Source organism: Xanthobacter sediminis (assembly GCF_043195015.1).
Lineage (GTDB): Bacteria > Pseudomonadota > Alphaproteobacteria > Rhizobiales > Xanthobacteraceae > Xanthobacter.
Genome location: NZ_JBAFWH010000012.1, coordinates 56045 through 110745 on the forward strand (window position 1 = coordinate 56045; position 54701 = coordinate 110745).

Consider the following 54701-nt stretch of genomic DNA (forward strand, 5'->3'; position numbering starts at 1 on the left):
ATGTTGATGATGTCGAGCTCCGCCTCGTGCAGGGCCATGGAGGCGGCCGCGCAGCAGTCTTCCAGCACGATCACCTCGAAGCTTTCGTCCGCGAGGCTGCGCACGGTGGAGGCCACGCACTGGTCGGTGAAGATGCCCGCGCACACCACCGTGCGGATGCCGAGATTGTGCAGCATCAGCCGCAGGTTGGTGCCGGTGAGGGCGGAGTCCGTGGTCTTGGTCACCACGAGCTCGTCGCCCTCGGGCGCCACCTGCGCGACGATCCGGCTCGCGTGCTCGTCCTTCGGCAGCAGCAGGTTGTTGAAGCCGGGCTTCTTCTGGCTCAGCGAGCGCTCGCGCCCGTCGCGGGTGGCGCAGGCGATGCGGGCGTGCAGAACCTCCATGCCGCGGGCCCGGAAGGCGGCGAGCGCGGCGGCGATGTTGGGGATCACCACCTCCGCCATGCGGGCGTGGAAGGGCGTCCAGGCGTCGTAATGGGCGAGCGCCTCCGGCGGCACGCTGTCGCGCGCGGGGCGCTCCAGATAGGTGTTCTGCACGTCGATGACGAGCAGCGCGGTGGCGGCGGGCGTGACGAGGGGATCGTCCGGTGCCGGCGCTTCGGCGTAATAGAGGGAGCGGTGGCGCGTCTTCCAGCCGTTGTGCGGGTCTTCGGTCATTGGCCGCTCCGCTTGCCGGCGATCACCACCTCCACGCGCCCGCGCTCCAGCGCGCGGGCGACCGCGGGCGGGGGCGGCGCATCGGTGACCAGCCGGCCGATGTCGTGCCAGCGGCCCCAGATGGCGAGCGCCTGCTGGGCGAACTTGGTGTGGTCGGCCACCACCAGGGTTTCGGCCGCGCGCAGCATCATGGCCTTGTAGACCGATGCGGCCCCGGGCTCCGCCTCGCTCAGCCCCTCGGCGGTGATGCCGCTGGCGCCGAGGATGGCCCAGTTGGCGTTGTAGGACTGCAGGAACTCGATGGTCTCGCCGCCCGTCATCATGCCCTCGCGCCCGTTGTAGCGGCCAGGGCACATGAGCACGGTGATGGTGGGATTGGCCGCGAGCACGGTGGCCACCGAGAAGGAATGGGTGATGACGGTGACATTCCGGCACTCGGCCGCCATGCGCCGCGCCACATGGGTGGTGGTGGCGCCGGCGCCCACCGCCACCACCTCGTTGGGCTTGATGAACCGCACCGCGGCGGCGGCGATTGCCTCGCGCTCGGCCACCATCATCAGGTGGCGCTCGCTCACCGCGGGCTCGGTGCCCAGCGGGCGCACCGCGCCGCCGTAGGTGCGGCTGATGAGTCCCTTCTCGGACAGCTCGAACAGGTCGCGCCGGATGGTCTCGGTGGAGACGCCCAGCTCGCCCGCCAGCTCCGAGACGCGCAGGGTGGAGGAGGCCATCAGCTCGCGCACGATGCGCTCGTGCCGGGCGCTCTTCGAGAGGCGGGCGCGCTCGGCTTCCGGGGCATCCGGCAGGTCGGTGGGATCGTCCGCGCTCATGCCGCCCGCGCCTTCTTGACGATGAGGCCGAGGAGCGCGCCGCCGAGCAGCACGGCGGCGGCCGCGAGCGTCGCCATGGTGCCGAGCGCTGGAACCATGGGCGTGTAGCCCGCCACCATCTTGGCGTAGAGCCACTTCGGCACCGTGGAATCCGCGCCGGCGGTATAGAGCGAGAGCGGGAAGTTGCCCCACGACAGGAGGAAGGCGAACAGCGCCCCGGACCAGATGCCCGGCCACAGCAGCGGCAGCGTCACGTTGGTCATCACCTCCATCCGCGAGGCGCCGAGATCGAACGCCGCCTCCTCCAGCGAGGGATCGAAGCCGTAGACCTTGATGGCGATGACGAGGGTGACCACCGGCACGATCCACACCATGTGGGCGAACACCGCCGTCATCCAGGAGGTGGTGATGCCGAGCGCGGAATAGGCGAGCAGCAAGGCGAGCCCCAGCACCGGCTGCGGGAAGAAGACGGGAAGGAGAATGAGCTTCTGGTAGAGCTTCCTGCCCTTCCAGTCGTAGCGGGCGAAGGCCAGCGCGCCGAAGAAGGCGATGACCACCGAGAACACCGTGACCACCGCCGCCACCAGCAGCGAGTTCTGCACGATCATGGAGATCTCGATGGAATCCGCCGTCTTCTCCCACCACTCCGTCGAGAAGGCGCGGATGGGGAAGGCGAAGTAGCGGCCCTTGGAGACGCTCGCCAGCGCCACGCAGGCGATGGGCAGGTAGACGAGGAGCGCCACGAAGGCGGTCCACGCGGAAAGAAGCACGCGGGTGCGCAGCTTGTCCTGTTCCATCAGCGCCTCCCGAGCAGCCGGTCGAGATCGAGCCGGGCGAAGACGAGAAGGGTGAGCGCGCCGATGAAGGCCGTCACCACCACCGCCAGCGCCGAGCCGAGCGGCCAGTTCTGGGCATAGGTGAAGGCGACCTCGATGTCGTGGGAGATCACGATCACCGATTGTCCGCCGAGGATCTTGGCCTCCGAGACCGCGCCGATGGCGAGCACGAAGGTGAGCAGCATGCCGATGAGGATGCCCGGCATGGCCAGCGGCACCTCCACCTCCCGCCAGATCTGGAACCGGTTGGCGCCGAGGTCGCGGGCGGCGTCGATGAGGTCGCGCGGCACCATGGAGAGGCCCAGCGTGAGCGGGAACAGCATGAACGGCAGGTAGGTGTAGACCATGCCGGCCAGGATCATGCCGGGCGTGTAGAGCAGCGTCGGCGCGCCATCGAGCCCGAGCCACTTCAAGGTGCCGTCCAGCACCCCGTTCTTGATGAAGAACAGCACCCAGCCGTAGAGCCGCACGTTCTCCGACACGAACAGCGGAAACACGAACAGCACCGACACCAGGGACGACCAGCGCCCGAAGAGGAACACCATGCCGTAGGCGATGGGATAGGCCACCACCGCGAGGATGGCGCAGGTGAGCAGCGCGAACCCCACCGACCACGCGAAGGAGAACCACACCGTGTTGCCGGCCGAGAACAGCTCCGCATAGTTCGCGAGGGTGAAGGCGCGGAATACCTCGAACGAGCGTGGCGGCGCGAAGGAGAAGGCGAGGATGGCGACCAGCGGCGCCAGGAAGCCGGCCGCCAGCAGCACGGCCACGGGCAGGGCGCAGCGGGTGCCGGCGGCGGCCCACAGCATCGCGAGGCGGGCGGAGAGCGGCATGCCCGTGCGCGCGGCGGGGGGGGATGGCGGGGCGGAGGGCAGGGCGGTTTCGCCGAGGGCGTCGCTCATGGCTTCACGCCTTCACCGAGATGGCGTCGCGCACATCCCAGCCCAGCCGCACGTTGCGGTTGGCGGCGGCGGCGAGGGCCTTGGCGCGGGACAGCTCCACCAGCATCACCTTCTCGCCCACCCGCACCTGGTACTGAATGCGCGAGCCGAGGGCGTATTCGTTGTAGACCACGCCTTCCAGCACGTTGTCCGCGGCCTCGTCCTCGCCCAGGAAGCGCATGTATTCGGGGCGGACCACCACGAAGGCGGAAGAGGCCTGCGGATGGTCCTTGGGGGCGGCGGCGCGGAAGGCGCCGGGCACGTCCACGCCGCGCCAGCCCTCGCCCTCGCGCTTCAGCTCGATCACGTTCACCTCGCCCACGAACTCGGAGACGAAGCGGTCCACCGGGGCGGCGTAGATCTCTTCCGGCGTGCCCACCTGTACCAGGCGGCCGGCGCGCATGACGCCGATGCGGTCGGACATCACCATGGCTTCTTCCAGGGAATGGGTGATGTAGATGAAGGTCTTGCCGGTCTCGCGGTGCAGGTCCTTCAGTTCTTTTTCGAGAACCTTCTTCAGCTTGTAGTCGATGGCCGAGAGCGGCTCGTCGAAGAACAGCACCTCCGGGTCGTAGGCCAGCGCGCGGGCCAGCGCCACGCGCTGGCGCTCGCCGCCGGAGCACTTCATGACGTTCTTGCCGTAATAGCTCGCCGGCAGGCACACGATGGCCATCAGCTCCAGCGCGCGGGCCTTGCGGGCGGCGGCATCCACGCCCTTGATCTTCAAGGGGAACTCGATGTTCTGCCCGACGCTCATGTGCGGGAACAAAGCGAGCGACTGGAACACGAGGCAGGTGGGGCGCTTGTTGGCGGGCACGTCGTTGATGCGCTCGCCGTGCAGCGTGATGTTGCCCTCGCTCGGCGCCTCCATGCCGGCCAGCATGCGCAGCATGGTGGTCTTGCCCGAGCCGGAGGGGCCGACGATGGTGAAGAACTCGCCGTCGAAGATGTCGAGGTCGATCCGCTCCACGGCGGCGAAGTCGTTGAACGTCTTGCGCACGCCCACGAGCTGGAGGATGGGCTTCTTGTCCTTGGTGTCGCTCGCCATTGTCTTGCTCATGTGTCGTTCGCGCCTGTTCTGCCGCCGCCGGGGGGCGGGGAGGCCGGGCGGCGCCGCGAGGGGCGCCGCCCGGCCTGGAGGGCTCAACCGCGCACGCGCTTGGCGGCGGTCATGATGTCGAGGGCCTGGTCGTAGTCGGGCACGATGTCGTATTCGACGCTGCGCGCCATGTCCTCTTCCAGGCTGTCCCACTGGATGGCGTCCAGCTCCTTCTTGGAGAACAGCTTGAAGCACTCGGGATTGCCCATCTGGGTGACGGGATTGTAGGTGCCCTCGGCGAACGCCACCGTGTGCGCCACATCCGGCTGCTGCACGTACTTCAGGAAGGTCTCCGCCAGCGGCGAGAGCTGGGGGTTGTTGACCAGCGAGGTCACCTCGATCCAGGCGATGCCGCCCTTGCCGCCGGCCATGGGCCCCTTCAGGGGGGTGATGCCGCGCATCTGCGGGTAGCCGTCGGCGCGGGCGGGGGAGACCGAATAGGTGCCGCCGGTGAGGTGCAGGTCGATCTCGCCGGAGATGAGGGCCTGGTTCATGGCGGCGATGTCGCCGATGAGCTTCGCGCCCTTGAACACGCGCTTGGCGGTTTCCTCGAACTTCGCCATCTCGTCGGGCGTGTGCTTCTTGAACGGGTCGATGCCCGCCACCACGAACAGGCCGAAGACGTTCCAGTCGTCGGATTCGAGAATACCGTACTTGCCGGCGAGCTTGGGATCGTTGAACAGGTCCCAGCCCACCTCCTCGGCGGTCTTGCGCGAGATCTTGTCGGTATTCACCACGAAGGAATAGGGCCCGAACCGCTGGACCATGCCCAGCAGCTCCTTGCCGCTGTCGTCCATCGCCCATTTATACGGCGGCTTGAACTGGGGGAGCATCTTGTCGAAATAGGGCTCGAAGGTCTCGCGCGGGAGCGGCCGGATCAGCTTCTCCGGGTACATGACCTTGCGGGCCCAGGGATTGTTGACGTTGATGAGGTCCCACACGTTGGTCTCGCCCGCCCGGAGGCGGTTGATCATGGTGGGGTCGTTGGTGAGGCTCTCGGCCTTCACGGTGGCGCCGTGGGCCTTGCGGAAGGGGTCCAGCACCTGGGCCGAGTTGTAGCCCTCCCAGCACAGGATGTTCAGTTCCTTGTCGCGGGCCGCGAAGGCGTTCCGCACGCCCGCGAAAGGCCCGGCCGCGAGGGCGAGGCCCCCCGCCGCCATTCCCTTGAGAACTGACCGCCGATTGATCGTCATGGAGTTCGCCTCTGGCTGCTCACGCGTCTGGAAGGGGTCCCCGTGGCATGCCGCCTCCGTTGCCGCGCCGGCGGGGCCGGGCGGTGGAGGGGGTGCTTGAATGTGGGACTCTTGTTGAACTGTGTTGGATGTTAAGCGTCACGAGTTGGGCTTTACAACACATTTTTCGCCGGGCAAGGTGGTTTTTGCCAACTTTCGCGCCAGATGGCGCGGCTGCACAAAAACTCATCCAGAAGCTCACCTAAGGGGAACTCATCATGCTGAAGGCGCTCGCGGGGCGGACCGTCATCGTCACCGGCGGCAGCAAGGGCATCGGCAGGGGCATCGCCAGGCGCTTCGGCGCGGCCGACCTCAACGTGCTCGTGGTGTCGCGCGCGCTGGCGGAGGCGGAAGCCGCCGCCGCCGAGATCGGCCCCAACGCCTCGGGCTTCGCCGCCGACGTGTCGGACCCCGAGGGGTGCAAGGCGTTTGCCGCGGCGGCGCTGGAGCGCTACGGGCGCATCGACGTGCTGTGCGCCAACGCCGGCATCTTCCCCGCCGCCAAGCTCGACGTGATGACCGCCGCGGACTTCGACCACGTCATGAACGTGAACCTGAAGGGCACCTTCCTCTCGGTGGCGGCTGTGCTGCCGGCCATGAAGGCGGCGAAGTGGGGGCGGATCGTGGTGACGAGCTCCATCACCGGCCCCATCACCGGCTATCCCGGCTGGGCGCACTACGGCGCCTCCAAGGCGGGCCAGCTCGGCTTCGTCCGCACCGCCTGCATCGAGCTCGCGCCCTGGGGCATCACGGTGAACGCGGTGATGCCCGGCAACATCAGGACCGAGGGGCTCGACGGCCTCGGCGCCGACTACATCTCCAAGATGGAGGGCTCCATCCCCCTGAAGCGCCTCGGCAGCGTGGACGACATCGCCAACGCGGCCCTGTTCTTCGCCTCGGAGGAGGCGGGCTTCATTACCGGCCAGACCCTGGTGATCGACGGCGGCCAGGTGCTGCCCGAATCCCTGATGGCGCTGGAGGAGATGGCGGTGGTGTGAGGCGCCGGCCTTCGGTCAAGCCTGCGCGGCGCTTGCGCGAATTCCGCTTGGCCCCGCTCAGGCACCGGAGCCGGCGACATGAGGCCATCCCGGAACGGAAAGGGCGCCTCCCCTGCACGGGGGGAGGCGCCCTTTCTCCTTACGCCCTGTCGTCGTGCCTCAGAGCACGCCGCCGATGATGGCGAGGCCCGCCACCGCCACCGCCGCGCCGGCGCCGCGCACATACTTCTCGCCGTGGGTCTCGCCGAAGCGGCCGATGGCCATGCCGATGCCGATGCCCGCGAGGTGCAGCAGCGCCGTGGCGCTCATGAAGCCGAGGCCGTAGGCGAGGCCGGAGGCGTCGGTGGGCATTTCCGAGCCGTGGGCATGGCCGTGGAAGATGGCGAAGAAGCCCACCACCGCCATCGCCGCCGCCAGCGGCGCCTTGAGCCCGAACGCCACCACTGCGCCCAGCACCACCACGGAAAGGCCGATGCCCAGTTCCACGAACGGCACGTCCACGCCGGAGATGCCGAGGGCCCCGCCCACCGCCATCAGGGCCACGAAGGTGGCCGGCACCGCCCACACGGCGCGCCCGCCGAGCTGCCAGGCGAAGATGCCCACGGTGACCATGGCCAGCAGGTGATCGAGGCCGCCCAGCGGATGGGCGAAGCCGTGCGCGAAGCCGTGGGTGGCGCCCACGCCGGTGTGGGCGAAGGCGAGGGAGGGCAGCAGAGTGGCGGCGGCGGCCAGAAGGGCCGTGCGGGGAAAGCGACGCATCGAGGGGCTCCTTAGGGTCTTGGCTGTTCTCAATCTGAAAGGGGTCAACAGATCCGGGGAAGCTGATCGCCGACCAGCATGTCGACGATGCGCTCGCCCCCGAAACGGGTTTCCATGGTCACGCGGCCGGGCCGGTCCGCGCTCACGGTGCCGATGGCGGCGGCGTCGCGGCCCAGGGGATGGGCCCTGAGCGCGGCCAATGCCGCGTCCGCCTCCGCCGCCGGCACCACCGCCAGGATCTTGCCCTCGTTGGCGAGGTAGAGCGGATCGAGGCCGAGGATCTCGCAGAAGCCGTGCACTTCCGCGCGCATGGGCAGGGCCAACTCGGAGAGGCGCACGCCGACGCCGCTCGCGTCCGCCAGCTCGTTCACCACCGCCGCCACGCCGCCGCGCGTCGCATCGCGCATCATGCGGATGCCGGGGGCGGCTTTGAGGAGGGCGTCGATCAGCCCGTTGAGCGGCGCGCAGTCGCTCGCGATGGCGGTGTCGAGGGCGAGGTCGCCGCGGGCGTTGAGGATGGCGGCGCCGTGGTCGCCCAGAAGGCCGTTCACCAGCACCACGTCGCCGGGTCGCGCCTTGGCGATGCCGACATCGAGCCCTTTGCGCACCACGCCGATGCCGGTGGTGGTGACGAACAGCTTGTCGCAGGCGCCGCGCGCCACCACCTTGGTGTCGCCGGTGGCGATGAAGACGCCGGCCGCGCGCGCGGTTTCGGCCATGGAGGCGGCGACCCGGCGCAGCACCTCCACCTCCAGCCCCTCCTCGATGATGACGGCGCAGGAGAGGGCCACCGGCTCCGCCCCGCCCACCGCGAGGTCGTTCACCGTGCCGCACACCGCGAGCTTTCCGATGTCGCCGCCGGGGAAGAACAGCGGGTCCACCACGAAGCTGTCGGTGGTGAAGGCCAGCCGGTCGCCCTTCGCCGCCAGCGCGGAGAGATCGAAGCGCGCTTGGTCCTCCGGCGCGGCGCGGCTGGCACCCGAGAAAGCGGAGAGGAACACGTTGTCGATGAGGTCGCGCATGGCGCTGCCGCCACCGCCATGGGCGAGCGTGACGGTCCGGGCGCTGAAGGCGCGGCGGGCGGGCGCGGGCTGGGTGGGCGTGGAATGAGCGGTCATGCGGCTTCCCCCCTCAGGCCGCCGTATTGGTAATAGGCGGCGCAGGCGCCCTCGGAGGAGACCATGAGCGCGCCAAGCGGGGTCTCGGGCGTGCAGCCCTTGCCGAACTCGGGGCAGGCCCATGGCTTGGCGGCGCCGGTGAGCACCTGCCCGCAGCGGCACTGGGCGGGGTCCGCCACCTTCACGTCGGGCACGGCGAAGCGCCTTTCGGCGTCGAACGCCGCATAGGCCTCACGCAGCCGCACGCCAGAGCCGGCGATGGAGCCGAGGCCCCGCCACTCGAAGGTGGCGCGCGGCTCGTAGACCTCGCCCACCGCCTTGAGCGCCGCCGGGTTGCCATGCGCCGGCACCACGCGGGCATACTGGTTCTCGATGCGGGCTTCTCCCGCCTCGATCTGCCGGAGCACCATGAGCAGCGACTGCAGCAGGTCGATGGGCTCGAAGCCCGCCACCACGAGCGGCTTTCCGAACTCCTCGGCGATGAAACGGTAGGGCTCCGTGCCGATGACCATGGAGACATGGCCGGGCCCGACGAAGCCGTCGATGCCGAAATCCTCCTGGGAGAGCAGCGCCCGCAGGGTCGGGATGATGGTGATGTGATTGCAGAACAGGGAGAAGTTCGAGACCCCTTCGCGCGCGGCGCGTTGCACGGTGAGCGCGGTGGAGGGCATGGTGGTCTCGAACCCCAGGCCGAAGAACACCACCTGCCGCTCGGGATTGCGCTTCGCCAGCGCGAGCGCGTCGAGGGGCGAATAGACCATGCGCACGTCGGCACCCTCGGCCTTGGCCTGCAGCAGGCTCTTCCGCGAGCCCGGCACCCGCATGGCGTCGCCGAAGGTGGCGAAGATGACCTCCTCCCGCTCGGCGATGGCGACGCAGTCGTCCACCCGCCCCATGGGCAGCACGCACACCGGGCAGCCGGGACCGTGCACGAACTCCACGAGATCGGGCAGCAGCCCTTCGAGGCCATAACGGAAGATGGCGTGGGTGTGCCCGCCGCACACCTCCATGATGGCGAAGGGCTTCTCGCGCCCGCGCTCCAGCCGCGCGGAGACGGCCTCGATCTCCTTCACCAGGGCCCTGGCGAGGGCGGGGTCGCGGAATTCGTCGACGAAGCGCATGGGCGTCACTCCTGGCCGGACATGGAGGTGGTGGGCGCGGGCGAGAGCAGCTCGACGCTGCCGGTGGTGAGCGCCTCCATCTCCGCCGCCGCCTCGCCGATCTCGCTGAGCACCTTCAAGGTGGCGGCGGCCTCTTCCTCGTCGATCACGCTCATGGCGAAGCCCACGTGCACCAGCACCCAGCTTCCCACCAGCGCCGCGAGCGGCGCGCCGGGCTCGGCCACGCACACCACGTCCACGGTGCGGCGCACGCCGGAGACGTCCACCACGCACAGCATGGCGTCTTCGTCCGCCACGGAAACGATGCGTCCTGGAATGCCGAGGCACATGGCGTCTCTCCTGTCCGGATCAGTGCGAATTGGCGAAGGTGGCGCCGCGGGCGATGCCGTAGCGGTCCAGCTTGGCCCGCAGGCCGACGCGGGAGAGGCCCAGCTCTTCCGCCGCCCGGCTCTTGTTCCAGCGGCAGCGCACCAGGGTCTCCGTGAGGATGGAGGCCTCCATGCGCTCGATGCGGTCCTTCAGCAGCCCGCCGCCCGGCAGGGCGATGGCCTCGGGCTCCACCCTGGCGGTGGTGGCGGCGGCGGCGCGCAGCACGTGGGGCGAGAGCAGGTCGGCGCCCAGCACGTCGCGCTCGGCCAGCACCAGCATGCGGGTGATCTCGTTCTGCAGCTCGCGCACGTTGCCGGGCCATTCGTAGGCCTTCATGCAGCCCAGCGCCTCCTCGCTGAAGCCCTTGGCGCGCTTGCCGTGCTGGTTCGAGAGCGCATCGAGGATGCTCTGGGCGAGCACGGGGATGTCCTCGCGCCGCTCCCGGAGGGCCGGCAGGGTCAGCACCATGGCGCAGAGGCGGTAGTAGAGATCCTCCCGGAACCGCCCGCGCCCCACCTCGCCGTGCAGGTCGCGGTGGGTGGCGGCGAGCACGCGCACGTTCACGCGCTTGGATTCGTTGGAGCCCACCGGGCGGATTTCCCCCTCCTGCAGGAAGCGCAGCAGCTTCACCTGGAAAGCCGGGGAGATGTCGCCGATTTCGTCGAGCAGGATGGTGCCGCCGTCCGCCTGGTCGAGCAGGCCGATGCGGGTGACGTGGGCACCGGTGAAGGCGCCCTTCTTGTGGCCGAACAGCTCGGATTCCAGAAGCTCGTCCGGGATCGCCCCGCAGTTCACGGCGAAGAAGGGCCGGTCCGAGCGCAGGCTGGAATAATGGATGGCGCGGGCCAGCAGCTCCTTGCCGGTGCCGGTCTCGCCGTGGATCAGCACCGGCACGTCGAACGTGGCCACCTGGGCGGCGCGGGTGCAGGTTTCCGAAAGAGGGCTGCCGGGGGCGCGGATGAGGGTGTCGAAGTGGAAGATCTGCGCCACCCGCTCCCGCCGCGCGGCAAGCCGCGCCTCGGCGGTGGCGGCGGTGAGCTTCATCTCCAGGCTGAGGCGCTCGTGCTCGCGCTGGAGCTGGAACAGGTGCGCCGCATTGCGGGCGGCGAGCAGGAGCTGGTCCGGGTGCCAGGGCTTGGGAATGAACTGGTAGATGCCCGCCGCGTTGATCGCGCCGATCATGTCCTCCGGCTCCGAATAGCCGGTGACGATGATGCGCAGGATGTCCGGCCAGCGCTCGCGCACCTCGGTGAGCAGCGCGACGCCGGAGGTGCCGGGCATGCGCTGGTCGCAGAAGATCACCTGGATCCACTCGTTCTCCAGGATGCCGCGGGCGGCATCGGCGTCGAGCGCGGTGAAGACGTCGAACTCCTCGTCGAGCACGCGGGCGATGACCTCCACCGAGCGTGGCTCGTCGTCCACCACCAGGAGCGCGGGGCGGCGGCTCATCTCAGGCCTCCCGCGCGGCGGCGGCGCGCAACGCGTGGGCACGCGCCTCGGCGGCGCCCGCCAGCGCCTCCAGCCGCGCGGCGCGCGCGCCCCTGAGCCAGGAGAGCCAGGGCGACAGGCCCACATCCCCGCGCGATGATACGCGCAGGATCTCGGCCCGCGGGTTCACCCGCGCGATGTTGCGCTCCAGGGCCGCCATGTCCGCGTCCACATGGGGGGCGAGGTCGGCCTTGGTGATGAGCACAAGGTCGGCGCCCTCGAAGATGTCAGGATATTTCAGTGGCTTGTCGTCGCCCTCCGCCACCGAGATGAGGGTGACGCGGCGCGTTTCCCCGAGGTCGAAGGCCGCGGGGCAAACGAGGTTGCCCACATTCTCGATGAACAGCACGCCGCCGTCCGGCAGCGGCAGCTTTTCAAGGGCGTGGCCCACCATGTGGGCGTCGAGGTGGCAGCCCTTGCCGGTGTTGATCTGCACCGCCGGCACGCCCACGGCGCGGATGCGCGCGGCGTCGTTGTCGGTCTGCTGGTCGCCCTCGATGACGGCGCAGGGGAGGGCCCCGGCGATGGCCTTCAGTGTCTCGACGAGGAGGGTGGTTTTCCCCGCCCCCGGACCGGAGAGGAGATTGAGCGCGAGGATGCCGGCCGCTTCCAGGCGAGACCGGTTATCCGCGGCGTAGCCGTCGTTTTTGGCGAGGATTCCGGTTTCGATCTCGACCATTCGTGCCTGGGAGAGTCCGGGCGCGTGGGCGCGGGCGGGGCCTTGTCCGTAGTCCAGGGTCTCCGCGCCCGCGTGATCACGATCATGATGACGATGATCACCAGCGTGGCGGTGGCCGCCGTGATGAGCGTGATGGCGAGATGCATGGTGCGGTGCGCGGGTTCCGGGAACGTCCTGGGCATCACTATAGCCCAGGTTGTCCGCCGGGCCATGGTCATGCTCATGCCCGTGTTCATGGGCGCCATGGGGGTGGCTGTGGGTCGTGCCGTCCGCGTGGGTATGCGTGTGCGCGCCATGGTCATGGTCGTGCCCATGGTCGTGCCCATGGTCGTGCGCGTGGCCGTGAGCCTCGGAAATGGTGGCGCCGTCGCCGCCGCAGCCGCAAACCGTGCACATCACATCACCTCCAGGTCCTTGATGGTCATCTCGGTGCCGCCATTGGGCAGAAGGCGCTCGCCCCCGCACCGGGGGCAGGGGTCGAGCCGCGCCGCGAGCGGCACCGTGTCGTTGCAGTCGAAGCACCAGGCGGTGCCGGGCTCGTCCAGCACCACCAGCTCGGCGCCCTCGGCGAGGGAGCCCTTCATCACCACGTCGAAGCCGAAGCGCAGCGCCTCCACCTCCACGCCGGCGAAGCGGCCGAGCTTGAGGCGCACCTTCGTCACGCGGGAGAAGCTCTGCGCCCGCGCCGCGTCTTCCAGCGCGCTCCTGAGGCTCTCGCACAGGGCCATCTCATGCATGGCGCAGGGCCCCTTCCAGATCGAGCGTGACGGGCACGCAGGGATTGACGGCCGACAGCAGGAAGCCCGCCAGCAGCGGCGTCGGGGGCGAGGCGGCGTCGAGTGTCGCGAAGGCCCGCTCCAGCAGGCCGCCTGGCGCGAGGTTCCAGGCGCTGGGGGAGAGGATGCGGTAGCGCGCGACGCGCCCGCCTTCTACCCGCGCCCCGTGGCCGAGCAGCCCGCGCGCGGCCTCCGCGAGCCCCGTACCGGCCGGCGATGAGGGCGCGGCGGGGCCAGGGCCGGAGAGGAGCGCCAGCAGATCGGCGAGGCGCGCCAGCAGGCGCACGAAGATGCTCGGGCCTTCCTCCGCCAGCAGCGCGTGGAACAGCGGCGTGCCGGCCACCCGGCCGAGGGCACCCGTCTCCCGCAGGGGTGGTGTGCGCGGCTCCGGCGGGCTGGGTTCGGCGCGCGGCTGAGTGGAGCCGGGAAGGCCGTCGCCGGCATCGGGGCAGAGGGGCGCCGCGTCCCGCAGGAGGAGCGCGGGCGCGGTGGCACCTTTCGTCGCCCCGTCCGGGATGCCGCGGGCCCCATGCCCGGCCGCAGCCTCACGGTGGGCGGCTGATGCGTCGCCGTCCTCGGCCAGGGTGCCGACGAGGTCGGCGGCGGTCAGCTCGGGCAGGCCGGCGCGGCCGTCGGCGGGGTCGCTCTCGCGCCGCAGGCGGCAGAGGATGCGCGCCGTGGCGGTCTCTCCGGCGCGGAGCCAGCCATCGAGCGCGGCGGGCGAGAGGGCGCAGAAGTCGCGTCCCGCCATCCCCGCGCCGGCGAGGGCGGCGGCAAGCGCGAGGTCCGCCTCCGGCCCCGGCCGCGCGAGGGCGCCGAGGGCGGCGCGGTCCGGCGTACCGCCGAGCAGGGTGGGCCAGCCGTGGAGGATGGCGAGGGCATGGTCGCGCACGCTCTCGCGCGCCATCGCCGCCCCGTCCGCCGGGGTGGGCAGCCCTAGCGCCCGGCGGGCGGCGAGGCCGTGGGCCGCGCCGCACAAATTGAACACCAGCGGCACGAGGCGCGCGGCCGCCTCGACCGTCCGCCCCGCCAGCGCCAGCGCCGGGTCCGGCCCCTCCGTGCGCACGAAGCGCCACGCCCGCGGCCCGCCGGCGGGATCGCGGAGAATGGCGAGGCGCTTGAGGGTGGCGGCGCTCATGGCTGCGCGTCCGCCTCGGTCTGCGTGGCGGCCGCCGTCTCCTCGCGCGCGGCGAGGCCCGGCCCGAAGATCATGGCGCGGCGCGAGAGGGTGGTGGGGGCGCCCTCGGCCGGGGCGGCTTCGGCGCGCTCCTGTTCTTCCCGGCGCGCGGCGTCCTCCTCCGCCCTGCGGCGGATCTCGCCGGAGCGGCTGCCCTCGGCGCGGTTGGCGGGATCGAGCAGGCCGGGGATGATCGCCTGCGCCGTCTCCACCGCCTGCAGCATGGAGGAGAAGTCGAACATGGGGGAGAACAGGGAGCAGGCCCTGTAGGGCCCTGTCTCCTGTCGCTCGGCGGAGAGGAATTCGTAGGTGCCGGAGGGAAAGTCCATCAGCTCGCGGGTGCCGGTGGGCAGGCCCGACCAGTCCTCGCCGGGCCCCGGCAGCGCGATGATGTTCATGAACCACGGCGTCACCAGCACGCCGATCACCCGCCCCTCGTGGATGCGGAAGCCCACCGCCTTCACCGAGAGCGCGCCGTTCACGAACGGCACGCCCTTCATGCGCGCGGCGTTGATCTCCTGGAACACCGCCTCGAACCGGCCGGGCGCGGTGGCAAGCAGGTGGGAAAGGGCGGCCTCCTCCGGCGTCGGCTCCACCAGCACGGCGGAGGTGCCGGCGGCGCCGCCGTCAAGCACCATGAACTGGTCGCGCGGGCCGTCGCACACCGGGCAGCGCCAATGGCCGGGCAGGTCGTTGAAGGCGGTGCCGGCTGGCACCTGCCACGTCTCGCAGCCCTCGGCGGGGTCGTAGACGTGCCAGCATACCTTGCATTCGAGACGCGCCGTGGGCGCGAGGCGGGCCCGGTCGCCGAGGTAGGAGCCTTCGAAGGTCTGGGGCGGGGCAGAGGCGCTCATGGGGCCCTCACGCGATGGCTTCGAGCACTTCGGCGAGGCGCTCGGCGGAATCGCCGATGTCCTCCGCCGCGGCGCAGGCCACTTCCGGCACGTCGCACACCTCGATGGTGTCGAGGATGAGCACGTCGGTGGAGTTGTAGAAGCGCACCCGCCACACGCCCTTCAGCGCGGTGGAGTCGATGCGGCAGTTGCCGTAGCCGCGCGAGAGCACCACCGTCGCGCCCCGGCCGAGCCTCTCGTCGAGCATGGCGAGGTCCTCCGGCGTGTGGGGCAGAAGGGAGAGGTTGATGACATGGGGCCCGTCCCCCGCCTTGCGGGTGGCGGCGCGGTGCTCGATCTCCACCAGCAGGGCGGGCGCATTGAAGATACCGGGGCCGGCGGCCTCGGCGAGGCGGGCGGTGTCGAGGGCCCAGGTCTCGTCATGGGCGCGCAGGACGGCGCCGCGCGGGAAGGCGGAGACCTCCACCCGGTCCGCCCCCTCCGCGCCGGACAGGCGCCACACGCCGGCGAAGGTCGCTTCCTGGATGTCCATGGCGCGGCCGGGCGCGGAGACCTTCACCGCCACCTCGCCCTCGCCCAGGGTCTCGTCCACCAGGGCGAGGTTCGCCTTGTCGAGATGGGCGAGCGTGACGGTGAGGCTCTCGCCCGGCATCCAGCTCCGCAGGGCCGCGAGGATCTCGCCCAGCGCCGCCAAAGCGGGGGCGAAGCGGGCCGTGTCCTCCACCTCCGGCAGGTGGGCCTCGAAGGTGCGCATGCCCGATGGCAGCGGCATGTAGGCGAGGCCTTCGTCCTCGGCGGTGGGCTGGGTGCCGGGGCCGAAGCCGATGGGCGCCTGGGTGGCGAAGGGGCTGGAGGACATGGGGCAGACCTCGGTAGGGGCGGGCGTTCCGGCGGCGGCGTCAGTGGGTGGCGGTGGAGGGCGCGCCCAGGAGCGCGCCGAGCCGGTCGAGATATTCGTCCCAGTCCCGCATGCGGGAGATGGCGCCGAGGGGCACACCGCCGCGCAGCACCACCACCGCCGGCAGCGCGAGGTTCAACGCCTCGCGGAAGCTCGCTTCCGCCTTGGGGCCGGCGACGGCACCACCGATGCGGGCCTCCCCGCCCAGCGCCTTCACCAGCTCGGGCAGCACCACGGCGATGTCCGGGCTCTCCAGGTGGTTCTTGCCGTGGGCGGGCAGCAGCACGAGCTGGTCACGCCCGTCGAGGGCGGCGGCGTCCTCGGCCGCCTCGATCCAGGCATAGGCGCGCTCGGTGAGGAGGCGGCGCACGAGCGGATGGAGCGCTTCCTGGGACATCAGGCTTCCTTTCTGCCGGCGGCGTAGGCGGCGGCGAGATGGGGCGGCAGCTCCGGCTCGCGATGCGCGAGGTCGGCGAAGGCGCGGTCGATGAGGGCGGTGTCGGCGGTGCCGGCCATCACCGCCGCGACCCCGTCGAGCGCCTCGGTGATGAGGCGGGCCTCCTCCGCCTCCAGCCGGCGCCGCGCCGCGCCCTGGAACACCAGCACGTGGTCGCCGGCGCACGCGTCGGGCACCAGCGCGAGATCCACCTTCTCGGTGCGGCCGGCGGCGGAGCAGAAGGCGAACGTGCCGTCGGTGGCATCGATGCGCATGGGAAGGCCGAGGCACATGGTCGGGGTCTTTCGGGCGGCTTCAGGAGCGGCCGAGAATGCGGGGATCGCCGATGCGGCAGGCGTCCTCGGCGCTGGGGCGCTCGGCCTCGTAGGGATCGCGGGCGATGGGCGCGGCGATGAGGCCCTCCGGCAGCTCGGCGCGCGGGGTGGTCCACACGTTGAAGTCGGCGCGCAGCACCTTGAGCACGCGGTTGGCGGCGGCCTCGATCTGACCGGCCACGGTGGCGGTGAGGCCGCCGCCGTAGTCGTCAAGCACTTCGGGCTGCACACCCACCAGCACGATGCGGGCGGGGGTGTGGCCACGCAGGGCGAGCAGGCCGAGGATTTCCTGGAAGCCGGTCTGGTGCAGGCTCACCTTGCGGCTGGCCAGCACGGCCGGCACCTCCGCATCCACCAGCACATGGAGGGTGCCGGGGGGCAGGCCATAGTCCACCGCGTCGATGATCACCAGCCCGTCGGTCTCCTCCAGATAGGGCAGGAGGTAGAGGCCCTGGGTGCCGCCGTCGAGGAGCGTGACGTGATCGGGGAAGGCGTGGTCCCGGTCCAGCGCCTCCAGCACCCGGACGCCGAAGCCTTCGTCCGCCCACAGGATGTTGCCGATGCCGAGCACGAGGATGCGCGGATGTATACCTTTGTCAGACATGCAACTTCTCGCCTCCGGCTCACCCTCCCGCAGCGGTCTGGAGCCGCCTGATTTGAGGCGTTCAATTCAAGGACTGTGCCAGCGGCGTGGGCAACTGGTAACGCCTTGATCGACCAGAGTGGCATTGCATGCCGATAAGATGGCGGTGGGGTGACAATTGGAATTTACAATTCCAAACCTATCATAAAACGGAAGGATGTCTCGCAATTGTACGGGCGGCGCGCGGCGCAACGTAACTTCGTGCGGCGTTCGGGAAGCCGGCCGCTGGCAAACAAAAAAGGGCGCGGCCCGCGCCGCGCCCTTCCGTTACGGAGCCTGCCCGCCTCACTCCGGATCGTCGTCCCGGAAGCTGCGGTAGCCGTTGGTGATGGCGGAGATCATGGTCTGGCGGGACATGATGTCCTCGCGGATCACCGTGTAGACGTGGATGATGACGAACAGGATGATCGCCCACATGCCGATGTGGTGCAGCGTGTGCACCTGCATGGAGCCGCCCAGCAGCGGGATAACCCAGCCGAACAGGTTGCTCTGCCAGCTTCCGAGCCCCGTGCCCTCCGAATAGAGGGCGAAGCCGGTGAAGATCATGAAGATGGTGCCCAGCACCATCACCAGGAACAGGAAGGTCTGCGCCAGCGGGTTGTGGCCCATGAACTTCATGGGCCGCGGCTTCAGGAAGGCATACCACGCCATCTCGGCGAACAGGCCGCGCCAGAAGCTCTTCTTCCACAGCGGCAGGGTGAACAGCTCGCGGGAATAGGTGTTGCCCGCGAACGCCCACAGGATGCGGCCGATGAAGGCGACCGCGAAGATATAGCCGGCCGAGAAGTGGATGAAGCGGATGGTGCCCATGAGGTAATGGTCGCTCGGCTGTCCCGACAGGGTCGGGAACGGCGAGGCGATGAGATAGCCGGTAACGCAGAGCACCACGATGCAAAGCGCGTTCACCCAGTGCCAGAGGCGCACCGGCGCCTCGTAGATGTAGTAGGTGGTCACCTGCCTTCCACCCTTTGCCGCCCCTTCCGCCGGGGCGGCCTCGGCCGCCGCCGAAGGGGACGCCTTCGGAGGGGCGGTGCCGGAGAGCGATGCGTCGGTCATGGCTCAGCCTCCCCTTCAGCGCACGGTGACGCGGGCCAGTTCCTCCCCATCGTCGGACATGACGTGGGTGGAGCAGGCGAGGCAGGGATCGAACGAGTGGAGGGTGCGCAGGATCTCCACCGGCTCCTCGGGGCGCTGCATGGGCGTGTTGAGGAGCGAGGCCTCAAACGCGCCGATGTTGCCCTTGGGGTCGCGCGGCCCGCCGTTCCAGGTGGACGGCACCACGCACTGGTAGTTTTCGATGCGGCCGTCCTTGATCTTGATCCAGTGGCCGAGGCCGCCGCGCGGGGCCGCCACGGTGCCGACGCCCTTGGCCTCCTTCGGCCAGGTGGTGGGGTCCCACTTCTCCATGTTGGCGGTGGAGGTGTCGCCGGCCTTGATGTTGGCGATGAGGGCGTTGAAATCGTCCAGCATCATGTGGGCGCAGTAGTGGGCCTCCAGCGCGCGGGCGAGCGTGCGGCCGATGGTGGAGGGCAGCGCCTGCTTGACCGTGAGGTTGGTGCCGGCGAGCGAATTGAAGCGGCCGAGCGCCTCGTCCACCTGCCCCTTCACGAAGGGCACCCCGTGCGAATAGGCGAGGATATAGCGGGCGAGCGGGCCCACCTCCACCGCGTGGCCGCGCCAGCGGGGGGCCTTGATCCACGAATACTTCGCGTTCTCGTCCACCTGCTCGATGTTGGTGCGGGTGCCCTTGAAGTTCGGGCCGAGATCGAACTTCGGGTCGGTGATGCCGTCCCAGGGGTGCAGGCCCTTGTCCTTGTCGGCATCGCCGTAGGTGTACCAGGAATGCGCCACGAATTCCTGCACCTGGTCGGGGTCGCGCGGGTCGATGGGATGGATCTCGTCCCAGTTGCCGTTGATGATGACGCCGCCGGGCAGGCGGTCGGTCTTCTTCTGGCCCTGGATGGCGGCATAGTCGCCGTAATCCATCACGTTCTGGCCGGCGAGGCCGCCGCCGTAGAGCCAGCCCTTGTAGAAGCTGGCGATGGCGATGACATCGGGCACCAGCACGTTCTGGGAGAATTCGAACGCCTCCTGCAGCTTGAGCTGCACGAAGTTCAGCCGCTCCATGTTGAGCGGGGCGCCGGCGGCCATGTCGCCGTTCATGTTGATGGCGCAGGGCACGCCGCCCACGAGATAGTTCGGGTGCGGGTTCTTGCCGCCGAAGATGGTGTGCACCTTCACGATCTCGCGCTGGAAGTCCAGCGCCTCGAGATAGTGGGTGACGGCGAGAAGATCGGCCTCCGGCGGCAGCAGATAGGCCGGGTTGTCCCAGTATCCGTTCTTGAAGATGCCGAGCTGTCCGCTCTCCACGAACTTTTTCAGCCGGTTCTGCACGTCGCGGAAATAGCCGGGCGAGGACTTGGAGTGGGCGGAGATGGACTGCTGCAGCACGCTGGTGGCCTTGGGGTCGGCCTTCAGCGCGTTCACCGGGTTCACCCAGTCGAGGGCGTGCAGGTGATAGAAATGCACCACGTGGTCATGCCACTGGAGCACCTTCGCCATGATCTCGCGGATGAGATAGGCGTTGTTGGGGATGGTGATGTTCAGCGCATCTTCCACCGCCCGCACGGAGGTGAGCGCGTGGCAGCCGGTGCACACGCCGCAGATGCGCTCCACGAAGGCCCAGGCGTCGCGCGGGTCGCGGCCCTTCAGGATCACCTCCAGCCCGCGCCACATGGTGCCGGTGGAGACCGCGTTGCGGATGACGTTGTCCGCATCCACGTTCACCTCGCAGCGCATGTGGCCTTCGATGCGGGTGACGGGATCGACGACGATGCGCTTGCCGGAATTGTCGAGGGTGAAGCCGTTCGGCGTCTGGATGCTCACTTGTCGCCTCCCTTATCGGCGCCGCTGGTGGTGTCGTGTTTTGTCTGCGCGCGCTTCAGGGCGCTGATGGCCGCGTGCACGGCGACGCCGCCGCCCACCACCGCCGCTGCGGCAAGGCCCACCTTGTCGGCGTTCGACTCGATGCCGAAGCCACTCTCCTTCAGGTCCGCCAGGCGGGCATACCAGGAGCCCTTGTCCCAGAAGCCGTCCTCCGAGCAGCCGATGCAGCCGTGGCCGGACTGGATGGGGAAGGACACGCCGTCGTTCCAGCGCACGGTGGAGCAGGCGTTGTAGGTGGTCGGGCCCTTGCAGCCCACCTTGTAGAGGCAATAGCCCTTGCGCGCGCCCTCGTCGTCGAAGCTCTCCACATACTGGCCGGCGTCGAAGTGGGGCCGGCGATAGCATTTGTCGTGGATGCGCTGGGAATAGAACATCAGCGGCCGGCCCTGGCGGTCGAGCGCGGGGAGCTGGTCGAAGGTGAGCATGTAGGTGATGACACCGGTCATCACCTCGGCGATGGGTGGGCAGCCCGGCACCTTGATGATGGGCTTGTCGAAGATCACCTCATGCACGGGCGTGGCGCGGGTGGGGTTGGGCCGGGCCGCCTGCACGCAGCCATAGGAGGCGCAGGAGCCCCAGGAGATGATGGCCTTGGCGTCCTTGGCCACCTTCTTCAGCTGGTCCACGAACGGCTTGCCGCCGATGATGCAATACATGCCGTCTTCATTGAGGGGCGGGTTGCCCTCCACGGCCAGGATGTAATTGCCCTTATATTTCTCCATCACCTCGTCGAGGATGGCTTCCGCCTGGTGGCCGGCGGAGGCCATGAGGGTGTCGTCATAATCGAGCGAGATCATGGAGAGCACCACATCCTTCACCAGCGGATGGGCGGAGCGGATGAAGCTCTCCGAGCAGCAGGTGCACTCCAGGCCATGCAGCCACAGCACGGGCGTGCGGGGCTTGGTTTCCATGGCATGGGCGATCTGCGGCGCGAATTCCGGCCCGAGGCCGAGCGCCGCCGCCGTGAGCGAGCAATATTTCAGGAACGACCGACGGGTAATCCCCTGCCGCCGCATGACTTCATAAAACGTCTCGAGGGCCATCAGGCGTTCCCCCTTGCATGAACCGGCCCATCGGCGTCGAGGCCGGTGGAGCTTGGGTGGGATTTAGCAAGGGGTGTGCCAGGGGTGGGATATGTTTTAGTTCAAGGGGTTGGGTCGGAGAAATGCGAGGAGCGCGTGGATGTGGGCATGACGCTTTGCGGGTGGTCTGGAAGGGGGATGACCGGAATCGCGAGACGGTCGGATTGGGCCAGGAGCCGACATTTGGCGTGCTGGGCCGCTTCCGACCTCGAGCGGACGTTCAGCACAACGCGGCCGCCAGCAGACCGCTTGTCACGCCTCAAGTTCGCGTATACGATACATATATGAATCGTATATTCGAGGGTTAGCAGTGGGAATCGTAAATATCGAGGATGATCTGCACGAGCAGCTGCGCCGGGCGAGCAAGGTGTCCTATCGGTCTATCAATGCCCAGGCGGCCTTCTGGATCAGGATCGGCATGCTCTGCGAGCTGAACCCTGGCCTCACCTTCCAGGAGCTGGTGGCGCGTGAGTTGAAGGACGCGGGCGTCGACGCCCCTGTTTCCGAGGCTGTGGCTTCATGACGAAGACGCCGGCCGAGGTTGAGCTCCTGGCGGAGTCGGGCCGTCTGCTCGCGTCGGTGTTCGCGCACTTGGATGGACGGCCCCTCGCCGGATTGACCACCCTGCAGGTCAACGACCTCGTCGAGGCCTTCATCGTCGGTCAGCTCGAAGCCCGGCCCGCCAGCAAGGGCCAGTACGGCTACGGTTTCGCGCTGAACAGCTCGATGAACAACGTCGTCTGCCACGGCGTGCCGTCGAGGGATGATGTCTTGCGGGACGGCGATATCGTCAATTTTGACATCACGCTCGAGAAGGGGGGCTATATCGCGGATTCCAGCAAGACATTCCTCATCGGGAATGTGGCGCCCACTGCCAAGCGGCTCGTTCGCACCACCTATGAGGCCCTGTGGAAGGGCATCCGCGCGGTGCGCCCAGGTGCCAAGCTCGGCGACATTGGCTCCGCCATCGAGCGGCATGCAAAGCAGAACGGCTATTCGGTCGTGCGGGAATACTGCGGCCATGGCATCGGGCGCGAGATGCACGAGGCGCCACAAGTGCTTCATTTCGGAAAGCCGGGAACTGGCCTTACTTTGCGGGAGGGCATGGTCTTCACGATCGAGCCCATGCTGAACCAGGGGCGCAGGACGGTCCGAACAGAGGACGACGGATGGACTGTCGTCACCGTGGACGGGAAGCTGTCCGCACAGTTCGAACACACGGTCGCGGTCACCCGTGACGGCGTCCGCGTGTTAACGTTGCGTCCGGACGAAGCACGGCCCTAGACGTCCGCAATCCACCCTGAACGGACTTTCATAGGCTGGAATTCGAAAGCCCTCTTTGGGTCAAAGCCGGCCGTCGTCCGCCGATGCCGGAGACCTTCGTTCGCCAAGTGCTCACACAGAGTTCGTTCACCTCACCCCTCCGTCCCAGGAAACACCAGCCCCGCCTTCCGCAGCGCATCCCCCGATCCCAGGCCCATGCGCTTCACCACCAGCATGGCCTGGGCCATGGGGATGTTCAGGGGGACGACGCGGTCTTTCGGGACATAGAAGAGGTCGCCGGACATGGGGGTGGGGGCGCGGGGGATGAAGACGGCCACCCAGCCGTCGGGAATGTCCTCGAGCTGGTAGCCGAGCTGCCAGGCGCCGTCGCGGCTCACCAAGGCCGGGGTGACGCCGGCCATGCTTTCCACCTGGGTCAGCCCATCGGCCATGCTCTTCACCAGCTGGTATTGCGGGATGCCGCCCAGCAGCGAATTCTCCCAGAAGCGCGTCACGCGCCGGCCATGGCGCGTGCTGGCGGCAAAGCCGGCGCCGAAGGCCAGCAGCAGGATGAGCAGGAGGCCGATGACGCTCTCCCCGCTCACGCCCACATAGCTTTCCACCGGCACGATGTGGGAGACGGGCTTCGCCAGCGCCCCCACCAGCTTGACGGCATGGCCGAGCACGATGAGCACGAGCACCATGGGCAGAAGAAAGACCATGCCGAGCACGAGCCGCCGCGCCAGCACGCCGAGGACGGACATGAGCTTGCCTTGAGGGCTCCAGGCCATTGCGTTCTCCCCTGAGGACACCGCCTCCGCGCCACGCCCACGCCCATCCTGCGCCGGATGACGCAGGAACCGCCTGGGCGCGGGGCCTCTATGCTACCCCGCGCGCTGTTCCTCCGCATGGGGCTGCGCCACCCGCGCTGGAAGCGCCGTCTCGGTGTCGCCGGCCGGCGGCGGCGCGGCGCGCCTTCAGCCGGCTTCCCCCACGAGCAGGGGCGGGAAGCCGCTCTGCGCGTGCCAGCGCCAGGCATCGGCGATCATGGCGGGGAGGGTGGAGCGTTCCGGCGTCCAGCCCAGCTCGCGGCCGGCGCGAGCGCTGCCGCTGACGAGGCGCGCCGCATCCCCCGGCCGGCGCGGGCCCTCGGTCACCGGCACCTTCAGCCCCGTCACCTGCTCCACCGCGCCGATCACCTCGCGCACCGAGAAGCCGTGGCCGGTGCCCAGGTTGAACACCCGGCTGCCGCGCCCCTCGAGCAGCCAGCGCAGCCCCAGCACATGGGCCTGCGCGAGGTCGCACACATGCACATAGTCGCGGATGCAGGTGCCGTCGGGGGTGGGATAATCGGTGCCGAACAAAGTGACGGGCGGGCGCCGCCCGGCGGCGGCCTCGATCAGCAGAGGCACCAGATGGGTTTCCGGCTCGTGCTTCTCGCCCACTTCCGCCTCCGGGTCCGCGCCCGCCACGTTGAAGTAGCGGAAGATCACCGCGCGCAGGTCGTGGCTGGCGCCGAAGTGGGCCAGCATCTCCTCGATGGCGCGCTTGGAGGCGCCATAGGCGTTGATGGGCGCCTGCACGGCGTTTTCATCGAGGGTCACGCCGTCCTGGTCGCCATAGGTGGCGCAGGTGGAGGAGAAGACGATGTCGCGGCAGCCGGCGGCCAGAGCCGCCTCGATCAGGTTGAGCGCGCCGTTCACGTTGGCGCGCCAGTAGGTGCCGGGATCGCGCATGGAGACGCCCACCAGCGAGAGGGCGGCGAAGTGCATCACCGCCACCGGGCGCCAGGCGGCGAAGGCGGCCGCGAGCTCCTCTCGGTTCAGGAGATCGCCGCGCACCAGCGGGCCGAAGCGCACCGCCTGCGCCCAGCCGGTGGACAGATTGTCGAAGGCGACGGGAATGAAGCCGGCGCGCCGCAGCGCCTTGCAGGCGTGGGCGCCGATGTAGCCGGCCCCGCCCGTCACCAGAACATGCTGCATGCCCGCCCCCTCGAAGCCCGCCCCCATCGGCTGCGACATGAGGCGGATTCCCCCGCCGATGCAAGAGCTCCCGCGTGCGGGGCGAGGCGGCCTCTTGCGCTTCGCCCGTTCCCCTGCCATATGGTCGCTCGGGAGGTTGGCGGTGGACGAGCCACTCGCCAACCGGGTCAGGTCCGGAAGGAAGCAGCCCCAACGAGCCCGGTCTCGGGTCTTCGTCCAGCCTCCCACCCTGTCAGCAGCCCCTGCCTCCGGCGCGTCCCGCGCGGCGCGGGGGCGTGCTGTGGGCGCGGCGCCTGTGGATGGCCGTGGCGCCGTCGCAATCCTGCTCCGATCGACCCCTACCAACATGGCGCCCCAACAAGAGGAGCTGCCAGCATGTGGGTCGTCGTCATCGTCCTGCTCAATGCCCTTTCCGGTCCGGACGTGCACGTGGTGAAGGAGGCCGCCTACGCCTCCGAGGACGCCTGCAAGGCCTCCATTACCCGCAACGTGCCCGCCAAGCTCGACGCCAAGGCCAAGGGCGAGTTCGAGCAGGGCTTCCGCCGTTATGTCTGCGTGCGCGTGGGCGACGTGGACGTGCTCACCAAGGCCAAGTGACCTTCGGGAGAGATCATCTCCGGGCGAAGTGATTCCCGCCCGCGTGGCGGCACCGGCGCGGATGCTCTATGTAGGATGCCATGAGCGACACCACCCGCGACGACCTTGACGCCCTCGCCCTGGAGACGCCGGAGCACGACGGCCCCGGCCTCGATCTCGGCGCGCCCCCGGCGCCTGCCCAGCCGGCGGCGGGGGCCTACAGGGTGCTGGCGCGCAAGTATCGGCCGCAGAACTTCAAGGACCTCATCGGCCAGGAGGCCATGGTCCGCACGCTGAAGAACGCGTTCGCCTCCGGCCGCATCGCCCAGGCCTACATCCTCACCGGCGTGCGCGGGGTGGGCAAGACCACCACCGCCCGCATTCTCGCCCGCGCGCTCAATTACGAGCCCGCAGACGGCGCGCCCGGCGGGCCCAGCCTCGACCTTTCCGTGCCCGGCAAGCACTGCCGCGACATCATCGAATCACGCCACGTGGACGTGATGGAGATGGACGCAGCCTCCAACACCTCCATCAACGACATCCGCGAGATCATCGAAAGCGCGCGCTACCGGCCGGTGATGGCGCGCTACAAGGTCTACATCATCGACGAAGTGCACATGCTCTCCACGGCCGCCTTCAACGGGCTGCTGAAGACGCTGGAGGAGCCGCCGGAGCATGTGAAGTTCATCTTCGCCACCACCGAGATCCGCAAGGTGCCCGTCACCGTGCTCTCGCGCTGCCAGCGCTTCGACCTGCGCCGCGTGGACGCGGGCGTGCTGGCCGAGCACCTCGCCGGCATCTGCGCCAAGGAGGGGGTGCGGATCGAGCCCGAGGCGCTCTCCATCGTGGCGCGGGCGGCCGAGGGCTCGGTGCGCGACAGCCTCTCCCTGCTCGACCAGGCCATCGCCCATGGCGGCGGGCAGGTTTCGGCGGAAGAGGTCCGGCGCCTGCTGGGCCTTGCCGACAAGGGGCGCGTCATCGACCTGTTCGAGGCGCTCATGCGCGGCGACATGCCGAAGGCGCTGGCCGAGTTCCGCGACCAGTACGACGCCGGCGCCGACCCGGCGGTGATCCTCACCGACCTCGCCGAATTCACCCATCTCGTCACGCGCCTGAAGATCGTGCCCGGCGCGGCCGAGGATGCCGCTTTGGTGGAGGCCGAGCGCGTGCGCGGCGCCCAGATGGCCGGCGCCCTTTCCATGCGCGTGCTGGCGCGGGCGTGGCAGATGCTCCAGAAGGGCGTCGGCGAAGTGCAGCAGGCCGGAAAGCCCGTGCAGGCGGCGGAAATGGCGCTGGTGCGCCTCGCCTATGCCGCGGACCTGCCCACCCCGGACGAGGCCCTGCGCCGCCTGAAGGACCAGCCCGCCCCGGCGCCTGTGCCCGGCCCCGCGCCCTCCGGTGGCGGCGGGGGGGGAGGGGGCGCGCGATTGTCCCTGGCGGTGGCCACGGCGGAGCCGCGGCCCATGCCCGCGCGCGCGCCGGCCCTGCCCGTCCAGGCAGGCCCCCGCCTCGCGAGCCTCGCGGACCTCGCCGCCCTCGCCAGCGAGAAGCGCGACCTGATGCTGAAGCTGGCGGTGGAGACCCAGGTGCGCCCGGTGCGGTTCGAGGATGGGCATATCGAGCTCGCCCTCGCGCCCGGTGGCAGCGCCACGGTGGTGGGCGACATCTCCCGCAAGCTCACGGAATGGACCGGTCGGCGCTGGCTCGTCTCCCTCTCGCAGGAGCAGGGCGGCGCCACCCTCGCCGAGGAGAAGCAGGCGCGCCGCGCCGAGCGGGAGGAGGGCATCAAGGCCCACCCCCTGGTGGCGGCGGTGCTCTCCCGTTTTCCCGGCGCCGAGGTGGTGGATGTGCGTACCCGCGACGACGTCGCGGCGGAGGCCCTTCCGCCGGCGGAGGAAGACGCCTATTCCGGACCCGGACCCGACGACGAGATCGAATACTAGGGAAAGCCAAGCGAAAGCGTGCGTCCGGAGCTGCGGCAAGGCAGGGGGCGGAGCATCTTCCAATCGCTCTCGCTTAAGCAAAGAGTTCAGGTTTTCTGCATTTACGTGTTTTCAGGTGAACCTCGTCGGCTTCGCCAGAAAACGCTCTACTGAAGGAGAAAGGCGGCGATGCGCGACCTCTTGGGCATGATGAAGCAGGCCAAGGAGCTGCAGGAGCGCATGCAGCAGATGCAGGCGGAGCTCGACACCATCGAGGTGGAGGGCGCTTCCGGCGGCGGGCTGGTCACCGCCCGCGTCACCGCCAAGGGCGAGTGCAAGGCGGTGCACATTGATCCCACGCTGGTGAAGCCGGACGAGGTGGAGATCATCGAGGATCTCGTCGTCGCCGCCCTGGCCGACGCCCGCGCCAAGGCCGAGCGCGTGATGCAGGAGAAGATGCAGTCGCTCACCGGCGGCCTCTCCCTGCCGGCGGGCATGAAGCTGTTCTGATCGATCCGGAAGGCCGGGCGCGGCGTCGCCGCCTCCGGCCTTTTGTCCCGTCGCTGCGCTTGCGTGCGCGGCTCACTGCGCCGGGGCGCGCTGCCCCGCCTTGTAGGCCGAGATCCATTTGTGGATCTCGCGCACATGCTCGCTCTCTTCCTCGAAGAACTCCAGCGCGAGCGCCTTGATTTCCGGGTCCTGCGTGGTGTCGAGGATGGACTTGTAGTAATCGCGGCTCGCCTCCTCGGCCTCACGCGCGATCTCCAGCGCCTCCGCATGGCCGAGGAAAGGGTCCGCCGCCCAGATGCGCGCGGTTTCCGGGCTTTCCAGGTCGGGCCACTGGAATTCATTGGGCTTCAGGTCGGGAATGTCACGATACTTGGCGCGTGCCCGTGCATCGGCAAGGTGCATGCGCGAATAGTCCGACAGCTGCCGGAAGAGCTGGCCCACCTCGGTGTTGCCGCAGCTCATCATGGAATCGGCCAGCTCGCCGAAGCGCAGCGCGGCTTCCTCTTCGAGCTTGGCGGCGTAGGCCAGGAATTCTTCGACGCTCTTCAATGTGCCGTCCTCCGGAATGCGGTGCGATGGAAATGCGGGCGCCTGCGGCGCCGGCGAATGCCGGCCGTGGTGTGGCGAAAATATCCGATGATCTTTACGGCAGGGATGCCGAGGTCCGATTGATCCAGGTCATGGAGCGGTGAATTCTCCGCGTTCTCGGCGCCCAAAAGCAAAGGGGCGGCCTTTCGGCCGCCCCTCGCGTCGTCAGGCGGCGCGGGCACGGGGCCCGCGGCGGATCACTCCGCCGCGCCGTTCTCGCCCTCGGCGGCAGCGCGGGCGGCTTCCTTCTCGGCCTTTTCCTTGGCTTCCAGGTCCTCGCCGGTCGCCTGGTCCACCACCTTCATGGAGAGGCGGGTCTTGCCGCGCTCGTCGAAGCCCATCAGCTTCACCTTCACCTTGTCGCCTTCCTTGACGACGTCGGAGGGCTTGGCGACGCGCTCGCGGGCCATCTGGGAGACGTGCACCAGGCCGTCCTTGGAACCGAAGAAGTTCACGAAGGCGCCGAAGTCCACCACCTTCACCACGGTGCCCTCGTAGATCTGGCCCACTTCCGGCTCGGAGGCGATGGACTTGATCCAGTTGATGGCGGCCTTGATGCTGTCGCCCGAGGAGGAGGCGATCTTGATGGTGCCGTCGTCCTCGATATTGACCTTGGCGCCGGTCTTCTCGACGATCTCGCGGATCACCTTGCCGCCGGAGCCGATCACTTCGCGGATCTTGTCCACCGGGATCTTCATCACCTCGATGCGCGGGGCATGCTCGCCCAGCTCGGCGCGGGCGCTGGTGAGGGCCTTGGCCATCTCGCCGAGGATGTGGGCGCGCCCGTCCTTGGCCTGGGCCAGGGCGACCTTCATGATCTCCTCGGTGATGCCGGCGATCTTGATGTCCATCTGCAGGGAGGTGACACCATTCTCGGTGCCGGCCACCTTGAAGTCCATGTCGCCGAGGTGATCCTCGTCGCCCAGGATGTCGGACAGCACGGCGAACTTCTCACCCTCAAGGATGAGGCCCATGGCGATGCCGGCCACCGGGCGGCGCAGCGGCACGCCCGCATCCATCAGCGCCAGGGAGGAGCCGCACACGGTCGCCATGGAGGACGAGCCGTTGGATTCCAGGATCTCCGACACCACGCGCAGGGTGTAGGGGAACTCGTGCTTGGCCGGCAGCATCGGGTGGATGGCGCGCCAGGCGAGCTTGCCGTGGCCGATCTCGCGACGGCCGGGGGAGCCCATGCGGCCGGTCTCGCCCACGGAGAAGGGCGGGAAGTTGTAGTGCAGCAGGAAGTGCTCCTTGTAGGTGCCTTCCAGGCTGTCGATGAACTGCTCGTCCTCGCCGGTGCCGAGGGTGGCGACCACCAGGGCCTGCGTCTCGCCGCGGGTGAACAGGGCCGAGCCGTGGGCGCGGGGCAGGATGCCGACCTCGGACACGATCGGGCGCACGGTGCGCACGTCACGGCCGTCGATGCGGATGCCGTCGTCGAGGATGTTCCAGCGCACGATCTTGGCTTCGAGCGCCTTGAACACCTCGGACACGAGCTGCGCGTTGGGCACGCTCTCGCCGGAGATGGCGAGTTCCTCGTAATACTTCTTCACCTTGGCCTTGGCGGCGCCAACGGCCTCGTAGCGGGACTGCTTCTGCTTGATCTTGTAGGCGGCGCGCAGGTCGGCCTCGGCGATCTCCTTCACCTTGGCCTCGATGGCGGAAACGTCCACCGGCTCGAAGGTGCGGGGCTCCTTGGCGGCCTTCTCGGCCAGCTTGATGATGGCCTCGATCACCGGCTGGAAGTGGCGGTGGCCAAACATCACCGCGCCGAGCATGATCTCCTCGGGCAGCTCCTTAGCCTCGGACTCCACCATCAGCACGGCGTCGGCGGTGCCGGCAACCACCAGCTCCAGGGCCGATTCCTTCACTTCGTCCACGGTGGGGTTGAGCACGTACTCGCCGTCGATGAAGCCGACGCGGGCGGCGCCCACCGGGCCCATGAAGGGAATGCCGGAGAGGGTGAGGGCGGCGGAGGCGGCCACCATGGAGACGATGTCGGGATCGTTCTCCAGGTCATGGGCGAGCACGGTGATGATCACCTGGGTGTCGCACTTGTAGCCATCGGGGAACAGCGGACGGATGGGGCGGTCGATGAGGCGGGAGACCAGGGTCTCCTTCTCGGAGGGACGGCCCTCGCGCTTGAAGTAGCCGCCGGGGATGCGGCCGGCCGCGTAGGTCTTTTCCTGGTAGTTGACGGTCAGGGGGAAGAAGTCCTGGCCGGGCTTCGGCTCCTTGGCCGAGACGACGGTGGCCAGCACCTTGGTGTCGCCGTAGGTGGCGAGCACGGAGCCATCCGCCTGGCGGGCCATCTTGCCCGTCTCGAGGGTCAGGGGCGTGCCACCCCAGTCCAGCGTCTCGCTGTGAATGTCGAACATGTTGTCTTGTCTTTCTCTATGGCAGACGGGGAGAGCCATGAGCAAGACGGCCGGACGCGCCGCGCGAGGCTGCCCCTCTCACGAAGGGGCCCCGACGGTAGCGTCCGGCGATCCTGCCATGACTCGTCCCTTGCGTTCATATCTGCGCGGCAGGCCTCATGCCTGCGGCGACGGCGCGCCTTTCGCGGCGCGCGGCCTCGGCGGAGAGCCGGGCCTTCTTATGCTTGCGGCACCCGGCCTTGGCGCCGGGCTCCGGTTTATCCGCGCCCGCGGGGGCGCCAGCGGATCCGGGGCAGGCCCGGATCCGGCACAGGCATCAGCGGCGCAGGCCGAGGCGCCCGATCAGGCTCTTGTAGCGGCCCTCGTCCTTCTTCTTCAGATAGTCGAGGAGGCTCCGGCGCTGCGACACCAGCTTGAGCAGGCCGCGGCGGGAGTGGTTGTCCTTGTGGTGGGACTTGAAGTGCTCGGTGAGGTTCACGATGCGCTCCGTGAGCACAGCCACCTGCACCTCGGGCGAACCGGTGTCGCCTTCCTTGGCCCCATATTCCTTGATGAGCGCCTGCTTGCGCTCGGCAGTGATCGACATCGTATTTTCCTTTCAGACGATGTGGAGAAACGCGCCCGCTCCCCCTCCGCGGCATGGCCGGAAATGACGGGGCGGGCGTGGGGCGGCCGGGCCGGGATGTCGTCCAGCACGGTCGAAACAGCAACGCGAAAAGCGGCACCCGAAGGCACCGTCCGCGCGGGGCGGACTATAGCGGCTTTTGTCGGCGGGACCAGCGGAATGTTTGGCCGCCGGCCTCCGGGGCGTGTCAGTCCTGCGTCTCGGGCGGGCGCTGGGGCCTGGCGCGGGCGGGGCTCTTGCGGGCCCAGTTGAACACACGGTGCGGGTAGATCTCGCCCGCCTCCACGTCGCCGATGGCGATCAGTGCGTTCTGGCAGAACACCGCGGCGTGGCCGTCCACGATGGGCGCGTCGCGCCCGCGCAGGATCACGCTCTGCCCGCAGCGCAGGCGGTGGGCGTCCGGCGGGGTCACCGCGATCTGCGGCAGCTCCTCCAGGGCGAATTCCACGGGGTCGAGCGCCTCCATCAGCGGCTCTTCCCCGGCGTCGGCGCGGGCGCGCAGCTCGTCGAGGGGCACGAGGTCCTCCTCCAGGAACGGGCCCACGGAGGTGCGGCGCAGGGCCGAGACATGCCCCTTCGCGCCCAGCATGCGGCCGAGGTCGCGGGCGATGGCGCGCACATAGGTGCCCTTGCCGCACTGGGCTTCCAGCACCGCATGGTCGGCGTCGGGCCGCTCCACCAGCCGGATGCTGAAGATGGTGACGGGCCGGGCCTGGAGCTTCACCTCCTCGCCCTCGCGGGCAAGGTCATAGGCGCGCTCGCCGCCGATCTTGAGGGCGGAATAGGCCGGCGGCACCTGCATGATCTCGCCCTGGAAATGGGCGAGGGCGGCGACGATCTCCTCGTCCGCGGGGCGCAGGTCGGAGGCCGCGACCTCCTTGCCTTCCGCGTCGTCGGTGTCGGTCTCGATGCCGAAGCGCACGGTGAAGCGGTAGGTCTTGCGGCCATCCATCACGTAGGGGACGGTCTTGGTGGCCTCGCCGAAGGCGATGGGCAGGCAGCCGGATGCCAGCGGATCGAGCGTGCCGGCGTGGCCGGCCTTCTTGGCGCCGAACAGGCGCTTCACCACCGTCACCGCCTGGGTGGAGGTGAGGCCCACGGGCTTGTCCAGGAGCACCCAGCCGTCGAGGTCGCGCTTGGGCGCGCGGGGGCGGTTGTCCTGCTCGCGGGGGGCGCGGGGCGCGCGCTCGCGCGGGGCGCCGGCTGCGCCTTCCTCGGCGGGCTGCGGGGCGGGGGCGGCAGAGGCGGAGGTCATTCGCGGTTGGTCTCTTCGTCGTCGCTGTCGGTGTCGAGGTCGCGCACGACCTCGGGAGAGCGCAGGAGCTGGTCCATGCGGGCACCCTCGTCAAACGAGGTGTCCTCGCGGAAGCGCAGCTCGGGCACGGATTTCAGCTCCACCCGGCGGGCCACTTCGGCACGCAGGTGGCGGCGGTTGTCGTCGAGCGCCTTCAGCACCGCCTTCAGGTCCTTGCCGCCCAGCGGCATCACGAAGCAGGTGGCGATCTTCAGGTCCGGCGACATGCGCACTTCCGGCACCGTGATGATGTGGCCGGAAAGAGCCGGGTCGATATGGTCGCCGCGCGAGAGCACGTCGGCGAGAGCATGGCGCACCAGCTCGCCGACGCGCAGCATGCGCTGGGAGGGGCCGCCTCCCGTGCGGGTCTCTTGTCTCATGGATCTAAAAGCCTCAGCGGCGCCGCGGCGGGCCGGGCACCTTCTCTTTCGGGGGAGCGGACGGGCTTGGACCGTGCCGCTCCGGTGATGGTTCCTCGCTGCGCGCCGCCTCGCCCCTCGGGACTCCGGCGCCCGGGCCCGCCCCGCGTCCGGCGGGGGCGAGCCTGGGGAAGGCGCGATGCGTCAGCCAGAGACAACGGCGCGAAGGGCCGGCGCCGATGCCGGCGCGGCCTCCTCCCGTTTTTCCCAGCGGACGGGGGCGCGTCCCGGCGCTTGCGGCCGGCCCGCCTCACAGCGAGCGCTGCACCGTCTCCACGCGGAAGCACTCGATGACGTCGCCCGCGCGCATGTCCTGGTAGTTCTCGAAGGACATGCCGCAATCCTGGCCGGCGTGCACGGTGTTTACCGCATCCTTGAAGCGGTTCAGGGTCGCGAGCTTGCCTTCGTGGATCACCACGTTGTCGCGGATGAGGCGGACATGCTGTCCGCGTTCCACGACGCCGTCGGTGACCTGGCAGCCCGCCACCTTGCCGACCTTGGAGACCGCGAAGATCTCCTTGATGAGCGCGTTGCCGAGCATGGTCTCGCGGATGACCGGAGCGAGCAGGCCGCTCATGGCCTTCTTCACGTCATCCACGAGGTCGTAGATGATGTTGTAGTAGCGGATCTCGATGCCCGCCCGCTCGGCCGCGTCGCGCGCTTCCTTGTTGGCGCGGACGTTGAAGGCGATGATGGCCGCGCCGGAAGTCTCGGCGAGGGTCACGTCGCTTTCGTTGATGCCGCCGGCACCCGAATGGATGATGCGGGCCTGCACCTCGTCGTTGCCGACCTTCTCGAGGGCGTCGATGATGGCCTCCACCGAGCCGGACACGTCGCCCTTGATGATGAGGGGGAATTCCTTGCGCCCGGTCGCCTTGACCTGGCTCATCATCTGCTCGAGCGAGCCGCGCATGGTGGCGGAACGCGCCGCCGCCTTCTCGCGCTTCTGGCGCTGGCGGTAGTCGGTGATCTCGCGGGCGCGGGCTTCGTTCTCCACCACCGCGAGGCGGTCACCCGCCTCCGGGGTGCCGTTGAAGCCGAGCACTTCCGCCGGGAACGAGGGACCGGCGGTCTCCACGTTGGCGCCGGTGTCGGAGATCAGGGCGCGCACGCGACCCCATTCGGCGCCGGCGACGACGATGTCGCCGACCTTCAGGGTGCCGCGCTGCACCAGCACTGTCGCCACCGGGCCGCGGCCGCGATCGAGCTTGGCTTCCACCACGGTGCCTTCGGCATCGCGGTCCGGGCTGGCCTTGAGGTCCAGCAGCTCGGACTGCAGGGCGATCGCTTCCAGCAGCTTGTCGAGGTTGAGGCGCTCCTTGGCGGAGACCTCCACCTCGAGCGTCTCGCCGCCCATGCTCTCCACCTGCACCTCGTGCTGGAGGAGCTCGGTGCGCACGCGCTCGGGCTTGGCGCCGGGCTTGTCGATCTTGTTGATGGCCACGATGATCGGCACGCCCGCCGCGCGGGCGTGGTTGATGGCCTCCACCGTCTGCGGCATCACGCCGTCATCGGCGGCCACCACCAGCACCACGATGTCCGTCACCTTGGCGCCGCGGGCGCGCATGGCGGTGAACGCGGCGTGGCCGGGGGTGTCGATGAAGGTGATCTTGCTGCCGGACGGCGACGTCACCTGATAGGCACCGATGTGCTGGGTGATGCCGCCGGCCTCGCCGGAAACCACGTTCGCCTTGCGGATGGCATCGAGGAGCGAGGTCTTGCCGTGGTCGACGTGGCCCATGATGGTCACGACGGCCGGACGCGGCAGCAGGGTCTCCGGGGCGTCGGGCGTGTCGAACAGGCCCTCTTCCACGTCGGATTCCGAGACGCGGCGCACGGTGTGGCCCATCTCCTCGGCGATCAGCTCGGCGGTGTCGGCGTCGATCACGTCGGTGATCTTCAGCATCTGCCCCTGCTTCATCAGCAGCCGGATCACATCCACGCCGCGCTCCGACATGCGGTTGGCGAGCTCCTGGATGGTGATGGTTTCGGGCAGGATGACCTCGCGGGAGATCTTTTCCTTGCTCTCCTGGGCGCGGTTGCCGGTCATGCGCTGGGTGCGGCGGCGGAAGGACGCCACCGAGCGCTGGCGCTCCTCGTCGCTCGACAGGGCGGTGACGACGGTGAGGCGGCCGCGCTGCTTCTCCGGGCCGGCCGGAGCGCGGGGCACCTTCACCGGGGTGGCGATGCGCGCGCCCGGACCCTTGCGGGCGGTGCGGCGCTCTTCCTCGGACTCGGCGGCCGTGCCGGCAGGACGGGGCGTCGCAGTCCGCGGGGCGGCCGCGCCGGCAGAGGCGCCGGCCGGACGCGCGCCCGTGCCCTGCTCCTCGCCAAAGCGCTTGCGCGCTTCCTGCTCGGCCTTGCGCTTCTTGTCTTCTTCGGCAGCGCGGCGCGCGTCCTCCTCGCGCTTGCGCGCCTCGGCGGCCTCACGCTCGGCGCGCTCGGCGCGCTCGCGCTCGGCACGGCGGCGGGCTTCCTCCTCCGCGATGCGACGTTCTTCCGCCATGCGCGCCTCTTCGACGGCGCGGGCGCGCGCATCGGCAAGGGCGGTGGCGCGGGCGTTGCGCTCCTCGTCGGTCAGGGTGCGCAGCACCACGCCGGAGCCGCCCTGGCGCTGAGAGCCGGGCCGGCCCTGCGGGCCGCCGGAGCGGCGATCGGGACCGCCGCCGGCACGCTGGCCCTGGCCCTGAGCGGCGCCGTGGCCCTGGCCGGGACGATTGGACTGGGGCGCACCCGAACGCTGCGGGCCACCGGTGCCGGAGCGCTGCTGCGCGCCGCCGGACGTCCGCGCAGCGCCGTGGCTCGCGGCGCCCTGGCTGGGGGCGGCGGGACGCGGGGCGGCGGGAGCTGCAGCAGCAGCCGGGCGCGCAGGCTCGGCGGGCACCGCCGGCTTGGCCACCGGCGCGGGCTCGGTCGGCTGGGGCGCCGGCGCGGCCGCGACGGGCTCGCTCGGAACGGGAGCCGCGGGGGCCGGTGCCTTGGGCGCCTCAGGAGCGGCGGGAGCCGGCTCGGGAGCCTTGGTTTCCACGGGAGCCTTGGCTTCCACCGGAGCGGGGGCGACAACGGGCGCCGCCGGCTGGGGTGCGCTCGGCGCCGCCGAAACAGGGGCCGGCGCGGCCGGGGTCACTGCGGGCGCAGCCTTCGGGGCCGCCGCCGCAACCGGAGCCGCGGGACGCGCGGGGGCGGCCGGCGCGGTCGCAGGCGCCGCCGCGGCCGGGGCATGGCCGGCCTCACCGGGGATGACGCGGCGCTTCACCTTCTCCACCACGACCGCCTTCGAACGGCCATGGCTGAAGCTCTGGCGCACCGTGCCCTGCTCCACCGGGCGCTTCAGGGTGAGCGTCTTGCTGCCGGGGGCGGGATGGAGCGTCTTGTCGCCGGGTGTCTTCGTGTCGTTCATTCCGTATCCGTTCCTTGCATCCGGCCGGGCGCTCGGCTGCTGTCCTCGTCTTCGGCGCTCTGGTGCTCTGCTGAAGGAGCCAGAGCCATAAGGTCCCTGCTCACGGGTGCCGCCTGCTCGTCGCTGGAGGGTATCCCCATCCGCCAGCGTTCGAGCCTGCGGCAGCGCGCGAGAAATCCCGCAGTCGTCGGATGCGCAAGCAGGGCCGCATGTACCACATTTGACCGCCCCAACGCCAAGTCCAAATCAACGCCGGGTAAGCAATCGACGATCTCGGGCGCCTTGCGCGCCGTACCCGCTTCCGCGCGGGCAATCTGGCGGGCGAGGGCGTCGAGCTTGCGCACCCCGTCGGGGCGCGCGTCGGCAGCGTGGAGCAGCACCTGGACCGTGCCCGAGGCGAGCGCCTGCTCCACCTTCATGGCACCGGTCACCACCTGTCCCGCCTTGTTGGCGAGGGACAGGGCGCCGCGCATGTCCTTGTCGAGAAGACCGTCCACCAGCGCCGCCAGGCCGGGAGCGGGCTGCCCTTTGCCCTTGAAGGCGCGGCCGAAAGCCTTGCGCTTCAGGGCCGTTTCCAGGTCGGCGCGTGTGGCTCGAACCCACGCGCCGCGCCCGGGCAGCCTACGGGTGAGGTCCGGGACGATGTGCCCGTCCGGCCCCACCACGAAGCGCAGCATCTCGCTGACCGGCGTGACCTGCCGGGTGGCGAGGCACAGGCGCGACAGGGGTGCCCGCGGCGAGCTCAGCCCGCGCGGTCCCTCGTCCGTCTCCATCTCGACCATCTCGGCAAGCACTGCGGGTCATCTCCCTTGGCTCTCAGGCGTCGGCCTGGGAGGCGTCTTCCGCCTCGTCTTCCACCGCCTCGTCGTCCTCCGGCGCCTCGATCCAGCCGGCGGCGACACGGGCATGCATGATGAGCTGCTCGGCGTCCTCGCGGGAGAATTCGAAGCCGTCCAGGGCGCCGGCATGGCGGACGGTCTCGCCGTCCTTGCGCTCCGACCAGCCGATGAGGTCGTCGGTGGCGCAGCCGGCGAGGTCCTCGACACTCTTGATGTCGTTCTCGCCGAATGCCACCAGCATCTTGGTGGTGACGCCGGGCAGGGTTTTCAGGTCGTCCTCGACGCCCAGCTCCTTGCGGCGGTCGTCGAGGGCTTCCTCCACCTCCGCCAGATGCTTCTGGGCGCGGGCCTGGAGCTCGGCGGCGGTGTCCTCGTCGAAGCCCTCGATGGAGGCGAGCTCCGACACCGGCACGTAGGCGATCTCCTCCACCGAGCTGAAGCCCTCGGATGCGAGCAGCTGGCCCATCATCTCGTCGAGATCGAGCGCCTCGGAGAACATCTTGGTGCGCTCGGCGAATTCCTTCTGCCGCCGCTCGCTCTCCTCCTGCTCGGTCATGATGTCGATGTCCCAGCCGGTGAGCTGGGTGGCGAGGCGCACGTTCTGGCCGCGGCGGCCGATGGCCAGCGAGAGCTGGGCGTCGGGCACCACCACCTCGATGCGCTCGCGATCCTCGTCGAGCACCACCTTGACCACTTCCGCCGGGGCCAGCGCATTCACGATGAAAGTCGCGATGTCGTTGTTCCAGGGGATGATGTCGATCTTCTCGCCCTGCAGCTCGTTCACCACCGCCTGCACGCGCGAGCCGCGCATGCCGACGCAGGCGCCCACGGGATCGACGGAAGAATCGCGGGAGATGACGGCGATCTTGGCGCGGGAGCCGGGGTCGCGGGCGACCGCCTTGATCTCGACCACGCCGTCATAGATCTCCGGCACTTCCTGGGCGAACAGCTTCGCCATGAACTGGGGATGGGTGCGCGACAGGAAGATCTGCGGGCCGCGCGGCTCGCGGCGCACGTCGTAGATGTAGGCACGGATGCGGTCGCCGGTCTTCACCGTCTCGCGCGGGAGCAGTTCGTCGCGGCGCAGGATGCCCTCGCCGCGGCCGAGGTCCACCACCACGTTACCGTATTCCACGCGCTTGACGAGGCCGTTCACCACCTCGCCGATGCGGTCCTTGTATTCATCATACTGCCGGTCGCGCTCGGCCTCGCGGACCTTCTGCACGATGACCTGCTTGGCGCTCTGGGCGGCGATGCGGCCGAAGTCGAAGGGGGGCAGGGTGTCGGCGATGGTGTCACCCACCTGGGCGGCGGGGTTGTGGCGGCGGGCGCCGTCCAGGGTGATCTCGGTGGCGGTGTTCTCCACGTCGTCCACCACCAGCAGGTGGCGGGCAAGGCGCAGCTCGCCGGTGCGCGGGTTGATGTCCGCGTGGATGTCCGTCTCCTGGCCGTAGCGCGAGCGCGCGGCCTTGGCGATGGCATCTTCCATGGCGGCGATGACGATGGAGCGATCGATGGACTTCTCCCGCGCGACCGCGTCGGCGATCTGCAGAAGCTCCAGCCGGTTTGCGCTGACGGCCACCATCAGTGCGTCTCCTTCACGGTGCTGGTGATCTCGAAACTGGTTTTCTTGGCGTTGGATTTCTTGGCCGGGGCCTTCTTGCCCTTGGCCTTCTTGCCCGCCACCTTGCCGGTGGCGCCCTTGTTGGCCACGGGCTTGCGCGCGGGCGCGGCCGGGGCCTCGTCCTCCGCCAGATTGTCGTTGGCGACCTCGTCGTCGAACGCGAGCGCGCCGTCCTCGCCTTCCAGGAAGGCTTCCTCATCCTCGTCCAGCGCGTGGCCGGCCGCCTTGGCGGCGCGCAGCGCGGCGGTGATGAGCGCATCCGTCAGCACGAGCCGGGCGTCGTGGATGTCGGTGAGGGGCAGCTGGACGACGGCTTCTTCGTCGGCGCGGGCATCGTCGCGTCGCACCACGGCGGCGGCGCCCTCGACACCTTCGAGATGGCCGCGGAAGCGCTTGCGGCCGGCGACCGGAACGCTCATCTCCACCTTCACCTCATGCCCGGCCCAGCGCTCGAAATCGGAGCGGCGCACCAGCGGGCGGTCGATGCCGGGGGAGGACATCTCCAGCCGGTAGGCGCCGGCGATGGGGTCGTCCACGTCGAGCACCGGAGAGAGGGCGCGGGAGGCGGTCTCGCAATCGTCGATGGTCATGGTGCCGTCGGGGCGCTCGGCCATGATCTGCACCGTGCCGCCGTCGCGATTGGTCACCTTCACGCGCACCAGGCGGAAGCCGAGCGCACCGAGCACGCCGTCGGCGATGGCGGCCACGCGGGCGGCCACTCCGGTTTCGGTGATGAGGCGCGGCTCGTTCGGATCGTCGCGCACGATGCGGGTGTCGGTCATGTCCCTCCGGGACGGCTGAGGCGGGCGGCGCTGGTCGAAAGCGCGGGCCGCCGGAATGATTCTGCGCCGGAGCGTCCGTTGTCGGGATGAGATAAACAGAAACGGAGCGGACCCCCGAGGGGACCCACTCTCATCACCTTCGACTGCGATGGCGCTGAGGCATCCCCATCCGGGGACAGCACAAATATAGCTGGAATCTCGCGATACGCAAGATGGGCCGTGCGGATCGGCGCTCCGCCCAGGTCGCGCGATCAGGCGCCGGCGTCGGACGCGGCCTCCTCCAGTCTGCTCCGGAGCAAGCTGATCTCTTCTTGGAGCCGCGTGAGATGCTTTATGTCGAGGCCGGTGGCGGCGAGGATGCAGCCGGGGATGCGCTTCGCTTCCTCTTTCAAGGCCCGCCCCTGGTGCGTGAGGCGTACCCGCACCACGCGCTCGTCTTTGGTGTCGCGGGCGCGGGAGACGTGGCCCATGGCTTCCAGGCGCTTCAGCAGCGGCGTGAGCGTGCTTGATTCGAGGGAGAGCCGCCCGCCGAGGGCGCCCACCGTCTGGTCGTCCTGCTCCCACAGTGCCACCATCACGAGATATTGCGGATAGGTGAGGCCGATGGCCTCTAGCAGCGGCTTGTAGACGCGGTTGAAGGCGTGGCCCGCCGCATAGATGGCGAAGCACAGGAAGTTGTCCAAAGGCGGCAGGCCGGGCGCGGGTGTGCCGGCGGCCGGACCGGCGGGCGAGGGCATGTCGGCGGTCATGGTCGCTCCAGGCGCCGGCGGGAGGGGTGGTGGATCATGTCCTCGAAAATAAATAGCGCACGATCAAATCGCAAGCGCTTGACAATCCGGCTGGGTTGGAAGATGTATCGTGCACGATTTAATCGTAAGCGTCTCCCTGAGCGCTTGAGCGAGAGCCCACGAAAGGAAAAGCCATGTCCGTCAACGTCCTCTATCGCACCTCCGCGCGCGCCACCGGTGGCCGGGATGGCCAGTCCGGCACGCTGGATGGCAATCTCAATGTGAAGCTGGTTGTTCCCAAGGAGCTGGGCGGCCCCGGCGGGGAGGGCGTGAACCCCGAGCAGCTGTTCGCCACCGGCTATGCGGCCTGCTTCCTCGGTGCCATGAAGTTCGTGGCGTCCCAGGGCGGCGGCGCGAAGGTGCCGGCGGATGCGAGCGTTACCGCCACCGTGGGCATCGGCCCCCGCTCGGATGGCGGCGGCTTCGGGCTCGACATCGCCTTGGCGATCGACCTGCCGGGGGTGGAGAAGGCCGCCGCGCAGGCGCTCATCGAGAAGGCGCACATCGTGTGCCCCTACTCGAACGCGACCCGCGGCAATGTGAACGTGGCGCTCAGCCTGGTGTGACCTGTCTCGGGCCTGGAAAGGTGCCCGGCCCTGCGCCGGGCGCCGGCTCAGCCCGCCTCGCTGCGCAGGGCCATCTTCTCGCGACGGCGCTGGACGGAGGAGGGGATGTTCATGCCCTCCCGATACTTCGCTACCGTGCGGCGGGCGATGTCCACGCCCTCTTCCTTCAGCTTCTGCACCAGCGTGTCGTCGGAGAGGATGTCGGTCGGCGCCTCGGCCTCGATGAGGGTCTTGATGCGGTGGCGCACCGCCTCCGCCGAATGGGCCTCGCCCCCGCCGGAGGCGGAGATGGCCGAGGAAAAGAAGAACTTCATCTCCACCACGCCGCGCGGGGTGGAGATGTATTTGTTGGACGTGACGCGCGAGACGGTGGACTCATGCATGCCGATGGCGTCGGCGACCGTGCGCAGGTTCAGCGGCCGCAGGTGGCGCACGCCGTGCAGCAGGAAGGCATCCTGCTGGCGCACGATCTCGCTCGCCACCTTCAGGATGGTGCGCGCCCGCTGGTCCAGCGAGCGGGTGAGCCAGCTTGCGCTCTGCAGGCATTCAGCCAGGAAGCTCTTGTCCTCCGCCGATTTGGCCACCTTCGCCACGGTCGCGTGGTAGGTCTGGTTCACCAGCACCCGCGGCAGGGTCTCGGAGTTGAGCTCCACCAGCCAGGCGCCGTCCGGGCCGGGCCGCACATAGACGTCCGGCACCAGCGGGTGCACCACGCCCGAGCCGAAGGCGAGGCCGGGCTTGGGATCGAGCCGGCGGATCTCGCCGATCATGTCGGCGATGTCGGCGGCGTCCACGCCGCACACGCGTTTCAGCGCATTGCGGTCGTGCTTCGCCAGCAGCTCCAGGTTCTCGACCAGTGCCTGCATGGCGGGGTCGTAGCGGTCGCGTTCCCGAAGCTGGAGGGCGAGGCACTCGGCGAGGCTGCGCGCGCCGACGCCCGTGGGCTCGAAGCTCTGGATGAGCCTGAGCATATCCTCCACCTCATCGCGGCTGGCGGCGAGCTGCTCGGCCACCTGGTCGAGATCGCCGGCGAAGTAGCCGGTCTCGTCGATCAGCCCGATGAGATGCATGCCGATGAGCCGGCGGGCCGGATTTGCCTCTGCCACCGCGAGCTGGGCTTCCAGGTGGTCGGCAAGGGTGGTCTCAGCGGTGAGGAAGGCTTCGGGGTTGTAGTCCTCGCTCCGCTCGCCGCCGCCGCTGCCACTCCAGTCGGTGGAGGAGGAGGGGCCGGAGGGTGTCGTGGCCGCCGCGCGCTCGGCGGGGGCGTCGTCGGGGAACACATTGCCGAGATCGGTGTCGAGGCGGGTTTCCATCTCCGCCCGGCTCGGCTCCATGTCGCGCTCCATCCAGTCGCCGGACTGGGCGTCGCGGTCGCCGGCCGCGGGCTCGGGCGCTTCGATCTCCGGGCTTTCGGCCGGGCCGCCATCCTCGCTCGCCCGCTCCAGAAGCGGGTTGCGCTCCAGCTCGGCCTCCACATAGGCCACCAGCTCCATGTTGGAGAGCTGCAGCAGCTTGATGGCCTGCATCAGCTGCGGCGTCATCACCAAAGACTGGCTTTGCCGGAACTCGAGCTTGGGGGTCAGCGCCATCCGCGGCCCTCCCTGGCGTGAAGAGGGCGATGGATCACAGGCGGAACTCCTCGCCGAGGTAGAGCCGCCGCACGTCCGGGTTGGAGACGATGGAGTCGGGGTCGCCCTCCATCAGCACCGCGCCGGAATGGATGATGTAGGCACGGTCGATGAGGCCCAGCGTCTCGCGCACGTTGTGATCGGTGATGAGCACGCCGATGCCGCGGGTGGTGAGATGGCGCACCAGGGCCTGGATGTCGCCCACCGCGATGGGGTCGATGCCGGCGAAGGGCTCGTCCAGCAGCATGAAGGAGGGGCGGCTCGCCAGCGCGCGGGCGATCTCCACGCGTCGCCGCTCGCCGCCGGAAAGGGCGATGGAGGGCGACTTGCGCACGTGGGTGATCTTGAACTCCTCCAGGAGTTGCTCCATCTCCTCCTGCCGCTTGCGGCGGCTGGGCTCGGTCACCTCCAGCACGCCCATGATGTTGCCCTCCACCGTGAGGCCACGGAAGATGGAGGCCTCCTGGGGCAGGTAGCCGATGCCGAGCCGCGCCCGGCGGTACATGGGCATGGGCGTCACGTCGTGGCCGTCGAGCTCGATGCGGCCGGCGTCGGCCTTCACGAGGCCGGTGACCATGTAGAAGCAGGTGGTCTTGCCGGCGCCGTTGGGGCCGAGCAGCCCCACCGCCTCGCCCCGACGCACATACATGGAGACGTCGCGCACCACCTTGCGGCCGCCGTAGGTCTTGGCGAGGCCGTAGGCCGCGAGCGAGCCCGCTCCCGCACGGGCGTAGGGGTCGTCCGGCTCGTCATAGGGGGGCAGCGCGTCGTCTGTGAAGTCGTCGTCCCAGTCCTGCCCGGCGGGCAGGTGGGGTGCGCGTGTGGCAAAGCCTTCACCGGAATGGGCCGGCCCGGCCGCGGGCGCCGCGCGCCGCGCGGCCGTCTCCTGGGGGAAGAAGTGGTCGTCCAGCCCCTCGATGTCGTCGTCCAGCGCGGCGTCGTGGACGGCGCGCGGCTGAATCTTGCTGGTGCGGCGCTTCTCAGCGCCCCTGCCGAATAGGGAAAGGACGTTCAAGTCTACCTCCGGCCCACGGCCCCTAGGGAGTTAGGTTTAGAACGTCCGGGTCAGGGATGCAACGTTACATGCAAAAAATGGGCCGGGGAGGGGCGTGTGCGCCGCCGGGGGCGGTGAAGGCCCCGAGCCGGTGTGTCGCGGAAGTGTCGCATCCCGCCGCAACAAGCTGATCCGCCAGCCATGGCGGCTGGCGGGTGGCTGCGGCGGCCGGGCGCACCCCAGCCGGGTTCCGCCGCTTCCTTCTTCCCCGGTCAGCGTCTCTGCGCGGGGGCGGGCGCCGGCGGCGCCTGGTTCTTCAGGCTGCCGGGGACGATGAGGCTCTCCACGCGCCCGCCCTCGAAGCGCGACACGCCGGAGACGAGGTTCACCACCAGCTTCTGGCCGCGGATCACGTTCGGCCCCTGGGTGAGCACCACCGGCTTGCCGGTGAGGGTGACGGTGTTGGACTTCATCTCGAACACGCCGGTGTCGCCGGTGGCGGTCTGGTCCTTGGTGCGCACCACCACGCCGCCGGTGGCCTCCAGCTTGCGGATCTGCCCCTGTTTCATCTCGGAGCCCTGCTCCGGCGCCGCCACCGAGCCGTCGTAATAGACCTGGAGATCCTTGGAGTTCAGCGTGGTGTCGCCCTGCACCACCACCACGTTGCCGGAGAAGACCGCCACCTTGTCCTTGTCGCGCACTTCCAGCGAATCGGCGTTCACGCGCACCGGCTCGTCGCGGTTGCGGGCGAAGCCCTGCAGGGCGTTGGGCACGTTCTGCCCCTGTGCCAGCGCCGCGGCGTCCATCAGGAGCGCGCCGGCGACCAGCGCCGTCGTGGCCAGCATCAGCGCGCCGAGGGTGCGGCGGGTCGTCGAGATCATGGGTGGGGCACCGGTCGTGGAGAGGTGATGAGGGGCACGTTGTCGGCTTCCCCGCCTGCGGCCCCCGTGGGGGAGGGCGCGGGGTGGCTGGCGGCTGGCGGTTCGGGCGGGCGGGTCCTGGCGCGGGCGGCGGCGGCCTTGGCTTCCTCCGCCGCCTTCGCCTCCTTGGCCTCTTCGGCGCGGGCCTTGGAAATCTCGGAGAGACGGAAGTCGAGCTGCACGTTGCCCACGAACAGCGCCTTCTGGCCGCGGTCGGTCACCTTTAGCGAATCCGCCACCAGCTTGCCGTCGAGATAGGTGAACACCACCGGTTTCTGGCTGGTGATGGTGCCGGCCTTCACGTCCACGTCGGCGTTCTGGAGGTGGCCGCCATAGCCGCCCTTCATGGCGAGCTCCACCCCGTCGTCGAGCACAATGAACTGCTTCTTGGTGTCGAGGCTGCCCTTGTGCGCCTGCACCGTGGCCCAGCCGTTGTCGGCCATCTCCAGGCGGGCGTTGATGTCGGTGAGGTCGATGACGTCGGGCTGGGTGATGTCCTGCGTGGCCGTCTTGGCGGTGACCGAATAGCCGCGGTTGTCGTCGGTGAAGCCGGAAAGCTTGGGCAGCTCCATGGTGAGCCGTGAGCCGGAGAGGCTGAGCCGCCCGATCTCGAACGGCAGCTCGATCTTCACCTGGAGGCTGTTGACGAGCGCGCCGGCGCCGATCACCACCACCGCCGCCGCGACCGAAAGGGGCAGCAGCCGGCGGATCCAGCGCACGCGCGCGCTGTGGCGCTGCGCCCGGACGAAGTCGGGGGGCGGGGGCGGGGTGAAGGCGGAGGCCTCCGGCCTGTCGAGATCGCGTGGCGGCACGTGTCGGTTCATCTTCCCCTTCCGGCGGCAAGGTGAATTCCGGCCCGCGCCACAGGCCTCCGGCACAGGATCGACTACGGGACTGGACGCCCGCGCGCACCGGCAGCCCGCGCAACGCGTCGCCCCGCGTGCCGGGCGGCCAAATTGTCCGAAATGCGCGCCGCGCGCAAGGGCACCCGATAAGGCATTGCTGCAGCGCACATTTCGCTTCAGCTCGCGGTCAGGAGTGGGAGAAGATGTCCTCTTCCGCCCACCCGGCGATGTCGAGGGCGGCGCGCGCCGGCAGGAAGGCGAAGCAGGCCGCCGCGAGGGCGGTGCGCCCCTCGCGGGCCAGCATCTCCTCCAGCCGCGCCTTCAGCGCGTGCAGATGGAGCACGTCGGAGGCGGCATAGGTGAGCTGGGCGTCGGTGAGGTCTCCCGAGCCCCAGTCCGAGCTCTGCTGCTGCTTGGAGATGTCCACTCCGAGCAGCTCGCGCACCAGCTCCTTCAGGCCGTGGCGGTCGGTATAGGTGCGCACGAGGCGCGAGGCGATCTTGGTGCACCACACCGGCTGCGGCATCACCCGGAAGGTGTGCTGCAGGATGGCGATGTCGAACCGGCCGAAGTGGAACAGCTTGGTGACCGAGGGATCGGTGAGCAGCCGCACCAGGTTGGGCGCCGTCTGGGCGCTGGCGTCCTGGGGGATCTGCACGAGATCGGCGCTGCCGTCGCCGTTGGAGAGCTGCACCAGGCAGAGCCGGTCGCGGAAGGGGTTGAGCCCCATGGTCTCGGTGTCGATGGCGACCACGGGCGCGGCCACGAAGTCGGCGGGCAGGTCGCCCTGGTGCAGGCGGATGGTCATGGGCGGTGCGTTCTCGTTACCCGGAGGGTTCAAGGGAGGCGGCGCCCCGGTCCGGCGCGGCGTCGCCGACAGCTACGCGCGTGGCGGGTGGAAGCGCAAGCGAATGTCGCGGGCTTTCCGCTACCGTGCTAAGAGCGCGGCCGTGGTGCGCCGCGTCGGCGCGCCGCCGGCGCTTCCGCTCGGGCGGGGCCGCGCCGCGCCGGGCATTGCTGCGATTCGTCGCGGCGCCGCAGTGCCCGCCATTTTCGTCGTCTGCATCCCGCGCCGGCCGGCTTCGCCGCCGGACGGGGAGGGGCATCGTTGGTTTTCACGCGGCTCGGGCTGGGAGTTGACATGAAACGACTTGTGAATCCGTGCGGAGGCTGGGCGGGTCTCCTCACGCTGCTGGTGATCCTGTTTGCCGGAGCCGCCGAGCCGGCGCAGGCGCAGCCGGTGCCTCCGGGCAGCTACCTCTCCACGTGCCGCGACGTGCGCGTGCGCCACCACGGCCGCGACTTGCAGGCCATGTGCCCGACCCGCCGTGGTTTCTTCAACCCGACCACGCTCTCCGATTTCAACTCGTGCCGGGGCGACATCTCCAACCAGGACGGCAACCTGTGGTGCGAGCGCCGCCGCGGCCCGCCGCCCGGCGGCCCTGGCTTCGGCCCGGGCCCTGGCCCTGGTCCCCGTCCCGGTCCGGGCCCCGGCCCGCAGTCGGGCCCGATCCCACCCGGCCCCTACCTGCAGACCTGCCGCAACGTGCGCGTGATCGGCCTGTGGCTGGGCGCCGACTGCCGCGACATGAACGGCCGCTGGCGCGATGCGCGGCTCAACCTGCAGACCTGCGGGCCGCGCTCCAACATCGTGAACTTCAACGGCGCTCTGGTCTGCCGCTGAACGGAACCCAACGTGGAAAAGGGGGCGCTTGCGGCGCCCCCTTTTTTTGCTCGAGGATGTCCGCCGGCGCGACGATTACCGGCGCCGGATGCCGCGCACGTCGCGCACCGCGCCGCGGGCGGCGGAGGTGGTGAGCGCGGCATAGGCCTGCAGCGCCTGGGAAACGACACGCTTGCGGGTCTGCGGCTGCCAGGCGGCCTCGCCCTTGGCCTCCATGGCGGCGCGGCGGGTGGCCAGCACCTCGTCGCTCACCGCCACGCGCATGATGCGGTTGGGGATGTCGATCTCGATCATGTCCCCTTCCTCCACCAGCCCGATGGCGCCGCCTTCCGCCGCTTCCGGCGAGACGTGCCCGATGGACAGGCCCGAGGAGCCGCCGGAGAAGCGTCCGTCAGTGACCAGGGCGCAGGCTTTCCCCAGGCCCTTCGACTTCAGGTAGGAGGTGGGATAGAGCATTTCCTGCATGCCCGGCCCGCCGCGCGGACCCTCATAGCGGATCAGCACCACGTCGCCCGCCTGGATGCGCCCCGTGGAGAGGATGGCTTCCACGGCGGCATCCTGGCTCTCGAAGATGCGGGCCGGCCCCTTGAAGGTGAGGATGGAGGCATCCACACCGGCCGTCTTCACGATGCAGCCATCGAGCGCGATGTTGCCGAACAGCACCGCAAGGCCGCCGTCCCTGGAATAAGCGTGCTCGAGGTCGCGGATGACGCCTTTCTGCCGGTCCGTGTCCAGGGTGTCCCAGCGGCTCGCCTGGCTGAAGGCGACCTGGGTGGGAACGCCGCCGGGGGCCGCGCGATAGAAGGTGGTGACGCTCTCGGCCGTGGTGCGCTTCACGTCCCAGCGGTCGAGCGCGTCCTTCAGGCTCGGGGCGTGGACGGTGGGCAGCTCGGTGTGGATGAGGCCCGCGCGGTCGAGCTCGCCCATGATGCCCATGATGCCGCCGGCCCGGTGCACATCCTCCATGTGGATGTCGGCCACGGCGGGGGCGACCTTGCACAGCACCGGCACCTTGCGCGAGAGGCGGTCGATGTCGGCCATGGTGAAGGGCACCTCGCCCTCGTTGGCGGCGGCGAGCAGGTGCAGTACCGTGTTGGTGGAGCCGCCCATGGAGATGTCGAGGGTCATGGCGTTCTCGAACGCCTTGAAGGTGGCGATGGAGCGCGGCAGCACGCTTGCATCGTCCTGCTCGTAATAGCGGCGGGCAAGGTCCACCACGAGGTGGCCGGCTTCCACGAACAGGCGCTTGCGATCGGCATGGGTGGCGAGGATGGAGCCATTGCCCGGCAGCGACAGGCCCAGCGCCTCGGTCAGGCAGTTCATGGAATTGGCGGTGAACATGCCCGAGCACGACCCGCAGGTGGGGCAGGCGGAGCGCTCCATCACCTGCACGTCGGCATCGGACACCTTGTCGTCCGCGGCCGCGATCATGGCGTCGATCAGGTCCACCTTCTTCGGCCCGGTGGAGAGCAGCACCTTGCCCGCCTCCATGGGCCCGCCGGAAACGAACACGGCGGGAATGTTGAGGCGCAGCGCCGCCATCAGCATGCCCGGGGTGATCTTGTCGCAATTGGAAATGCACACCATGGCGTCGGCGCAATGGGCGTTCACCATGTATTCCACGCTATCGGCGATGATCTCGCGCGAGGGCAGGGAATAGAGCATGCCATCATGGCCCATGGCGATGCCGTCATCCACTGCGATGGTGTTGAACTCCTTGGCGACGCCGCCCGCCTTCTCGATCTCGTGCGCGACGAGCTGGCCGAGATCCTTCAGGTGCACATGGCCGGGCACGAACTGGGTGAAGGAATTCACCACGGCGATGATGGGCTTGCCGAAGTCCGCGTCCTTCATGCCTGTGGCGCGCCACAGGCCGCGGGCGCCGGCCATGTTGCGGCCGTGGGTGGAGGTGCGGGAGCGGTATTGGGGCATCTTCCTCTTCGCCTTCTCGTGCGGGACTTTTCGCGTGGCCGCCTGGGGCGCCCTGGGGTCGCCGACACCTTCGTGCGCGACCGGCGCTCCAGGCGCAAGATTGTGCCGGCTGTCTTAGAGCGAATTCGGGCGAAGTGAAATCATTTCAAAACGCCCGCCGCCGTGGGTGTTACGGCGGCGGGTCAGCTTCCGGCGCGGTCCAGGCGCGCATGGGCGCATGGTCCCGGCCCCGCGCGGCGGCGGAAAGGCCGTAGTGGGCGGCGAGCCGGTCGAGGGCGAGCCCCAGCACCACCTTGGCGGTGCGGGCGGGCCAGCGCCGGTCGCCCTCCACCTCCTCCAGCCCCTTCAGGAAGCAGCAGACGTCCACCAGCACGCCGGACAGCTCCGGCCCCACGGCGCCGAGCGCGCGGTCGAACCGGGATTTGGCCGTGAGCACCATGTCGGTGAACGCCTCCGGCCCTCCGCCGGCGCCGGGCGTCGGTTCCCAGCGGCTGGTGACGCGGGGCGTGAGGTTGGCGCGGGTGAAATCGGCGCGCAGGCGTTCGCCGGCGGCGAGCTGTGCCGCGTCCACCAGCGGGCGGCCGTCCCGTCCGGCGCGGCGGGCGAGCCAGGTGAGGGGGCTTTCCGAGAGGTTGCGCAGGGGCTTGGCGGTTGCGGCCGGCCGCGTCACGCGGGGGCGGTTGGAAGCGGGGCGCGCCATGGGCTCAGCGCTCCGCAGCCCAGCGCAGGCAGGTTTCCAGCGCAGTGACGTGCTGGTCGAACCCGGCCTCGTCGCGTTGGTCCTCGATGCGCCGGCAGGCGTAGGCCACCGTGGTCCGGTCGCGCCCGAAGGTGCGCGCCACCTCCGCTTGCGAGAGGCCCAGCACCACGTGGGCGAGGTACATGGCGAGCTGGCGCGCGGCGGCCACCTGGGCCGGGGAGCGGTGGAGCGCCAGCAGGTGCACCACCTCCACGCCTGCAGCGGCACAGACCAGCGCGATGGTGATCCTTGCCCGTACATCGGGTTCCCGGCGCTCGGGCGGCAAGGTGCGGTGGACAATGGGGGTATCCCCCCCGCGTGCGGGAAGGGGGGACGGCGCATCGGTGTGGGACATCGCAACCTCGTGGATGTAGGTTTATAATCCTACACTCATCATGCCGCGTTGCAAAGCCGAGGGGACGGCATCTTCCGCGCGAGGGCGCCCTCAAGAATGGGTTAATCTATTACAATATCGCGTAATTCCAGCCACGTGAGACATCAGGCCTGCGGCGTTGTAATAGGATTTTATCCCCATATCCCGCGCATGCCCTCACCCTGGTGGTGTTCGGCGGCAGGGGAAGGATGCGATGGAGAGCAAGCGGCGCGCGGGGCGCATCAGGGCGTTTCGCTGCGAGGAGGCGGAGGCGCAGGTGGAGCGGCGGCTGGCGGCGCTGGCCCTGCTTTTCACGGATCCAGGGGACATCGAGCGCGCGCTGCGGGACGCGCGGCGGGCCGGGCGCACGGGCGCCCTCCATTATGATCCCGCCCGTCATGCCGCCCTTGCGCGTTTGTGGAGGGCGCAGGGCGCGGGTATCGCGGGGGCTGTGACGGGCGATCGCGAAGGAGAGCGTGGCCTGGGCCGGCGTGGCGCCGGATGCGGGCCGCATGCGGAAGGTGGCGCGGATGCACGGCACGCTGCCATGCCCACGGGGCCGGGGGAAAAGGGGGGCGGCATGCTCCGCCCCCGCAGGCGGCCGGGCGCCGGGCCCGGCCACGAGGATGGCAGGCGGCCTCAGAGCCCTTCGAACAGGGCCGTGGAGAGGTAGCGCTCGGCGAAGGAGGGGACGATGGCGACGATGGTCTTGCCGGCGAGCTCCTCCCGTCCCGCGATCTCCAGCGCGGCGGCGATGGCGGCGCCGGAGGAGATGCCGCCGGGAATGCCCTCGTAGCGGGCGAGCGCGCGGGCGGTGTCGAAGGCGGTCTGGTTGCCCACCGTCACCACCTCGTCGATGATGGAGCGGTCGAGCACGTCGGGGACGAAGCCGGCGCCAATGCCCTGGATTTTGTGCGGGCCGGGCGCGCCGCCGGACAGCACCGGAGAATCCTCGGGCTCCACCGCGACGATGCGGACCGAGGGCTTGTAGGCCTTCAGCACCTGGCCGATGCCGGTGATGGTGCCGCCGGTGCCGACGCCGGCCACCACCACGTCCACCTTGCCCTCGGTGTCGTTCCAGATCTCTTCGGCAGTGGTGTGCCGGTGCACCTCGGGGTTGGCCTTGTTCTTGAACTGCTGGGGCATCACCGCCTTGGGCAGCTCCTGGATGAGCTGCTCGGCCTTGGCCACGGCGCCCTTCATGCCCAGGTTGGCGGGGGTGAGCACCAGCTCGGCGCCGAGCAGGGCCACCATCTTGCGGCGCTCCATCGACATGCTCTCCGGCATCACCAGGATGAGGCGGTAGCCGCGCGCCGCCGCCACGAAAGCGAGCGCGATGCCGGTGTTGCCGGAGGTGGGCTCCACCAGCACGGTGTCGGCGTCCAGCACGCCTTCCTTCTCCATCGCCTCGATCATGGCGACGCCGATGCGGTCCTTCACGCTGTTGATGGGGTTGAAGAACTCCAGCTTGGCGAGGATGTCCGCCCGGGCGCCGCGCAGCTGCGGCAGGCGCTTCAGGCGCACCAGGGGCGTATTGCCGATGATCTCGGTGATGGAATCATAGACCACGCCGCGGCCGGGGCGCGGGAGCTTGGCGGGAATGACTTTGGCGGATTCGGCCATGGTCGGCTCCTGGATTGGTCAATGTTGGGGCCTCGCGCGGGGTGCGGCGGGCCCTTTAGAAAGTTCAGATGGTGAAATCGATGTCGGTGCGGTCGGGCCCATGCCCCGTGTGGTCGGCGGCGCGGCAGAGATCCTCGAGGGTCACGGCGTCGAGGGCGGTGTCGAAGGTGGTCTCGGCGGAGGCGACGGCCGGCTGCACCACGTCGGTCACGAGGGGCGGCAGGATGATCTCGTTTTCTTCCTCGGCGCCCTCGACGACGCGCACGATCTCCGCCACCGACACGCGCCGGCGCTCGCGCGCCAGCTCGTAGCCCCCGCGCGGACCGCGCACGCCCTTCAGCACACCGGCATGAACCAGGGCCTGGAGCACCGGCTCCAGCCGCCGGGGCGGCAGGCCGTGCCGGGCGGCGAGGGCCTTGGCGGCGACCGGAGTCCCGCGCGCATGCACGGCGACATCCACCACGGCGGCGATGGCCAGAAGGCTCTTGTCGGATAAGCGCGGCATTTCCGTGTGGCTATCTCTCAATCACGCGCCGGAAAGCCCTGTTGATCCAAAACCACCGACGCCGCGTGCACTTTCCACTAATTCTCCGGATTCTGCCAGCATTATTTGCGTCACCGGCGCCACCACCAGCTGGGCGATGCGCATGCCGCGCGTGAAGGCGAACGGCTCGGGCCCCAGGTTGATGAGGATCACCTTCACCTCGCCGCGATAGTCCCAGTCGATGGTGCCGGGGCTGTTGAGCACGGTGATGCCGTGCTTCAGCGCGAGGCCGGAGCGCGGCCGCACCTGGCCCTCGTAGCCTTCGGGCAAGGCGAGGGCGAAGCCGGTGGGCACGGCGGCGATGGCGCCGGGCACGAGGACGAGCGGCGCGTCCTCCGCCACCGCGCTCGGCAGGTCGAGGCCGGCGGCGCCGGCGGTGGCGTAGGCCGGCAGGGGCAGGCCGGCGCCGTGGGGCAGGCGCACGATGGGGACGACGGGCCGGCTCATGCCTTGTCCTCCGCCGCCGGGAGCGTCTGCGCGATGCGCGCCACCAGGCGGGCGGCCACCTCGGCCTTGGAGGCGGGCGGCCAGTGCTCCACTCCATCCGCGCTCACGATGTGCACGGTGTTGCTGTCGCCGCCCATGATGCCGGTGGCGGGGGAGACGTCGTTGGCGACGATCCAGTCGCAGCCCTTGCGGGCGCGCTTGGCCTCGGCATGGGCGATGACCGCCTGCGTCTCCGCCGCGAAGCCCACCACAAGGCGCGGCCTCAGGGTGGGGTGGCGCGAGATCGTGGCGAGGATGTCGGGATTTTCCACCAGGGTCAGGACGGGCGGGCCGCCGCCGTCCTTCTTGATCTTCTGCTCTGCCGCGCCGGCCACCCGCCAGTCGGCGACGGCGGCGGCGAAGACGGCCGCATCCGCCGGCAGCTCGGCCTCCACCGCGTCCAGCATCTCGCGCGCGCTTTCCACATGGATCACCCGCACTCCTGCAGGGTCCATGGCCTCGGCGGGGCCGCTGACGAGCACCACCTCGGCACCCGCGCGCGCGGCCGCCGCGGCGATGGCGTGCCCCTGCTTGCCGGACGAGCGGTTGGCGATGTAGCGCACGGGATCGATGGGCTCGTGGGTGGGGCCGGAGGTGACGAGCAGGCGTCGTCCGGCGAGCGGCCGTCCGGCGCCGTCCGCCTGCGCGAGGTGTTCGGCGATGGCGTCGAGGATCTCCATGGGCTCGGCCATGCGGCCTTCGCCGAACTCGCCGCGCTCCGCCATGGCGCCCGCGTTCGGCCCGACCACGCCGATGCCGTCACCGCGCAGGGTGGCGAGGTTGCGCCGGGTGGCGGGGTGCGCCCACATGCGCGGGTTCATGGCGGGGGCGACCAGCACCGGCTTGTCGGTGGCCAGCAGGGCGGTGGAGGCGAGGTCGTCGGCGAGGCCGCCCGCCATCTTGGCCAGGAGGTCCGCCGTGGCCGGGGCGACCACCACGAGGTCCGCCTCCCGAGAGAGCCGGATGTGGCCGATGTCGTGCTCGGCGGTGAGGTCGAACAGGTCGCAGAACACCCGCTCGCCGGTGAGCGCGCCCACCGAGAGGGGGGTGACGAATTGTTGCGCCGCCGGCGTGAGGATGGCCCGCACCTGCGCGCCGCGCTCTTTCAGGCGGCGGATGAGGTCGAGGCACTTGTAGGCGGCGATCCCGCCACCGATGATAAGGAGAATGCGCTGCTCGGCGAGCATCGGCGGGCTCCGGAATGGCCACGGGAACGCCGCCCCGCCTCGGCGGCAAGGCGGCCCGAAGGCATATAGCGCGGGTGCCTCTCCTGCGCGAGCGCGGCTGCCGCTTGAGGGTGGCATCAGCCGGCGGGGGCGAGCGACCCGCGGCTTCCGGCGGTGGCGTGCCGCTTAGAAAGTTGACAGGACTTGGTCTTTTGCGTCCGTTATCAGGGCGTATTGCGTCGTGAGGCGGGGGCGAGCATGGTGCAGGAGAACGCGACCGATGAGCCACGCCTCACGGCCTTCGGTGGCGAATTCAAGGAGCGGGCGGTGGAAGCCGCCTTCCGTGCCGACCGGCTCGACGTGGCCAAGGGCCACGCGCGGCTGCTGTTCGCCTTGTCGGCGGTGCTCAATGCCTTCTTCCTGCTGAGCGACTGGCGATTCGAGGGCACCGCGCACTTCGAGGTGGCGCTCTCGGCGCGCTTCAGCGTCATCTTTATTTCCCTGTTTTGCCTCGTGGCCGGGCATCTGGCCCGCCGGGTGCGGGAACTCGACGCGGTGGAGACCCTCTGGCAATGGGTCGCGGGCGCAGGGGTGGCGGTGCTCGTGGGCACGCGCAGCGAGTTGGCGCTGTTCGTGGTCGTGCTTCTGCCCACGATATATTATCTCACCGTGCCGCTGCCCTTCTGGCTGTGCGTGTTCAACGGGGTCGGAGTCAGCGCGCTGCTGCTGGCGGGCTTCGTGGACCTGGCCGAGCCCTGGCGCCTGTCGGCGGGCCTCGCGGTGGCGGTGGCGACGCTGAACGCCGCCATGATGATCGTGGTCTCGCGGGCCAACAGGCTGGACCGGCTGCAATGGGCGGCGGTGATGGCCGGGAAGCGGGCCAATGCGCGCCTGCGCGAGAGCGAGAACCTGCTGGAGAAGACCTTCCAGGCGGTGCC

At 69.6% G+C, this 54701-nt stretch carries 56 protein-coding genes and 1 other RNA gene (2 of these 57 running past the window's edge); 11 read left to right on the forward strand and 46 right to left on the reverse strand.

Annotated features, from left to right (window positions below):
• The 6 genes from V5F61_RS15925 to V5F61_RS15950 form a co-directional block, all read right to left on the reverse strand.
• Positions 1 to 656, reverse strand: partial view of a cysteine hydrolase family protein gene (locus tag V5F61_RS15925; protein WP_393989457.1) — the 5' portion only. It extends 97 nt beyond the left edge of the window; the window shows 656 of its 753 coding nt (coding positions 1-656); the start codon lies at positions 654 to 656; its stop codon lies off the left edge, out of view.
• Positions 653 to 1483, reverse strand: coding sequence for a DeoR/GlpR family DNA-binding transcription regulator (locus V5F61_RS15930; protein ID WP_393989458.1), 831 nt, complete (start codon positions 1481 to 1483; stop codon positions 653 to 655). Before V5F61_RS15930 ends, V5F61_RS15925 begins: the two co-directional genes overlap by 4 nt.
• Positions 1480 to 2280, reverse strand: a complete 801-nt coding sequence (locus V5F61_RS15935) for an ABC transporter permease (RefSeq protein WP_393989459.1) — start codon at positions 2278 to 2280, stop codon at positions 1480 to 1482. The genes V5F61_RS15930 and V5F61_RS15935 overlap by 4 nt, the downstream gene beginning before the upstream one ends.
• The gene (locus tag V5F61_RS15940; protein WP_393989460.1) at positions 2280 to 3224 is read right to left on the reverse strand and encodes an ABC transporter permease; all 945 of its coding nucleotides are present in this window, start codon (positions 3222 to 3224) and stop codon (positions 2280 to 2282) included. Before V5F61_RS15940 ends, V5F61_RS15935 begins: the two co-directional genes overlap by 1 nt.
• A 4-nt stretch (positions 3225 to 3228) precedes the next feature.
• Positions 3229 to 4323, reverse strand: coding sequence for an ABC transporter ATP-binding protein (locus V5F61_RS15945; protein WP_393989461.1), 1095 nt, complete (start codon positions 4321 to 4323; stop codon positions 3229 to 3231).
• Positions 4324 to 4406: 83 nt separating this feature from the next.
• Positions 4407 to 5555, reverse strand: coding sequence for an ABC transporter substrate-binding protein (locus tag V5F61_RS15950; protein ID WP_393989462.1), 1149 nt, complete (start codon positions 5553 to 5555; stop codon positions 4407 to 4409).
• Positions 5556 to 5812: 257 nt separating this feature from the next.
• Between V5F61_RS15950 and fabG the strand changes: the two genes are divergently transcribed.
• Positions 5813 to 6592: a 3-oxoacyl-ACP reductase FabG gene (gene fabG, locus V5F61_RS15955; RefSeq protein ID WP_393989463.1), complete on the forward strand. Its 780-nt coding sequence runs from the start codon at positions 5813 to 5815 to the stop codon at positions 6590 to 6592.
• Positions 6593 to 6751: 159 nt separating this feature from the next.
• On the opposite strand, the gene V5F61_RS15960 is transcribed toward fabG, so the two are convergent.
• From V5F61_RS15960 to V5F61_RS16035, 16 genes are all read right to left on the reverse strand, one after another.
• Positions 6752 to 7351 (reverse strand): HupE/UreJ family protein, encoded by a 600-nt coding sequence (locus V5F61_RS15960; protein ID WP_393989464.1) that lies wholly within the window; start codon positions 7349 to 7351, stop codon positions 6752 to 6754.
• 44 nt (positions 7352 to 7395) lie between these two features.
• Positions 7396 to 8469, reverse strand: a complete 1074-nt coding sequence (gene hypE, locus V5F61_RS15965; RefSeq protein WP_393989465.1) for a hydrogenase expression/formation protein HypE — start codon at positions 8467 to 8469, stop codon at positions 7396 to 7398.
• Complete coding sequence (hypD, locus tag V5F61_RS15970) at positions 8466 to 9590, reverse strand: hydrogenase formation protein HypD (RefSeq protein ID WP_393989466.1); 1125 nt, start codon at positions 9588 to 9590, stop codon at positions 8466 to 8468. The genes hypE and hypD overlap by 4 nt, the downstream gene beginning before the upstream one ends.
• A 5-nt stretch (positions 9591 to 9595) precedes the next feature.
• Positions 9596 to 9919, reverse strand: coding sequence for a HypC/HybG/HupF family hydrogenase formation chaperone (locus V5F61_RS15975; RefSeq protein WP_393989467.1), 324 nt, complete (start codon positions 9917 to 9919; stop codon positions 9596 to 9598).
• Positions 9920 to 9938: 19 nt separating this feature from the next.
• The gene (locus V5F61_RS15980; protein ID WP_393989468.1) at positions 9939 to 11408 is read right to left on the reverse strand and encodes a sigma-54-dependent transcriptional regulator; all 1470 of its coding nucleotides are present in this window, start codon (positions 11406 to 11408) and stop codon (positions 9939 to 9941) included.
• 1 nt (position 11409) lies between these two features.
• On the reverse strand, positions 11410 to 12126 hold the full coding sequence (gene hypB / locus V5F61_RS15985) for a hydrogenase nickel incorporation protein HypB (RefSeq protein WP_393989469.1): 717 nt from the start codon (positions 12124 to 12126) through the stop codon (positions 11410 to 11412).
• A gap of 395 nt (positions 12127 to 12521) precedes the next feature.
• A complete protein-coding gene (gene hypA, locus V5F61_RS15990; protein WP_393989470.1) occupies positions 12522 to 12863 on the reverse strand; it encodes a hydrogenase maturation nickel metallochaperone HypA in 342 nt (113 codons plus the stop codon).
• On the reverse strand, positions 12856 to 14040 hold the full coding sequence (locus tag V5F61_RS15995; protein WP_393989471.1) for a nickel-dependent hydrogenase large subunit: 1185 nt from the start codon (positions 14038 to 14040) through the stop codon (positions 12856 to 12858). The genes hypA and V5F61_RS15995 overlap by 8 nt, the downstream gene beginning before the upstream one ends.
• Positions 14037 to 14933 carry a [NiFe]-hydrogenase assembly chaperone HybE gene (locus tag V5F61_RS16000; protein WP_393989472.1) on the reverse strand — a complete coding sequence of 299 codons (897 nt, stop codon included), beginning with the start codon at positions 14931 to 14933 and terminating at the stop codon, positions 14037 to 14039. The genes V5F61_RS15995 and V5F61_RS16000 overlap by 4 nt, the downstream gene beginning before the upstream one ends.
• A gap of 7 nt (positions 14934 to 14940) precedes the next feature.
• Entirely contained in the window at positions 14941 to 15792 is an 852-nt protein-coding gene (locus V5F61_RS16005; RefSeq protein ID WP_393989473.1) for a hydrogenase expression/formation protein, read from the reverse strand.
• A gap of 40 nt (positions 15793 to 15832) precedes the next feature.
• On the reverse strand, positions 15833 to 16228 hold the full coding sequence (locus V5F61_RS16010) for a thioredoxin domain-containing protein (RefSeq protein ID WP_393989474.1): 396 nt from the start codon (positions 16226 to 16228) through the stop codon (positions 15833 to 15835).
• The gene (locus V5F61_RS16015; RefSeq protein WP_393989475.1) at positions 16228 to 16560 is read right to left on the reverse strand and encodes a HypC/HybG/HupF family hydrogenase formation chaperone; all 333 of its coding nucleotides are present in this window, start codon (positions 16558 to 16560) and stop codon (positions 16228 to 16230) included. The genes V5F61_RS16010 and V5F61_RS16015 overlap by 1 nt, the downstream gene beginning before the upstream one ends.
• 22 nt (positions 16561 to 16582) lie before the next feature.
• Positions 16583 to 17206: a HyaD/HybD family hydrogenase maturation endopeptidase gene (locus V5F61_RS16020; protein ID WP_393989476.1), complete on the reverse strand. Its 624-nt coding sequence runs from the start codon at positions 17204 to 17206 to the stop codon at positions 16583 to 16585.
• Between the two features lie 324 nt (positions 17207 to 17530).
• A complete protein-coding gene (gene cybH, locus V5F61_RS16025; protein WP_393989477.1) occupies positions 17531 to 18301 on the reverse strand; it encodes a Ni/Fe-hydrogenase, b-type cytochrome subunit in 771 nt (256 codons plus the stop codon).
• 15 nt (positions 18302 to 18316) lie between these two features.
• On the reverse strand, positions 18317 to 20131 hold the full coding sequence (locus tag V5F61_RS16030) for a nickel-dependent hydrogenase large subunit (protein WP_393989478.1): 1815 nt from the start codon (positions 20129 to 20131) through the stop codon (positions 18317 to 18319).
• Positions 20128 to 21234 carry a hydrogenase small subunit gene (locus V5F61_RS16035; RefSeq protein WP_393989479.1) on the reverse strand — a complete coding sequence of 369 codons (1107 nt, stop codon included), beginning with the start codon at positions 21232 to 21234 and terminating at the stop codon, positions 20128 to 20130. The genes V5F61_RS16030 and V5F61_RS16035 overlap by 4 nt, the downstream gene beginning before the upstream one ends.
• A 349-nt stretch (positions 21235 to 21583) precedes the next feature.
• Here V5F61_RS16035 and V5F61_RS16040 point away from each other — a divergent pair, with 349 nt between their 5' ends.
• Both V5F61_RS16040 and map read left to right on the forward strand, forming a co-directional pair.
• On the forward strand, positions 21584 to 21796 hold the full coding sequence (locus tag V5F61_RS16040) for a ParD-like family protein (protein WP_393989480.1): 213 nt from the start codon (positions 21584 to 21586) through the stop codon (positions 21794 to 21796).
• Positions 21793 to 22557 (forward strand): type I methionyl aminopeptidase, encoded by a 765-nt coding sequence (map, locus tag V5F61_RS16045; protein ID WP_393989481.1) that lies wholly within the window; start codon positions 21793 to 21795, stop codon positions 22555 to 22557. Before V5F61_RS16040 ends, map begins: the two co-directional genes overlap by 4 nt.
• 131 nt (positions 22558 to 22688) lie before the next feature.
• On the opposite strand, the gene V5F61_RS16050 is transcribed toward map, so the two are convergent.
• Both V5F61_RS16050 and galE read right to left on the reverse strand, forming a co-directional pair.
• On the reverse strand, positions 22689 to 23327 hold the full coding sequence (locus V5F61_RS16050) for a DUF502 domain-containing protein (RefSeq protein WP_394104054.1): 639 nt from the start codon (positions 23325 to 23327) through the stop codon (positions 22689 to 22691).
• 186 nt (positions 23328 to 23513) lie between these two features.
• The gene (galE, locus tag V5F61_RS16055; RefSeq protein WP_393989483.1) at positions 23514 to 24557 is read right to left on the reverse strand and encodes a UDP-glucose 4-epimerase GalE; all 1044 of its coding nucleotides are present in this window, start codon (positions 24555 to 24557) and stop codon (positions 23514 to 23516) included.
• Between the two features lie 91 nt (positions 24558 to 24648).
• Between galE and ffs the strand changes: the two genes are divergently transcribed.
• The 4 genes from ffs (at position 24649) to V5F61_RS16075 (ending at position 27526) form a co-directional block, all read left to right on the forward strand.
• An RNA gene (ffs, locus tag V5F61_RS16060) (signal recognition particle sRNA small type) lies at positions 24649 to 24747 on the forward strand.
• Between the two features lie 146 nt (positions 24748 to 24893).
• The gene (locus V5F61_RS16065) at positions 24894 to 25115 is read left to right on the forward strand and encodes a hypothetical protein (protein ID WP_393989484.1); all 222 of its coding nucleotides are present in this window, start codon (positions 24894 to 24896) and stop codon (positions 25113 to 25115) included.
• 80 nt (positions 25116 to 25195) lie between these two features.
• Positions 25196 to 27037 carry a DNA polymerase III subunit gamma/tau gene (locus V5F61_RS16070; protein ID WP_393989485.1) on the forward strand — a complete coding sequence of 614 codons (1842 nt, stop codon included), beginning with the start codon at positions 25196 to 25198 and terminating at the stop codon, positions 27035 to 27037.
• 168 nt (positions 27038 to 27205) lie between these two features.
• A complete protein-coding gene (locus V5F61_RS16075) occupies positions 27206 to 27526 on the forward strand; it encodes a YbaB/EbfC family nucleoid-associated protein (protein WP_393989486.1) in 321 nt (106 codons plus the stop codon).
• A 72-nt stretch (positions 27527 to 27598) separates the two neighbouring features.
• Here the strand turns inward: V5F61_RS16075 and V5F61_RS16080 are convergent, their stop codons facing one another.
• The 10 genes from V5F61_RS16080 to V5F61_RS16125 all read right to left on the reverse strand — a co-directional run bounded on the left by V5F61_RS16080 (position 27599) and on the right by V5F61_RS16125 (position 40212).
• Entirely contained in the window at positions 27599 to 28075 is a 477-nt protein-coding gene (locus V5F61_RS16080) for a ferritin-like domain-containing protein (protein WP_393989487.1), read from the reverse strand.
• 236 nt (positions 28076 to 28311) lie between these two features.
• Positions 28312 to 30492, reverse strand: a complete 2181-nt coding sequence (pnp, locus tag V5F61_RS16085; protein ID WP_393989488.1) for a polyribonucleotide nucleotidyltransferase — start codon at positions 30490 to 30492, stop codon at positions 28312 to 28314.
• Positions 30493 to 30808: 316 nt separating this feature from the next.
• A complete protein-coding gene (rpsO, locus tag V5F61_RS16090) occupies positions 30809 to 31078 on the reverse strand; it encodes a 30S ribosomal protein S15 (protein WP_393989489.1) in 270 nt (89 codons plus the stop codon).
• Between the two features lie 226 nt (positions 31079 to 31304).
• Positions 31305 to 32372 (reverse strand): tRNA pseudouridine(55) synthase TruB, encoded by a 1068-nt coding sequence (gene truB, locus V5F61_RS16095; protein WP_393989490.1) that lies wholly within the window; start codon positions 32370 to 32372, stop codon positions 31305 to 31307.
• Positions 32369 to 32791 (reverse strand): 30S ribosome-binding factor RbfA, encoded by a 423-nt coding sequence (gene rbfA, locus V5F61_RS16100; RefSeq protein WP_393989491.1) that lies wholly within the window; start codon positions 32789 to 32791, stop codon positions 32369 to 32371. The genes truB and rbfA overlap by 4 nt, the downstream gene beginning before the upstream one ends.
• Before the next feature lie 289 nt (positions 32792 to 33080).
• Complete coding sequence (infB, locus tag V5F61_RS16105; RefSeq protein WP_393989492.1) at positions 33081 to 36230, reverse strand: translation initiation factor IF-2; 3150 nt, start codon at positions 36228 to 36230, stop codon at positions 33081 to 33083.
• Complete coding sequence (locus V5F61_RS16110; protein WP_393989493.1) at positions 36227 to 37024, reverse strand: RNA-binding protein; 798 nt, start codon at positions 37022 to 37024, stop codon at positions 36227 to 36229. Before V5F61_RS16110 ends, infB begins: the two co-directional genes overlap by 4 nt.
• Positions 37025 to 37046: 22 nt before the next feature.
• Positions 37047 to 38654 (reverse strand): transcription termination factor NusA, encoded by a 1608-nt coding sequence (gene nusA / locus V5F61_RS16115; RefSeq protein ID WP_393989494.1) that lies wholly within the window; start codon positions 38652 to 38654, stop codon positions 37047 to 37049.
• Positions 38654 to 39475: a ribosome maturation factor RimP gene (rimP, locus tag V5F61_RS16120; RefSeq protein ID WP_393989495.1), complete on the reverse strand. Its 822-nt coding sequence runs from the start codon at positions 39473 to 39475 to the stop codon at positions 38654 to 38656. The genes nusA and rimP overlap by 1 nt, the downstream gene beginning before the upstream one ends.
• 251 nt (positions 39476 to 39726) lie before the next feature.
• A complete protein-coding gene (locus tag V5F61_RS16125) occupies positions 39727 to 40212 on the reverse strand; it encodes a MarR family winged helix-turn-helix transcriptional regulator (protein WP_393989519.1) in 486 nt (161 codons plus the stop codon).
• A 185-nt stretch (positions 40213 to 40397) separates the two neighbouring features.
• Between V5F61_RS16125 and V5F61_RS16130 the strand changes: the two genes are divergently transcribed.
• On the forward strand, positions 40398 to 40829 hold the full coding sequence (locus tag V5F61_RS16130; protein WP_393989496.1) for an organic hydroperoxide resistance protein: 432 nt from the start codon (positions 40398 to 40400) through the stop codon (positions 40827 to 40829).
• Positions 40830 to 40876: 47 nt separating this feature from the next.
• Here V5F61_RS16130 and rpoN read toward each other — a convergent pair whose 3' ends face one another.
• The 5 genes from rpoN to V5F61_RS16155 form a co-directional block, all read right to left on the reverse strand.
• Entirely contained in the window at positions 40877 to 42418 is a 1542-nt protein-coding gene (gene rpoN, locus V5F61_RS16135; RefSeq protein WP_393989497.1) for an RNA polymerase factor sigma-54, read from the reverse strand.
• A 34-nt stretch (positions 42419 to 42452) separates the two neighbouring features.
• Complete coding sequence (gene lptB, locus V5F61_RS16140) at positions 42453 to 43472, reverse strand: LPS export ABC transporter ATP-binding protein (protein WP_393989498.1); 1020 nt, start codon at positions 43470 to 43472, stop codon at positions 42453 to 42455.
• Between the two features lie 251 nt (positions 43473 to 43723).
• Entirely contained in the window at positions 43724 to 44332 is a 609-nt protein-coding gene (locus tag V5F61_RS16145; RefSeq protein ID WP_393989499.1) for an LptA/OstA family protein, read from the reverse strand.
• Positions 44329 to 45195 (reverse strand): LPS export ABC transporter periplasmic protein LptC, encoded by an 867-nt coding sequence (lptC, locus tag V5F61_RS16150; RefSeq protein WP_393989500.1) that lies wholly within the window; start codon positions 45193 to 45195, stop codon positions 44329 to 44331. The genes V5F61_RS16145 and lptC overlap by 4 nt, the downstream gene beginning before the upstream one ends.
• A 208-nt stretch (positions 45196 to 45403) precedes the next feature.
• Positions 45404 to 46024 (reverse strand): ribonuclease D, encoded by a 621-nt coding sequence (locus V5F61_RS16155; protein WP_393989501.1) that lies wholly within the window; start codon positions 46022 to 46024, stop codon positions 45404 to 45406.
• Here V5F61_RS16155 and V5F61_RS16160 point away from each other — a divergent pair.
• Both V5F61_RS16160 and V5F61_RS16165 read left to right on the forward strand, forming a co-directional pair.
• A complete protein-coding gene (locus V5F61_RS16160) occupies positions 46023 to 46361 on the forward strand; it encodes a hypothetical protein (RefSeq protein WP_393989502.1) in 339 nt (112 codons plus the stop codon). The genes V5F61_RS16155 and V5F61_RS16160 overlap by 2 nt on opposite strands.
• Positions 46358 to 46900 (forward strand): hypothetical protein, encoded by a 543-nt coding sequence (locus V5F61_RS16165; RefSeq protein WP_393989503.1) that lies wholly within the window; start codon positions 46358 to 46360, stop codon positions 46898 to 46900. The genes V5F61_RS16160 and V5F61_RS16165 overlap by 4 nt, the downstream gene beginning before the upstream one ends.
• A 75-nt stretch (positions 46901 to 46975) precedes the next feature.
• Here the strand turns inward: V5F61_RS16165 and ilvD are convergent, their stop codons facing one another.
• From ilvD to coaBC, 7 genes are all read right to left on the reverse strand, one after another.
• Complete coding sequence (gene ilvD / locus V5F61_RS16170) at positions 46976 to 48832, reverse strand: dihydroxy-acid dehydratase (RefSeq protein WP_393989504.1); 1857 nt, start codon at positions 48830 to 48832, stop codon at positions 46976 to 46978.
• Positions 48833 to 49001: 169 nt separating this feature from the next.
• Positions 49002 to 49532: a DUF6456 domain-containing protein gene (locus V5F61_RS16175; RefSeq protein ID WP_393989505.1), complete on the reverse strand. Its 531-nt coding sequence runs from the start codon at positions 49530 to 49532 to the stop codon at positions 49002 to 49004.
• 4 nt (positions 49533 to 49536) lie between these two features.
• A complete protein-coding gene (locus V5F61_RS16180) occupies positions 49537 to 49926 on the reverse strand; it encodes a helix-turn-helix domain-containing protein (protein WP_393989506.1) in 390 nt (129 codons plus the stop codon).
• 657 nt (positions 49927 to 50583) lie between these two features.
• The gene (gene cysK / locus V5F61_RS16185) at positions 50584 to 51567 is read right to left on the reverse strand and encodes a cysteine synthase A (protein ID WP_393989507.1); all 984 of its coding nucleotides are present in this window, start codon (positions 51565 to 51567) and stop codon (positions 50584 to 50586) included.
• Positions 51568 to 51631: 64 nt separating this feature from the next.
• Entirely contained in the window at positions 51632 to 52072 is a 441-nt protein-coding gene (locus V5F61_RS16190) for an RrF2 family transcriptional regulator (protein ID WP_393989508.1), read from the reverse strand.
• A 21-nt stretch (positions 52073 to 52093) separates the two neighbouring features.
• On the reverse strand, positions 52094 to 52558 hold the full coding sequence (gene dut, locus V5F61_RS16195; protein WP_393989509.1) for a dUTP diphosphatase: 465 nt from the start codon (positions 52556 to 52558) through the stop codon (positions 52094 to 52096).
• Positions 52555 to 53784 carry a bifunctional phosphopantothenoylcysteine decarboxylase/phosphopantothenate--cysteine ligase CoaBC gene (gene coaBC, locus V5F61_RS16200; RefSeq protein ID WP_393989510.1) on the reverse strand — a complete coding sequence of 410 codons (1230 nt, stop codon included), beginning with the start codon at positions 53782 to 53784 and terminating at the stop codon, positions 52555 to 52557. Before coaBC ends, dut begins: the two co-directional genes overlap by 4 nt.
• A gap of 237 nt (positions 53785 to 54021) precedes the next feature.
• On the opposite strand from coaBC, the gene V5F61_RS16205 reads away from it, so the two are divergent.
• A protein-coding gene (locus V5F61_RS16205) for a putative bifunctional diguanylate cyclase/phosphodiesterase (protein ID WP_393989511.1) crosses the window boundary here: on the forward strand, positions 54022 to 54701 show its beginning. It continues 1654 nt past the right edge of the window; the window shows 680 of its 2334 coding nt (coding positions 1-680); its start codon is at positions 54022 to 54024; the stop codon falls past the right edge of the window.

Excerpts from the sequence above, each read along its gene's own strand:
- V5F61_RS15930 (WP_393989458.1), bottom strand. The coding sequence starts at position 1,483 with ATGAGCGCGGACGATCCCACCGACCTGCCGGATGCCCCGGAAGCCGAG.
- V5F61_RS15935 (WP_393989459.1), bottom strand. The coding sequence starts at position 2,280 with ATGGAACAGGACAAGCTGCGCACCCGCGTGCTTCTTTCCGCGTGGACC.
- V5F61_RS15940 (WP_393989460.1), bottom strand. The coding sequence starts at position 3,224 with ATGAGCGACGCCCTCGGCGAAACCGCCCTGCCCTCCGCCCCGCCATCC.
- V5F61_RS15945 (WP_393989461.1), bottom strand. The coding sequence starts at position 4,323 with ATGAGCAAGACAATGGCGAGCGACACCAAGGACAAGAAGCCCATCCTC.
- V5F61_RS15950 (WP_393989462.1), bottom strand. The coding sequence starts at position 5,555 with ATGACGATCAATCGGCGGTCAGTTCTCAAGGGAATGGCGGCGGGGGGC.
- fabG (WP_393989463.1), top strand. The coding sequence starts at position 5,813 with ATGCTGAAGGCGCTCGCGGGGCGGACCGTCATCGTCACCGGCGGCAGC.
- V5F61_RS15960 (WP_393989464.1), bottom strand. The coding sequence starts at position 7,351 with ATGCGTCGCTTTCCCCGCACGGCCCTTCTGGCCGCCGCCGCCACTCTG.
- hypE (WP_393989465.1), bottom strand. The coding sequence starts at position 8,469 with ATGACCGCTCATTCCACGCCCACCCAGCCCGCGCCCGCCCGCCGCGCC.
- hypD (WP_393989466.1), bottom strand. The coding sequence starts at position 9,590 with ATGCGCTTCGTCGACGAATTCCGCGACCCCGCCCTCGCCAGGGCCCTG.
- V5F61_RS15975 (WP_393989467.1), bottom strand. The coding sequence starts at position 9,919 with ATGTGCCTCGGCATTCCAGGACGCATCGTTTCCGTGGCGGACGAAGAC.
- V5F61_RS15980 (WP_393989468.1), bottom strand. The coding sequence starts at position 11,408 with ATGAGCCGCCGCCCCGCGCTCCTGGTGGTGGACGACGAGCCACGCTCG.
- hypB (WP_393989469.1), bottom strand. The coding sequence starts at position 12,126 with ATGGTCGAGATCGAAACCGGAATCCTCGCCAAAAACGACGGCTACGCC.
- hypA (WP_393989470.1), bottom strand. The coding sequence starts at position 12,863 with ATGCATGAGATGGCCCTGTGCGAGAGCCTCAGGAGCGCGCTGGAAGAC.
- V5F61_RS15995 (WP_393989471.1), bottom strand. The coding sequence starts at position 14,040 with ATGAGCGCCGCCACCCTCAAGCGCCTCGCCATTCTCCGCGATCCCGCC.
- V5F61_RS16000 (WP_393989472.1), bottom strand. The coding sequence starts at position 14,933 with ATGAGCGCCTCTGCCCCGCCCCAGACCTTCGAAGGCTCCTACCTCGGC.
- V5F61_RS16005 (WP_393989473.1), bottom strand. The coding sequence starts at position 15,792 with ATGTCCTCCAGCCCCTTCGCCACCCAGGCGCCCATCGGCTTCGGCCCC.
- V5F61_RS16010 (WP_393989474.1), bottom strand. The coding sequence starts at position 16,228 with ATGTCCCAGGAAGCGCTCCATCCGCTCGTGCGCCGCCTCCTCACCGAG.
- V5F61_RS16015 (WP_393989475.1), bottom strand. The coding sequence starts at position 16,560 with ATGTGCCTCGGCCTTCCCATGCGCATCGATGCCACCGACGGCACGTTC.
- V5F61_RS16020 (WP_393989476.1), bottom strand. The coding sequence starts at position 17,206 with ATGTCTGACAAAGGTATACATCCGCGCATCCTCGTGCTCGGCATCGGC.
- cybH (WP_393989477.1), bottom strand. The coding sequence starts at position 18,301 with ATGACCGACGCATCGCTCTCCGGCACCGCCCCTCCGAAGGCGTCCCCT.
- V5F61_RS16035 (WP_393989479.1), bottom strand. The coding sequence starts at position 21,234 with ATGGCCCTCGAGACGTTTTATGAAGTCATGCGGCGGCAGGGGATTACC.
- map (WP_393989481.1), top strand. The coding sequence starts at position 21,793 with ATGACGAAGACGCCGGCCGAGGTTGAGCTCCTGGCGGAGTCGGGCCGT.
- V5F61_RS16050 (WP_394104054.1), bottom strand. The coding sequence starts at position 23,327 with ATGGCCTGGAGCCCTCAAGGCAAGCTCATGTCCGTCCTCGGCGTGCTG.
- galE (WP_393989483.1), bottom strand. The coding sequence starts at position 24,557 with ATGTCGCAGCCGATGGGGGCGGGCTTCGAGGGGGCGGGCATGCAGCAT.
- V5F61_RS16065 (WP_393989484.1), top strand. The coding sequence starts at position 24,894 with ATGTGGGTCGTCGTCATCGTCCTGCTCAATGCCCTTTCCGGTCCGGAC.
- V5F61_RS16070 (WP_393989485.1), top strand. The coding sequence starts at position 25,196 with ATGAGCGACACCACCCGCGACGACCTTGACGCCCTCGCCCTGGAGACG.
- V5F61_RS16075 (WP_393989486.1), top strand. The coding sequence starts at position 27,206 with ATGCGCGACCTCTTGGGCATGATGAAGCAGGCCAAGGAGCTGCAGGAG.
- pnp (WP_393989488.1), bottom strand. The coding sequence starts at position 30,492 with ATGTTCGACATTCACAGCGAGACGCTGGACTGGGGTGGCACGCCCCTG.
- rpsO (WP_393989489.1), bottom strand. The coding sequence starts at position 31,078 with ATGTCGATCACTGCCGAGCGCAAGCAGGCGCTCATCAAGGAATATGGG.
- truB (WP_393989490.1), bottom strand. The coding sequence starts at position 32,372 with ATGACCTCCGCCTCTGCCGCCCCCGCCCCGCAGCCCGCCGAGGAAGGC.
- rbfA (WP_393989491.1), bottom strand. The coding sequence starts at position 32,791 with ATGAGACAAGAGACCCGCACGGGAGGCGGCCCCTCCCAGCGCATGCTG.
- infB (WP_393989492.1), bottom strand. The coding sequence starts at position 36,230 with ATGAACGACACGAAGACACCCGGCGACAAGACGCTCCATCCCGCCCCC.
- nusA (WP_393989494.1), bottom strand. The coding sequence starts at position 38,654 with ATGGTGGCCGTCAGCGCAAACCGGCTGGAGCTTCTGCAGATCGCCGAC.
- rimP (WP_393989495.1), bottom strand. The coding sequence starts at position 39,475 with ATGACCGACACCCGCATCGTGCGCGACGATCCGAACGAGCCGCGCCTC.
- V5F61_RS16125 (WP_393989519.1), bottom strand. The coding sequence starts at position 40,212 with ATGCCCTCGCCCGCCGGTCCGGCCGCCGGCACACCCGCGCCCGGCCTG.
- V5F61_RS16130 (WP_393989496.1), top strand. The coding sequence starts at position 40,398 with ATGTCCGTCAACGTCCTCTATCGCACCTCCGCGCGCGCCACCGGTGGC.
- rpoN (WP_393989497.1), bottom strand. The coding sequence starts at position 42,418 with ATGGCGCTGACCCCCAAGCTCGAGTTCCGGCAAAGCCAGTCTTTGGTG.
- V5F61_RS16145 (WP_393989499.1), bottom strand. The coding sequence starts at position 44,332 with ATGATCTCGACGACCCGCCGCACCCTCGGCGCGCTGATGCTGGCCACG.
- lptC (WP_393989500.1), bottom strand. The coding sequence starts at position 45,195 with ATGAACCGACACGTGCCGCCACGCGATCTCGACAGGCCGGAGGCCTCC.
- V5F61_RS16160 (WP_393989502.1), top strand. The coding sequence starts at position 46,023 with ATGGGCGGTGCGTTCTCGTTACCCGGAGGGTTCAAGGGAGGCGGCGCC.
- V5F61_RS16155 (WP_393989501.1), bottom strand. The coding sequence starts at position 46,024 with ATGACCATCCGCCTGCACCAGGGCGACCTGCCCGCCGACTTCGTGGCC.
- V5F61_RS16165 (WP_393989503.1), top strand. The coding sequence starts at position 46,358 with ATGAAACGACTTGTGAATCCGTGCGGAGGCTGGGCGGGTCTCCTCACG.
- ilvD (WP_393989504.1), bottom strand. The coding sequence starts at position 48,832 with ATGCCCCAATACCGCTCCCGCACCTCCACCCACGGCCGCAACATGGCC.
- V5F61_RS16175 (WP_393989505.1), bottom strand. The coding sequence starts at position 49,532 with ATGGCGCGCCCCGCTTCCAACCGCCCCCGCGTGACGCGGCCGGCCGCA.
- V5F61_RS16180 (WP_393989506.1), bottom strand. The coding sequence starts at position 49,926 with ATGTCCCACACCGATGCGCCGTCCCCCCTTCCCGCACGCGGGGGGGAT.
- cysK (WP_393989507.1), bottom strand. The coding sequence starts at position 51,567 with ATGGCCGAATCCGCCAAAGTCATTCCCGCCAAGCTCCCGCGCCCCGGC.
- V5F61_RS16190 (WP_393989508.1), bottom strand. The coding sequence starts at position 52,072 with ATGCCGCGCTTATCCGACAAGAGCCTTCTGGCCATCGCCGCCGTGGTG.
- dut (WP_393989509.1), bottom strand. The coding sequence starts at position 52,558 with ATGAGCCGGCCCGTCGTCCCCATCGTGCGCCTGCCCCACGGCGCCGGC.
- coaBC (WP_393989510.1), bottom strand. The coding sequence starts at position 53,784 with ATGCTCGCCGAGCAGCGCATTCTCCTTATCATCGGTGGCGGGATCGCC.